Origin of the sequence: Nostoc sp. DedQUE02 (assembly GCF_034531035.1) — a bacterium.
Classification (GTDB): Bacteria; Cyanobacteriota; Cyanobacteriia; order Cyanobacteriales; family Nostocaceae; genus Nostoc.
In genome coordinates, this window is the sequence record NZ_JAVRBY020000002.1 from 252,270 (window position 1) to 309,940 (window position 57,671).

The 57,671-nt window shown below is 42.4% G+C and carries 44 protein-coding genes and 1 other RNA gene (1 of these 45 only partly in view); 27 read left to right on the forward strand and 18 right to left on the reverse strand.

Translation table 11 applies throughout. The features are described from left to right. Positions 1–304: 304 nt before the first annotated feature. Positions 305–3,331 (reverse strand): pentapeptide repeat-containing protein, encoded by a 3,027-nt coding sequence (locus tag RMX98_RS03540; RefSeq protein ID WP_409881049.1) that lies wholly within the window; start codon positions 3,329–3,331, stop codon positions 305–307. Positions 3,332–3,466: 135 nt separating this feature from the next. On the opposite strand from RMX98_RS03540, the gene RMX98_RS03545 reads away from it, so the two are divergent. Together RMX98_RS03545 and RMX98_RS03550 are read left to right on the forward strand one after the other, a co-directional pair. Next, on the forward strand, positions 3,467–3,868 hold the full coding sequence (locus RMX98_RS03545) for a CU044_2847 family protein (protein WP_322681877.1): 402 nt from the start codon (positions 3,467–3,469) through the stop codon (positions 3,866–3,868). Continuing rightward, the gene (locus RMX98_RS03550; protein ID WP_322681876.1) at positions 3,865–4,575 is read left to right on the forward strand and encodes a TIGR04283 family arsenosugar biosynthesis glycosyltransferase; all 711 of its coding nucleotides are present in this window, start codon (positions 3,865–3,867) and stop codon (positions 4,573–4,575) included. Before RMX98_RS03545 ends, RMX98_RS03550 begins: the two co-directional genes overlap by 4 nt. Before the next feature lie 12 nt (positions 4,576–4,587). Here RMX98_RS03550 and RMX98_RS03555 read toward each other — a convergent pair whose 3' ends face one another. Next, positions 4,588–4,836 carry a hypothetical protein gene (locus RMX98_RS03555; protein ID WP_322681875.1) on the reverse strand — a complete coding sequence of 83 codons (249 nt, stop codon included), beginning with the start codon at positions 4,834–4,836 and terminating at the stop codon, positions 4,588–4,590. 39 nt (positions 4,837–4,875) lie between these two features. On the opposite strand from RMX98_RS03555, the gene RMX98_RS03560 reads away from it, so the two are divergent. The 3 genes from RMX98_RS03560 to RMX98_RS03570 all read left to right on the forward strand — a co-directional run bounded on the left by RMX98_RS03560 (position 4,876) and on the right by RMX98_RS03570 (position 8,163). After that, complete coding sequence (locus RMX98_RS03560; protein ID WP_322681874.1) at positions 4,876–5,634, forward strand: TVP38/TMEM64 family protein; 759 nt, start codon at positions 4,876–4,878, stop codon at positions 5,632–5,634. After that, entirely contained in the window at positions 5,603–6,376 is a 774-nt protein-coding gene (locus RMX98_RS03565; RefSeq protein WP_322681873.1) for a TVP38/TMEM64 family protein, read from the forward strand. The genes RMX98_RS03560 and RMX98_RS03565 overlap by 32 nt, the downstream gene beginning before the upstream one ends. A gap of 236 nt (positions 6,377–6,612) precedes the next feature. Continuing rightward, on the forward strand, positions 6,613–8,163 hold the full coding sequence (locus tag RMX98_RS03570) for a mercuric reductase (RefSeq protein ID WP_322681872.1): 1,551 nt from the start codon (positions 6,613–6,615) through the stop codon (positions 8,161–8,163). A 65-nt stretch (positions 8,164–8,228) separates the two neighbouring features. On the opposite strand, the gene RMX98_RS03575 is transcribed toward RMX98_RS03570, so the two are convergent. Then, positions 8,229–11,702, reverse strand: coding sequence for a PA14 domain-containing protein (locus tag RMX98_RS03575; RefSeq protein ID WP_322681871.1), 3,474 nt, complete (start codon positions 11,700–11,702; stop codon positions 8,229–8,231). 1,229 nt (positions 11,703–12,931) lie between these two features. On the opposite strand from RMX98_RS03575, the gene mgtE reads away from it, so the two are divergent. After that, positions 12,932–14,332: a magnesium transporter gene (gene mgtE / locus RMX98_RS03580; protein ID WP_322681870.1), complete on the forward strand. Its 1,401-nt coding sequence runs from the start codon at positions 12,932–12,934 to the stop codon at positions 14,330–14,332. A 60-nt stretch (positions 14,333–14,392) separates the two neighbouring features. Here mgtE and RMX98_RS03585 read toward each other — a convergent pair whose 3' ends face one another. After that, positions 14,393–14,650, reverse strand: coding sequence for a hypothetical protein (locus RMX98_RS03585; RefSeq protein ID WP_094352695.1), 258 nt, complete (start codon positions 14,648–14,650; stop codon positions 14,393–14,395). Between the two features lie 187 nt (positions 14,651–14,837). Beyond that, positions 14,838–15,710 carry an SDR family oxidoreductase gene (locus tag RMX98_RS03590; RefSeq protein WP_322681869.1) on the reverse strand — a complete coding sequence of 291 codons (873 nt, stop codon included), beginning with the start codon at positions 15,708–15,710 and terminating at the stop codon, positions 14,838–14,840. Positions 15,711–16,282: 572 nt separating this feature from the next. Between RMX98_RS03590 and RMX98_RS03595 the strand changes: the two genes are divergently transcribed. Then, on the forward strand, positions 16,283–17,887 hold the full coding sequence (locus RMX98_RS03595; protein WP_322681868.1) for a peptide ligase PGM1-related protein: 1,605 nt from the start codon (positions 16,283–16,285) through the stop codon (positions 17,885–17,887). A gap of 244 nt (positions 17,888–18,131) precedes the next feature. Here RMX98_RS03595 and RMX98_RS03600 read toward each other — a convergent pair whose 3' ends face one another. Further along, positions 18,132–18,980: an LCCL domain-containing protein gene (locus RMX98_RS03600; protein WP_322681867.1), complete on the reverse strand. Its 849-nt coding sequence runs from the start codon at positions 18,978–18,980 to the stop codon at positions 18,132–18,134. Positions 18,981–19,423: 443 nt separating this feature from the next. After that, complete coding sequence (locus RMX98_RS03605) at positions 19,424–21,322, reverse strand: protein kinase domain-containing protein (RefSeq protein WP_409881051.1); 1,899 nt, start codon at positions 21,320–21,322, stop codon at positions 19,424–19,426. Positions 21,323–21,966: 644 nt separating this feature from the next. Between RMX98_RS03605 and RMX98_RS03610 the strand changes: the two genes are divergently transcribed. Both RMX98_RS03610 and RMX98_RS03615 read left to right on the forward strand, forming a co-directional pair. After that, the gene (locus tag RMX98_RS03610; protein WP_322681662.1) at positions 21,967–23,238 is read left to right on the forward strand and encodes a DUF4255 domain-containing protein; all 1,272 of its coding nucleotides are present in this window, start codon (positions 21,967–21,969) and stop codon (positions 23,236–23,238) included. Further along, positions 23,235–25,226 carry an ATP-binding protein gene (locus RMX98_RS03615; protein ID WP_322681661.1) on the forward strand — a complete coding sequence of 664 codons (1,992 nt, stop codon included), beginning with the start codon at positions 23,235–23,237 and terminating at the stop codon, positions 25,224–25,226. The genes RMX98_RS03610 and RMX98_RS03615 overlap by 4 nt, the downstream gene beginning before the upstream one ends. A gap of 87 nt (positions 25,227–25,313) precedes the next feature. Here RMX98_RS03615 and RMX98_RS03620 read toward each other — a convergent pair whose 3' ends face one another. Together RMX98_RS03620 and RMX98_RS03625 are read right to left on the reverse strand one after the other, a co-directional pair. Further along, positions 25,314–25,796 (reverse strand): pentapeptide repeat-containing protein, encoded by a 483-nt coding sequence (locus tag RMX98_RS03620; RefSeq protein ID WP_322681660.1) that lies wholly within the window; start codon positions 25,794–25,796, stop codon positions 25,314–25,316. A gap of 41 nt (positions 25,797–25,837) precedes the next feature. Then, a complete protein-coding gene (locus tag RMX98_RS03625) occupies positions 25,838–26,569 on the reverse strand; it encodes a Uma2 family endonuclease (RefSeq protein ID WP_322681659.1) in 732 nt (243 codons plus the stop codon). A gap of 180 nt (positions 26,570–26,749) precedes the next feature. On the opposite strand from RMX98_RS03625, the gene RMX98_RS03630 reads away from it, so the two are divergent. The 4 genes from RMX98_RS03630 (at position 26,750) to RMX98_RS03645 (ending at position 33,422) form a co-directional block, all read left to right on the forward strand. Further along, a complete protein-coding gene (locus tag RMX98_RS03630; RefSeq protein ID WP_322681658.1) occupies positions 26,750–28,732 on the forward strand; it encodes an HET-C-related protein in 1,983 nt (660 codons plus the stop codon). Between the two features lie 100 nt (positions 28,733–28,832). After that, entirely contained in the window at positions 28,833–30,713 is a 1,881-nt protein-coding gene (locus tag RMX98_RS03635; protein WP_322681657.1) for a DUF4157 domain-containing protein, read from the forward strand. 3 nt (positions 30,714–30,716) lie between these two features. Continuing rightward, the gene (locus tag RMX98_RS03640; RefSeq protein WP_409881052.1) at positions 30,717–31,331 is read left to right on the forward strand and encodes an ankyrin repeat domain-containing protein; all 615 of its coding nucleotides are present in this window, start codon (positions 30,717–30,719) and stop codon (positions 31,329–31,331) included. A gap of 732 nt (positions 31,332–32,063) precedes the next feature. Continuing rightward, a complete protein-coding gene (locus RMX98_RS03645) occupies positions 32,064–33,422 on the forward strand; it encodes a Rieske 2Fe-2S domain-containing protein (protein ID WP_322681655.1) in 1,359 nt (452 codons plus the stop codon). 21 nt (positions 33,423–33,443) lie between these two features. On the opposite strand, the gene RMX98_RS03650 is transcribed toward RMX98_RS03645, so the two are convergent. From RMX98_RS03650 to RMX98_RS03660, 3 genes are all read right to left on the reverse strand, one after another. Beyond that, a complete protein-coding gene (locus tag RMX98_RS03650; protein ID WP_322681654.1) occupies positions 33,444–35,843 on the reverse strand; it encodes a tetratricopeptide repeat protein in 2,400 nt (799 codons plus the stop codon). Positions 35,844–35,963: 120 nt separating this feature from the next. After that, positions 35,964–36,389 (reverse strand): type II toxin-antitoxin system VapC family toxin, encoded by a 426-nt coding sequence (locus RMX98_RS03655; RefSeq protein WP_322681653.1) that lies wholly within the window; start codon positions 36,387–36,389, stop codon positions 35,964–35,966. Next, positions 36,376–36,639, reverse strand: coding sequence for a CopG family transcriptional regulator (locus RMX98_RS03660; protein ID WP_322681652.1), 264 nt, complete (start codon positions 36,637–36,639; stop codon positions 36,376–36,378). The genes RMX98_RS03655 and RMX98_RS03660 overlap by 14 nt, the downstream gene beginning before the upstream one ends. A 94-nt stretch (positions 36,640–36,733) precedes the next feature. On the opposite strand from RMX98_RS03660, the gene RMX98_RS03665 reads away from it, so the two are divergent. From RMX98_RS03665 to RMX98_RS03690, 6 genes are all read left to right on the forward strand, one after another. Next, the gene (locus tag RMX98_RS03665) at positions 36,734–37,414 is read left to right on the forward strand and encodes a Uma2 family endonuclease (protein WP_322681651.1); all 681 of its coding nucleotides are present in this window, start codon (positions 36,734–36,736) and stop codon (positions 37,412–37,414) included. 42 nt (positions 37,415–37,456) lie between these two features. Then, positions 37,457–37,972 carry a hypothetical protein gene (locus RMX98_RS03670; protein ID WP_322681650.1) on the forward strand — a complete coding sequence of 172 codons (516 nt, stop codon included), beginning with the start codon at positions 37,457–37,459 and terminating at the stop codon, positions 37,970–37,972. 382 nt (positions 37,973–38,354) lie between these two features. Next, positions 38,355–39,296 carry a ferritin-like domain-containing protein gene (locus RMX98_RS03675; RefSeq protein ID WP_322681649.1) on the forward strand — a complete coding sequence of 314 codons (942 nt, stop codon included), beginning with the start codon at positions 38,355–38,357 and terminating at the stop codon, positions 39,294–39,296. After that, a complete protein-coding gene (locus RMX98_RS03680) occupies positions 39,296–40,063 on the forward strand; it encodes an isoprenyl transferase (protein WP_409881053.1) in 768 nt (255 codons plus the stop codon). The genes RMX98_RS03675 and RMX98_RS03680 overlap by 1 nt, the downstream gene beginning before the upstream one ends. A gap of 205 nt (positions 40,064–40,268) precedes the next feature. Further along, positions 40,269–40,811 carry a hypothetical protein gene (locus RMX98_RS03685; protein ID WP_322681648.1) on the forward strand — a complete coding sequence of 181 codons (543 nt, stop codon included), beginning with the start codon at positions 40,269–40,271 and terminating at the stop codon, positions 40,809–40,811. 651 nt (positions 40,812–41,462) lie between these two features. Then, positions 41,463–43,397, forward strand: coding sequence for an iron uptake porin (locus RMX98_RS03690; protein WP_322681664.1), 1,935 nt, complete (start codon positions 41,463–41,465; stop codon positions 43,395–43,397). 433 nt (positions 43,398–43,830) lie between these two features. Here RMX98_RS03690 and RMX98_RS03695 read toward each other — a convergent pair whose 3' ends face one another. Further along, a complete protein-coding gene (locus RMX98_RS03695) occupies positions 43,831–43,995 on the reverse strand; it encodes a hypothetical protein (RefSeq protein ID WP_322681647.1) in 165 nt (54 codons plus the stop codon). A gap of 217 nt (positions 43,996–44,212) precedes the next feature. Beyond that, entirely contained in the window at positions 44,213–44,530 is a 318-nt protein-coding gene (trxA, locus tag RMX98_RS03700; protein ID WP_109007859.1) for a thioredoxin, read from the reverse strand. A 313-nt stretch (positions 44,531–44,843) separates the two neighbouring features. Here trxA and fabG point away from each other — a divergent pair, with 313 nt between their 5' ends. Continuing rightward, the gene (fabG, locus tag RMX98_RS03705; protein ID WP_322681646.1) at positions 44,844–45,590 is read left to right on the forward strand and encodes a 3-oxoacyl-[acyl-carrier-protein] reductase; all 747 of its coding nucleotides are present in this window, start codon (positions 44,844–44,846) and stop codon (positions 45,588–45,590) included. A 504-nt stretch (positions 45,591–46,094) separates the two neighbouring features. Here fabG and RMX98_RS03710 read toward each other — a convergent pair. Next, positions 46,095–47,177 carry an MraY family glycosyltransferase gene (locus RMX98_RS03710; RefSeq protein ID WP_322681645.1) on the reverse strand — a complete coding sequence of 361 codons (1,083 nt, stop codon included), beginning with the start codon at positions 47,175–47,177 and terminating at the stop codon, positions 46,095–46,097. Between the two features lie 156 nt (positions 47,178–47,333). On the opposite strand from RMX98_RS03710, the gene groL reads away from it, so the two are divergent. The 4 genes from groL to rnpB all read left to right on the forward strand — a co-directional run bounded on the left by groL (position 47,334) and on the right by rnpB (position 52,255). Continuing rightward, positions 47,334–49,016, forward strand: coding sequence for a chaperonin GroEL (gene groL / locus RMX98_RS03715; RefSeq protein WP_322681644.1), 1,683 nt, complete (start codon positions 47,334–47,336; stop codon positions 49,014–49,016). Positions 49,017–49,873: 857 nt separating this feature from the next. Then, on the forward strand, positions 49,874–51,016 hold the full coding sequence (corA, locus tag RMX98_RS03720; RefSeq protein WP_322681483.1) for a magnesium/cobalt transporter CorA: 1,143 nt from the start codon (positions 49,874–49,876) through the stop codon (positions 51,014–51,016). Positions 51,017–51,081: 65 nt separating this feature from the next. Continuing rightward, the gene (locus RMX98_RS03725; RefSeq protein ID WP_322681482.1) at positions 51,082–51,777 is read left to right on the forward strand and encodes a hypothetical protein; all 696 of its coding nucleotides are present in this window, start codon (positions 51,082–51,084) and stop codon (positions 51,775–51,777) included. Positions 51,778–51,826: 49 nt separating this feature from the next. Then, positions 51,827–52,255, forward strand: an RNA gene (rnpB, locus tag RMX98_RS03730) — RNase P RNA component class A. 145 nt (positions 52,256–52,400) lie between these two features. Here rnpB and RMX98_RS03735 read toward each other — a convergent pair. Next, a complete protein-coding gene (locus RMX98_RS03735; RefSeq protein WP_322681481.1) occupies positions 52,401–52,646 on the reverse strand; it encodes a hypothetical protein in 246 nt (81 codons plus the stop codon). 379 nt (positions 52,647–53,025) lie between these two features. Between RMX98_RS03735 and RMX98_RS03740 the strand changes: the two genes are divergently transcribed. The 3 genes from RMX98_RS03740 to RMX98_RS03750 all read left to right on the forward strand — a co-directional run bounded on the left by RMX98_RS03740 (position 53,026) and on the right by RMX98_RS03750 (position 55,327). Beyond that, positions 53,026–53,208, forward strand: coding sequence for a hypothetical protein (locus RMX98_RS03740; protein WP_099104126.1), 183 nt, complete (start codon positions 53,026–53,028; stop codon positions 53,206–53,208). Between the two features lie 188 nt (positions 53,209–53,396). Further along, positions 53,397–54,116 (forward strand): ribonuclease III, encoded by a 720-nt coding sequence (gene rnc, locus RMX98_RS03745; protein ID WP_322681480.1) that lies wholly within the window; start codon positions 53,397–53,399, stop codon positions 54,114–54,116. A gap of 116 nt (positions 54,117–54,232) precedes the next feature. Further along, positions 54,233–55,327 (forward strand): Gfo/Idh/MocA family oxidoreductase, encoded by a 1,095-nt coding sequence (locus RMX98_RS03750; RefSeq protein ID WP_322681479.1) that lies wholly within the window; start codon positions 54,233–54,235, stop codon positions 55,325–55,327. Between the two features lie 594 nt (positions 55,328–55,921). Here the strand turns inward: RMX98_RS03750 and RMX98_RS03755 are convergent. After that, complete coding sequence (locus tag RMX98_RS03755; protein ID WP_322681478.1) at positions 55,922–57,064, reverse strand: FAD-binding oxidoreductase; 1,143 nt, start codon at positions 57,062–57,064, stop codon at positions 55,922–55,924. A gap of 239 nt (positions 57,065–57,303) precedes the next feature. Then, a protein-coding gene (locus tag RMX98_RS03760) for an isopenicillin N synthase family dioxygenase (RefSeq protein WP_322681477.1) crosses the window boundary here: on the reverse strand, positions 57,304–57,671 show its final stretch. 526 nt of this gene lie beyond the right edge of the window; only the last 368 of its 894 coding nucleotides appear in the window; its start codon lies off the right edge, out of view; its stop codon occupies positions 57,304–57,306.

Consider the following 57,671-nt stretch of genomic DNA (forward strand, 5'->3'; position numbering starts at 1 on the left):
ATTTCTATTTTCCCTAATTATTCTATTATATTTGCGTTTTCGTTCTTTTACCGCAGGCATCGCTCTTTGATGCCATTTTCTCAGATTAGCTGTGCGATCGCTTAATTAGAAAAACTCATTGCTAGTAAAGCAATCTCTAAGTCTTGTGAGCTTTATTCGCTCTGACAAATAAATCTTTTTGTTTTGCCCATAGACGCAAAGAAGACTGCAAAACAACTACTTTTAGTCGAATAATAATGTAGAAAAAGTTTGCAAAAAGTTGCATTGCAGGATTGGTTAAAAGTAAAAACGCAATTCCAAAGTTTCACTTAGCTGGTTCTGGTGGTAAACCAAGCTTGCCACGAAAATCCTTATTGTATATCGCCATATCCCAATTGCTAGCAGATTTAACTTGCTCAGGAGTAAAGTTTTTGGCGTAACTGAGGTTGGCACTGCTGAGGTCGGCACTGCTGAGGTCGGCACTGCTGAGGTCGGCACTGCTGAGGTTGGCATTGCTGAGGAAGGCATAAATGAGTTTGACACCGCTGAGGTCGGCACTGTTGAGGTCGGCACTGTTGAGGTTGGTGAAGCTGAGGTTAGCACCGCTGAGGTTGGCATACCTAAAGTTGGCACTGCTGAGGTTGGCATTGCCGAGTAAGGCACCACTGAGGTCGGCACCGCTGAGGTCGGCACTGCTAAGGTTGGCATAGCTGAGGATGAGACCGCTGAGATCGGCACTGTTGAAGTGGGCACCGCTGAGGTTGGCATACCTAAAGTTGGCATACATAAGGTTGGCCGGGCTAGGGTTGGGGATGAGACCGCTGACGGTGCCAGTGCTGAACATAGCATCGCTGAGGTTGGCGTAGCTGAGGTCGGCATGGCTGAAGTTGACATTGAGGAGGTTGAGACCGCTGAGGTCGGCATAGCTGAGGTCGGCATAGCTGAGGTTGGCAGTTACGATGATGGCATTGCTGAGGTCGGCACCGATGAGGATGGCACCCCTGAGGTTGGCATTGCCGAGGAAGGCACCGCTGAGGTCGGCATTGCTGAAATCTTTATTAGTTAGATCCTCACCAGCTTGGACTAGTTTTTCAAGTGCTTGAATTCTTGCCTGGCTATACTCCTTTCCTCTAGCAGCATCAACAGTTTGCCAAAGTAGATTTATCTTAATCTGTTTTATAACTCCTGGAGTCACATATATAAGGAAAATTAATGGAAGAATTAAGGAAAAACCAATAAACTGCAAGCTATTATTCCGCTTTTGTCTGCTACTTGCTTGAATAAACTCTTCAGCCTGGTTGGATAATCTTAAACTTTCAGCTTGTTCTTTTTGAAAAACCTTTGCATCTGTCAAACGTTTCCCCTGAAACAGGTAATCTTTCACCTTCCCTCTATCCCGCCATTCAATAGCTGCCGCTTCAATTTTCCGCTTTTGTCGCAGTATGTCCCGACTTTCTTCAATCCATTTGCGTAATAGCAACCAGTGGCGAATCAGTGCTTCATGCGCCACATCTACCACAGCAATTTGATTAGATAAGGTACTGGTGACAACTAGCTTCTCATCAGCTAACCGTTGAATTATTCTATTAATCACAAATTCTGGATGCTGTGAAGTAACTAAATCTCGTTGCAAAACTTGTCTGCGGGTATCTTCTGTTCCTTCTCCCAACTGCGTCAATTCTAAAAAAATCCGCTTTGTTGCTTGCTGTTCTTCTGGTGATAATGACTCATAAACTTCTGTAGCACGTGTTTGCAGGGTTCCCCTAACCCCACCTAGTTTGCTATATGTAGTCAGAGTTAATCGTTCTTCAGTTCTTTGCTGCCATAGTTCTGTCAGCGTGTACTGCAACAACGGTAAACTCCCCGGTGAATTTTCTACATCTGCAATCATTTGAGAAACTAATTCCGGTTCTACTACTAAGTTCACCTGTTGGGCAGGTTTGATAATTGCTGTTTCTAATTCCTCCCGAATCATCGGTGTTACTGTTACTAAATGCTCTTGAATTTTCTTAGCTAGTCCGCCATAATCTTGTTCCAAACATTTGCCCAAAAAATCAGCCCGCATTGTGATTATTAGGCAGAGTTTATTATCATCACGTTGCAAAGCACCTAGCACACATTCAAAAAACTGCTGTCGTTTTGTAATGTCTTGACATTGAGTAAAAGCTTCCTCAAACTGGTCTATTACTAGCACTATGCGCTGAGTTTGTGCAGCAGTAATCAACTGTCCTAAACCGACTGCACCTTTGGCAATTAATTCTTCTGCTTTTGCTAATTGTGATGCGCGTTCAATATCTGATAATTCTGATTCTACAAATGCCAGTGCTAAATTTTGTAAGGGATTAATCCCTGGTCGAAATATTTTCAACTGCCAAGTATCGCTACCTGATAACCTGCGTCCTAATTTTAATTGATAAAGTAAACCTGCTCTGACAACACTAGATTTACCACTTCCTGATGCTCCCAACACAGCTAGGAAATTACCCGATCGCACTTTTTCTAATAATTCGTCTGTTAACGCTGTTCTGCCATAAAATAAGTTGGCATCGGCTTCTGTGCAATCAAAATAAGACAACCCTTTGTAAGGACAAATAGCTGATATCTTTACTGTGGAGTTAACAACAGAGAAATTCCATTTGCGGGTGAAATTAATTGCTTCACCAGAGTTAGCAAAAATGGGACGCTGGGGGAAGGGGTGATGTTCTTGATTGAGCAAGTCTACTAAGGTGTAGTTACTTACCCAACGGTCTTGTTTTGGTTCCAAACCTTTTAGCAGTGCGGCGGTGAGAACGCTGTGTTGGCTATTAATCTCTTCAAAAGCGACTTCAAAATCACGAGAAGCCGCAATAAAACATCTGTCTCTGCCTTTACCGCGATCGCCTGGATCTGCCTCTGCAAAATTTAGCACTTCTCCGCTATAGCAGCAATCCAAAATCACAATTTGTTGTCTGACTTCACTTTCTTGCAACAGTCGTCGCAGCCATTGTAGAGATAGTCCCCAGTTACCCGCATCGGGGTTGACTTCACTCGTCGCTAAAAAGCCTTCCTGAATCCCTAGATTTTTCCGTAATCCATGACCAGAAAAATACAGCAGTGCTGTGTCTGGCGGCTTCCCATCTGGCTTAAACAATTGGACGATCGCTCTTTCTAACTGAGTTAAACTAACTTTAGTTTGCTTACCAATGCGAATCGTCTGGTTTTCCTTGTCTTTGACTGCTGGTAGCCGCGTTACTTGAAATTCCCCATATTGTTGTAAGATTTGAGCGATCGCTTCACCATCGGCAGCAGGCGCATTAAGACTCTTTAAGCGGTCATACGTATTAATTCCCACCACCAAAGCGTCTCGACTCATCCTGCAAAGCCCTATGATAGTTGTGCCGAATTATTTCCAGCTTCTACAAGAAATTTACCGCATTTTCCGTAAAATTTTGTAGATAAGCACTACTGGACTACCCTAGACGCAATTCTTTTAGGCGAGATTTATCCCATGACTCAACTCACACCCATTCATTTAGAAGATGGCACGATTATTTACATTGAAGCCACAAATAACATAGATGCTCCACCAGTCATTACCGAAGTTTCTCCAGAGGGAGAAGAAGAAGCACTAATTGATAAGGGATGGGATGCTGATGCTGCACAAAAGCAAATAGTCCAAAATTTCCAAGCAATTGAAGGTACAATTCGGGCTTACACTGTTTATTCACTGAATGCTTTTAAGAAAATCCCTGTTGCTAATATTGATAAAGTTACTCTTGAATTTGGCATCAAAGTTGGCGGTGAAGCAGGTATACCTTACATAACTAAAGGCACGGCTGAAAGTAATCTGAAGGTAACGGTAGAGTGTTCATTTCCTGACCAACCGGAAAAACAAACTCAGCAATCATGAGTCAAAGTATTGGCGCTGCTAAAATTTCGATTATTATTCCGGCTATTAATGAAGCGGGGAATATTCAAAAAGCCATTGCTACTACTCAAGCCAGTACAAATATAGAAGTGATTATAGTCGATGGTGGCTCTAGTGATGATACTGTAACGATCGCTCAGTCTTTAAATGTCAAAGTTATTTCATCATCTCCCGGTCGTGCTGTACAAATGAACGCGGGTGCTTTAGCGGCTAGCGGTGAGATTCTGCTGTTTCTCCATGCGGATACCCGTTTGCCAATGGGGTTTGATGAGATGATTCGCACAGCGCTACAACAACCTGGGATTGTAGCTGGTGCTTTTAAGTTGCGGATTGATGCGTCACTTTTCAGTTTACGATGGGTGGAGTGGGGAGTAAATGTGCGATCGCATTTTTATCAAATGCCCTATGGCGACCAAGCAATTTTTTTAACCAAGGAAGTATTTCAAAAAATAGGCAGTTTTCCCGAATTGCCCATCATGGAAGACTTTGAACTCATGCGTCGTCTAAAACGCATCGGACGCGTTGTAATTATTCCCACACCAGTTGTCACCTCAGCCCGTAGATGGTTGCAAAAGGGAGTATTCAAAACTACGCTACTTAATCAGATAGTAATTATTGCTTATTTACTCGGCGTTTCACCTGAGCGAATTTGTAGCTGGTATCGCCGAGAAAAATTTAAGAGGCTTTAAGCTGTTTATCATCTAAGTAGTATATCTTAGGGGCATTGGATTTGAGGTGTAAATTTTAAATTTGAGCTTCAGAAGGTCAACATTGAGCTTCAGAAGGTCAACATTGAGCCTCAGAAGGTCAACGTCGAGCCTCAGAAGGTCAACATTGAGCCTCAAAAGGTCAACATTGAGCCTCAGAAGGTCAACATTGAGCCTCAGAAGGTCAACGTCGAGCCTCAGAAGGTCAAAGTCGAGCTTCAGAAGGTCAACATTGAGCCTCAAAAGGTCAACGTCGAGCCTCTGAGGGTGAAACTTATAAAAATGAACAAGCGTTTATTAAATTCCAAACTCAAACTGCTACTCCTAAGTTGCCTCATTGTCACTCTAATAATTGCCGCTAAACAGTTCAACTTTCAGGGACTTTTACAGACTTTAATCCTTTGGGTTCACAGCCTTGGTGCTTTTGGGCCTATCGCCTACATACTTATTTACAACTTAGCAACATTACTATTTATACCGGGTTCCCTCTTAACCCTCAAAGGTGGTTGTCTGTTTGGTGTATTTTGGGGATCTATATATGTGCTAATTGCTGCAACACTCGGAGCAACCTTGGCTTTTCTAGTTGGACGCTACCTGTCGCGAGATTGGGTTTCTCGACAAATGGACAAACATCCTAAATTTAAAGCGATTGATTTAGCAGTTGCTAAAGAAGGATGGAAAATTGTTTTGCTAACTCGTCTTTCACCTATATTTCCCTTCAATTTATTAAATTATGCTTTTGGGATAACACAGGTTTCTCTCAAAGACTATATATTAGGTTCCTTCGGCATTATTCCCGGTACCGTGATGTACGTTTATATTGGTTCTTTAGCTGGTAATCTTGCCACGATTAACACCTCTCATCAACCAATTACTCCAGAAACTCAAGTCTGGCAATGGGTAATGCGAGTAGTTGGGTTGATTGCTACCGTTGCTGTAACTGTATATATCACAAAAGTTGCTCAGAAAGCATTAGCTCAAAGTGTGGCAGTAGAAGAAATCACAACCCATGAAAAAACTAACAATCATTCAGATATTTAAAAGTATCAATGCCAGAAACTTCCAGAAGTTTTTTAGCCTCAGTATATTAATATTACTAATATTGGCAAGTAGTTTCTCATTAAACACAGACCCAGCTTTAGCACAAGAATCGATAAATTTAAATTCTTTCAATCCCCAAGCAATTTTACGCGAAGCCTTGCAGTGGATTGAAAGCCTGGGCGCAGTAGGAGGCATAGCTTTTATTGTCCTTTATATTATCGCTACTGTTGCTTTTTTCCCAGGTTCTATTCTCACCTTGGGAGCTGGTGTAATTTTTGGTGCAGTTTGGGGTTCTCTTTACGTGTTTATCGGTGCAACCCTTGGTGCTACTGCTGCTTTTCTCGTCGGACGTTATTTAGCAAGGAGTTGGGTTGCTGGTAAAATCGCAGATAACAAAAAATTTGCCGCCATTGACCAAGCGGTAGGTAGAGAAGGATTAAAAATTGTCCTGTTAACGCGACTGTCCCCAATATTTCCTTTCAATTTGTTGAACTATGCCTTTGGCATCACGGGAGTTTCACTTCAAGATTATTTCATCGGCTCTCTAGGGATGATTCCTGGAACCATTATGTATGTTTATATTGGTTCCCTTGCAGGTAATCTTGCCATGATTGGCACTGAGGCTCAACCTACCAACCCGAATTTACAATGGGCAATTCGCATCTTGGGTTTGATTGCTACAGTCGCCGTTACACTTTATGTAACCCGGATTGCGCGGAAAGCTTTAGAAGAAGAATTGTAGGGTAGCACCACTGTACAAATCTATGTCATATCATGTTCGCTTGATTGCTTATTAAACCCAAAGAACCCCACCCCGCCAAAGCTACGCTTTTTCTCCCCTCCCCGCAAGCGGGGAGGGGTTGGGGGTGGGGTTCTTGTAGCTCACTCAATCGAGAACCGCTATAAACAACCATAAAAAATAAAAGACTGAGCCGCCTAAATTAATCGGGATTGTTAATTTTAAAAGAGGTTTTACCAATGACCAATTCAGATTTAGAAATAGTCACAGTTCGCCCAATAGACGAGTATAACCAAAAGTTGGTGTCTTACGTCCATCCGCCAAATTGGGTTAATCCTCAACCCGCCGATATTTACGATTTGGTAGTAATTGGTGCTGGAACGGCGGGATTAGTCGTGGCGGCGGGTGCTGCGGGTCTGGATTTGGGTTTAAAGGTGGCGTTAATTGAAAAGCATCTCATGGGTGGAGATTGCTTAAATGTTGGTTGCGTACCATCTAAAACTATTATTCGCTCTGCCCGCGTCGTTGGCGAAATCTGGGATGCTAAAGACTTGGGAGTTAATATTTCCCAACATAATATTGATGTTGATTTTCCCAAAGTTATGGCCAGGATGCGGAAGATAAGAGCTGATATTAGCCCTAACGACTCGGCGGAACGGTTTCAAAAGTTGGGTGTCGATGTCTTTTTGGGTAGCGGTCGATTTGCGAGTAAAAATACCGTGGAAGTTGGCGATAAAACCCTCAAGTTTAAAAAAGCTGTAATTGCAACTGGCGCAAGACCAGCACAACTGTCGATTCCAGGAATTGAACAGGCGGGTTATCTAACCAATGAGACAGTTTTTTCCTTAATTCAACGACCGGAACGTTTGGCGGTAATTGGTGGCGGGCCCATTGGTTGCGAATTAGCGCAAGCTTTCCGGCGTTTGGGTTGTGAGGTAGTGCTTTTCCATAGCGGTTCTCATCTCCTAAATAAAGAAGACCCTGAAGCCGCTAAAATTCTCCAAAAGGTTTTGATTAACGAAGGAATTCGCGTAGTACTCGATTCCAAGCTGGAAGAAGTGGTAACTGTGACTGAGGGGAAACGGCTTTACTTTTCCTCTAACGGTCATCGAGATTCGGTGACAGTCGATGAAATCTTAGTCGGCGCGGGGCGATCGCCAAATGTGGAAAATCTAAATTTAGAAGCTGTAGGTGTAGAATATGACAAGCACCAAGGTGTGAAGGTAAATGATTACCTGCAAACGACCAATCCCAAAATTTATGCAGCTGGCGATATCTGCATGAACTGGAAGTTTACCCATGCTGCTGATGCAGCAGCGCGGATTGTAATTAAAAATACCCTGTTTTCTCCCTTTGGCTTGGGACGCTCGAAACTCAGTAGTTTGGTGATGCCTTGGGTAACTTATACTGACCCAGAAGTTGCCCACGTCGGGTTGTACGAACACGAGGCGGAGAAATTGGGTATTGAGGTGACAACGATTGAGATTCCTTTTAGTAGTGTAGACCGAGCGATCGCCGATGGTGAAGAGTTAGGATTTCTCAAAATCCACCATAAAAAGGGGTCTGATGAAATTATCGGTGCAACTATTGTCGCCAGTCACGCGGGTGAGATGATTTCGGAAGTGACTACGGCAATGGTGAATAAGATTGGTTTGAGCAAGTTAAGCAGTGTTATTCATCCTTATCCCACTCAAGCTGAAGCGATTAAAAAAGCGGCTGATGCTTATCGTCGAACACTTTTGACATCAAATACCAAAAAATTGTTAGGATTTCTGACAAAGTTATCTTAAGCAAAATCAGTGAACAGTTATTCGACTGTTCACTGATAATTGATACAACAATTTTCAAGTCATCTCTACACAGGTCGGAAGCGCTTAACTTTGCCATTAACAAAGTCTACGTAGTACAGATTACCATCCTTTCCAGTGCTAATTTGTGTAGGCACTCCTAAATCAGGTGTGTCATCTTGGGAGGCAAACCGCTTAACTGAGGCAACTTTGCCCTGACTATCAAAGGTCAAAGCATCGATAGTTGCTTGGCTGAAATCAGCAATGAATAAAGATCCTTGATAAGCTGAGGGGAAAGTACTACTTGCGTAGTCACCCACAAGGATCGAATTGGAACCATTATGCTTGTAAGTGTAAATGGGTGCTGTAACAGTTTGGCCACTATTATAGAAGTCTTTTGCTGCATCTAGTCCAGAATAGCTTGATTGTTTCAGGCTGACGATATTGCCATTCGCATCAAGTCCACCTTCATAGAACGGCCAGCCAAAGTTGGCTCCTGGTTTTCCGATATTAACCTCTTCGTAAGCAACTAGGCCAACATCACCAATTATAGGGGTATTGGTCTTTTTATCAATTGTGAAACGGAAGGGGTTACGCAAACCTAAGTCATAAACTTTAGAAATATTGCTATCGGCGTCACCGTTGTAGAAAGGATTACTTGATAAGCCTTTACCAGTAATCGCATCAATCCTCAGAATTTTGCCGGATAGATTATTCTTATCCTGGACGCGAATCGCTCGAGGGTCTATTCCATTGTAGGAAGTACCATCTCCTAAGCTAACAAACAGAGAACCATCAGTACCAAAGTGTACAGAACCAACTGAGTGAGATTCACTATCATTAGCTATAAAATTCTGAACATTTTGGACTTTATCGAGATTATTGAGATAATCTTGCAAGCTGGTAAACGGCTTACCAGTATCTTTGTTGAGAATTCCTGATGGTGCATAGCCAAGTGAGACATTTGTGCTATTTCCATCTGGCTTGTTGATATTCGCCCAAGTGCCATTTGTGCCTAATAGAACAACTTCGCTGCCAGCAATAGCAGTAGTGTAATTGGTGTTGGGATCAGCTGTAAAGCGACTTAGCCTTGCAGTCCGATTCCCAATTTGGTCAGGATTGTCCAATGTGCTATTGGGATTGTTCTTAGGGTTGTTTGGATTGGTTTCTGGTGGATCGTAGGTATACAACAGATAAACATAGTTGTTGCCGTTTGGAGTTTTGCCAAAATCTGGATGTATGGCAATGCCCAACAGACCGCGATCGCGCACATCATTTACCTGTCCAGAAATGTTGATAAATGGTGTTGATAATAAAGTGCCGTTTTTCACGACTCGCACTGTCCCATCTTTCTGGGCAACGAACAGGCTATTACCATCAGGTGTCCATTCAAAAGCTGTGGGTTCATCCAAACCAGAAGCTACTGTATCTAAAGCAAAGTTACCAGAGTCATTATCAATAATACTGATAGTTGCCAGTTGATTAGTTAGCTGCACCCCAACTGCATTACTAAACTTCAAAGTAAATGCTTCATTTGGCTCCCCAACGTTGTCATTAATAATGGGGATAACAATGCTTTTGCTAGCTTGTCCGGCTGTAAAAGACAAAGTTCCAGATACACCCTGGTAGTCAGATCCCGCTTTAGCAGTCCCATCCTGGGTTATGTAGTCTAGACTAGCAGCCCCCGAAGTGTTACCGCGTGTAACTGTTACCGTAGCAGTACCATCACCCTCATTAACTACTGGCTGACTAAAGTCGAGGTTAGAGCGATCGTTATCTTGAATTGTAATTCCAACAGTTCTTTGAAGTCCTAATGTTGCCCCCAATGCCTGATCGATCACAAAACTAAAGGTTTCATCTGCTTCTGCTAAGGAATCGTCATTGATCGGAATGGATACCTGTTTGCTGCTTTCTCCCGCCGCAAAAATAACAGTTCCAGCACTTTCTACGCCTTCACTTCCGTAGTCAACTCCTGCTGTAGCAGTACCATGTATGGTTGCATACTTAATTGACGAAGTACTACTTAAATCACCTGTTCTAAGTATAGTTACGTTAACATTACCACTACCTTCGTTCACAGTCGTGGCAGATGATCCTAAAGTGATAGTGGTTGGAATATCTGGTGAATACAGTTGAGACTGAGGAATAATTTCCTTAGTTTGAGAGGAACTTGACCAAGAGAGTTTGGAAACGGCAGAGTAATTATTGTCGTAGTACTCAAGTTTAATATCATACTTCTGACCTGCAACCAGTGCGATCGAGCCACTGTATTCTGTGGCCGACTGATCGACAAACTGATTGATGATTTGTTGACCATTAACCCACAGTCGGACACCATCATCACTAGTGGTGTAGAAATTGTAAGTCTCGCTATACTTGGCTTGTACCTGACCTGTCCAACGCACTGAGAAGGTATCTGCACCAATGGACGGATCTGGAGAACCACCACCCCAATCAAAGTTAACCGTCGCATCTGTGCGGGTTTGCTTCAGGTTGGTAAAGTCTTTGTTGTCGTAGTACTCTCCTTTGAGTCCATTGCCGTTACCTATAGTAGTGGTGGTATTGCTACTATAAAGTTGAGACTGAGGAATGATTTCTTTGGTCTGAGAAGAACTTGACCAAGCCAGTTGAGAAACCGCAGAGTAATTATTGTCGTAGTACTCAAGTTTAATATCGTACTTTTGACCTGCAACCAGTGCAATTGAGCCACTGTATTCTGTGGCCGACTGATTGACAAACTGATTGATGATTTGTTGACCATTAACCCACAGTCGTACACCATCATCACTAGTGGTGTAGAAATTGTAAGTCTCACTGTACTCGGCTTGTACCTGACCTGTCCAACGCGCTGAGAAGGTATCTTTATCGATAGACGGATCTGGAGAACCACCGCCCCAATTAAAGTTCACCGTCGCATCTGTACGAGTTTTTTTCAGGTTGGTAAAGTCGATGTTGTCGTAGTACTCTCCTTTGAGTCCATTGCCGTTACCTATAACAGGTGTTGTGTTGACATTACTATAAAGTTGAGACTGAGGAATAATTTCCTTGGTCTGAGAAGCGCTTGACCAAGAGAGTTTGGAAACGGCAGAGTAAGCATTTTCGTAGTACTCAAGTTTAATATCGTACTTTTGACCTGCAACCAGAGCAATTGAGCCACTGGATTCTGTGGCCGACTGATTGACAAACTGATTGATAATTTGTTGACCATTAACCCACAGTCGTACACCATCATCAGCAGTGGTGTAGAAATTGTAAGTCTCGCTGTACTTGGCTTCTACCTGCCCTGTCCAACGCGCTGAGAAGGTATCTTTATCGATAGACGGATCTGGAGAACCACCGCCCCAATCAAAGTTAACCGTCGCATCTGTGCGAGTTTTTTTCAGGTTGGTAAAGTCGATATTGTCGTAGTACTCTCCTTTAAGTCCATTTCCCTGAGAGAGGGCACTAGCGCTAGCAAGAGTGGCAAGATTGCTTTGTGGCTTATCTAGATCATTTGGAGCAGGAGTTATTAGAGTTGTTGACAACTGTTGATTATCAGCCATTGAAATATATTCCTCACAATAGTTTTAAACTAATGCCATAATCAATGCTTTAGCATTAGTTTTATGTTTAATCTTTCAACAAAAAATGCGTAATTATCTAGCACAAAAATATTGATAAGCGAATAATTATTTGTCTATCAATATATTCATTATTACTGATACTATTTCACTCCAATTGTTTCCTATTAATTATGTCTACTCCTTTGCCAATCTCAATCCCAGTGCTGCCTATTTCTATCAGCAGTAAAATAAATTAGCATAATGACATAATCCACATTTCTATATCTTCTCTGGAAGTAAATAAAATGTGTATTACGTAAAATACTATAAATTACTTTAAGGGCGGATTAATGTTTATGTATCTTTGTTTAATGTCTACAAATTTATAAATTTTTGATGCATATAAATTCAGTTTGGTGAATTTAATCAAAAATTATAAATCACTATTTTTTACAGCTTCTAATCTCACTGATGTGCAGGTGCATAAAGTTGAGATGAAGCAACGCCTAATTGAGGCAAATAAATCTTTAAGTAATCGATTGTATAATTTTACATTTACTACTTAAATATAGCGGTGGGGTTAATCAATTACACATTTGACAATAGATCGGGGTGTTATGTCTATCTTTTCTGTGTAACTTTGTTTAAACATTCACATTGATATATCCATTTTTAAAGGAATATCAAAGTTTTGATGAGCTTTAAATAAAAATTGCCAACATACTGGATGATCTCATGTTTTTTATCCGCATAGTTCTTAAGTAGATGAAAATTGGATAAAGAAAATTTTAATATTTAAAGATTTGAAAAAGTTTAATTTATCTATGCTTTAATCTTGACTGTCAATTTATATTTTTGTTACAAAAGCTAACAGAAATTATAGTATTAACCTTACAGTCAGTAGAGTGAAAAGTTTTGAAAAAGCCTTACTAGTCATGGATTTAAGGTAAAAAAGACAATCTGCTGGAATTTACCGATCGCTCAGACTTTTCGAGTAACCCTGTTGTCGGTGGACTAGCGATCGCATTGGTACGCTACACCAAGCAAAGGCTCTGCGATCGCCCAACGCAAATACTTATCAGTACAGGAAACCCTTATTATTCCATTCAGTTACAAAACTTTTTAATTTACTCCAAGTCGGAAAAATGACAAGTTTGATGTTGCACATTCCCACTTTCTCCTAGACTAAGGGCAGCAACCTTGTTCAAACTGGCTGAGGAAAGTAGACTTTGACTGAGACAAACAATTTAAACTCTACCATCCAGAATGTCTCACGCAGGGAATTGCGAGATTTAGTGCGGACTCAGCTGCAAATACTCCTAGAAGCGGGAGACTTGCAGGGAGCAAAAGCTATTCTCGTACCTGTGCAGCCTGCGGATATTGCCGAGGCGATTGAGGGTTTGCCAGAAGCGATGCACGCTTTGGCTTTTCGCTTGCTTTCTAAGGATGAGGCGATCGAGGTTTATGAATATCTCGACTACAGTGTTCAAGAGCGGTTAATCGAGGAACTTAAAAGTCAGGAAGTCTGCGATATTGTCGATCAAATGTCGCCGGATGACCGAGCTAGGTTATTTGATGAATTGCCGGCAAAAGTCGTCAATCGCCTGCTAGAACAACTGAGTCCAACAGAACGCCAAGCTACAGCCCAACTCTTGGGTTATGAAGCTGATACGGCTGGGCGAATCATGACGCTAGAGTTAATCTCGCTGAAAGAAAACTTTACTGTATCTGAAGCACTAGAGCGAATTCGCAACTTAGCTAATGCCAGTGAGATGATTTATTATCTTTATGTCATGGATGCGGAAAGGCGCTTAACGGGGATTGTATCGTTACGGGAGTTGGTGACTTCTCAGCCTGAGCAAATTATTGGCGAAATTATGACCCGTGATGTGGTGTATGTCCACACTGATACAGACCAAGAAGAAGTTGCCAGATTAATCCAAAGATATGACTTTTTGGCTGTGCCTGTGGTAGATCGAGAACAGCGTCTAGTAGGTATTGTCACCGTGGATGATGTGATTGATATTCTGCAACAGGAAACCACCGAGGATATTTATGCCTTGGGTGGTGGCGTGCAGTCAGGTGGCGACAATTATTTTCAGATGAATTTACTAGAAATTGCTCGAAAGCGGGTTGTATGGTTGTTGGTTTTACTTGTAACCAATACCGTCACAGGAACAATTATTAAGTCGCAAGAAGATATTTTGACAAAAGTGGTGACACTGACGGCGTTTATCCCCTTGTTGACTGGTACTGGTGGTAACGTGGGGGCCCAGTCTTCTACAGTGGTGATTCGCGGGATGAACACCGATGAAATCAGATCGCTTGGCGTAGTGCAGGTAATTGGCCGGGAAGCGATCGCAGGAGCATTATTAGGAGGAATGTTAGGTACGATCGCTACTGTCTGGGCTTATTTTCTGCAAGGACGATTAGAAGTAGCGATCGCTGTCGGCACTAGTCTGGTAGCTATTTCTCTTTTAGCTTCGATCTCCGGTTCAGCGCTGCCGTTTTTATTTCGCTATCTCCGTTTAGATCCAGCATTAATGTCAGCACCATTCATCACCACAGCAGTTGATGTCGTGGGCGTTTTGATTTACTTCAATTTAGCGCGGGTAATTTTAAAGTTATGAAAAGAGTCATTGGTCATTAGTTATTGGTAAGGGACAAAAGACAAATGACTAACTTAACTATTACAATTCTGATTCCGTATCTGGAGCAACAATTTCGCCAGTACCCAATTGCAGTATCATATCCTGGTCAGTAATCAATCCGCTAAGTTCCTTCACTTGTAAATTCATGTCTTCACAAGCTTGTCTAAGTTCTCTGGCAAATTTGTTGAGGTCTTGACCATAGCCACATTGATAAGCAGCAGTTTCAATCCCTTGCTGGGCATTTGCTCTAGCACAATCTACTAGTTCTCTGCCATTCAATGGTGTAGGAGATGCCATAGACGTAGTTATTAGTTATTAAATGTTTGCTGCTAGATAGACTATCAATATTCCCACATTTACTCATCCCTCCAATGGAAGACCATCAGGGTATAATTAGAAGTAATTATTTTTTTTCTCATTAGTCATTAGTCCTTTATTCAAAGTGAATAACCAATGACCAATGACTAATGACTGAATTTTTCACTTACCCATTGACAACATCTCCACCATTGACATGTAGTACTTGTCCAGAGACATAAGAAGCATCATCAGAAGCTAAATAGACGTAGCTAGGAGCAACTTCTTCTGGTTGTCCGGCTCGTTCCATTGGTACTTGTTTCCCAAAAGTTTCAACTTTCTCTTCAGGAAAAGTTGAGGGAATTAAAGGTGTCCAAATTGGCCCTGGCGCAACAGCATTAACGCGAATTCCTTTTGATACTAGATTTTTTGATAAGGAGCGAGTAAAAGCAACGATCGCACCTTTTGTAGAGGAATAATCTAGTAGTTGTGGACTACCTTTATAAGCTGTTACCGAGGTAGTATTAACGATAGAACTGCCTGCTTGTAGATGCTTGAGTGCAGCTTTCGTCATGAAAAACATCGAGAATATATTAGTGCGGAAAGTCCGTTCTAGTTGTTCTTCGGTGATTTCTTCGATACTTTCTTTTGGATGTTGTTCGGCGGCATTGTTGATGAGAATATCGAGTTTGCCAAACTCACCAACTGTTTGCTGTATGGCTTGCTGACAAAAAGTTTCGTTGCCAATATCACCTGCAATGGTTACTGCACGACGCCCTTGTTTTTCTACCAAATTTTTTGTTTGTTTGGCATCGTCGTGTTCATTGAGGTAAAGAATCGCTACATCTGCACCTTCTTTTGCAAAGGCGATCGCTACAGCACGACCAATACCACTATCTGCACCCGTAATCAATGCTACTTTATTTTGTAACTTACCACTACCCTTATACTGGGCATCATCTGATTTGGGTTTTGGTGTCATTTCTGATTCAACACCTGGTGCTTCTTGTTGCTGTGGCGGTTGTAATTGTTGCTCTTTTTGCTCTTTTGATTCAGCCATAGTTTTTGTCTTGGTAATTGAATATTGAATTGGGCATTGGAAATGGGGCATTGAAAAGAGGCAGAGGCTCTTACTTCTTGCCCATTCCCCATTTCAAAAATAAACCTTGGATCGAAAATTCAACCCAAGGTTTATTTTTTGCTTTGACTCTCGCTAGCCGCAATTTTAGGCATTTGTATCCTGGATATTTGCCAAACTTACTTATTGCTAGCAAATGTATGCAAATTACATGATTTATTCTCACACCTGATAACAAAAAATCTGAAGAATAATTTATATTCTGCAACTGCTTTCAAATTAGCTATTATGTTGCTGTACTTTATCACTCTGGAGAGGTAAATTAAGTTGAAATTAGCTCAACCTTAAGACTGAAAATATATTAATTAAATAGTGAGTAACAAGATACTTGACTTCTTTAAAAAGTCGAGGTGATGCGGGTTACTATATTTTGATTTTTTCTTGCCGACTTGTTTAAATTTCTGGCAAAACTATCTAAATCCTAACACCGCGACTATGCATCGTCCAAAAGGCTCCGTGGTGCGCTACATTGAGATCATTAGAGGGCAGGGGTTATGGCAACACTAGATAATATTTCCGAGTTAGAACAGGTTGAAAAGTTTCGCCACTTACAATTAACCCTGCGCGATCGCTGGAAAACAAGTGAGCTATTTGACAATAGTGAAGCGGATATTTTAATTATTCCCTCCTTGAGTCTTGACCAGGGAGAACTCCAAAAGATCGAAGGCTGCGAGCATTATGAAGAAAGATTACTATTTTCCTTAATTCGGTTGCGGAATCCCCGAACTCGACTGATTTATGTAACATCAGTACCGCTGCATCCGAGTATCATTGATTATTATCTGCAATTGTTGCCAGGAATTCCCTTTTCTCATGCTCGCAATCGCTTGCTGTTACTTTCTACTTACGATTCCTCTTTTAAGCCTCTAAGCCAAAAGATTTTAGAACGCCCCCGCTTGCTAGAGCGAATTCAAAAATCTTTGAGGCTAGACAAATCATTTATGATCTGTTACAACTCTTCGCACTGGGAAGGGGAATTGTCTTTAAAATTAGGTGTACCATTGTATGCGGCTGCACCAGATTTACAAATTTGGGGGACAAAAAGTGGCAGTCGGGAAATCTTCAAGGAAAGCGAAGTACCGCATCCAGATGGCAGCGAAAAAGTTTGGAACCATACAGATTTGACAGAAGCTACCGTTGATTTGTGGGAACGCCAACCAACATTAAAACGGGTAGTAGTAAAACTTAACGAGGGCATTTCTGGAGAGGGAAATGCATTGTTGGATCTCAGACCGATTGAGAATTTAGCACCAAACACTGGTACTCATGCCGAAAGGATAGCAGCAATTAGCGATCGCTTATCAACGATGCGCTTTCAAGCAAAACAAGAAACTTGGGATAGTTTTTTGGGAAAAATGCCTGAATTAGGGGCGATCGCTGAAGCATTTGTGGAAGGGGAAATTAAGCGATCGCCCAGCGTCCAAGGACGAATCACACCCCAAGGCGAAGTGGAAATACTTTCAACCCACGACCAAATTCTTGGAGGCCCTGACGGTCAGATTTATCTTGGTTGTCGCTTTCCAGCTGATGAAAGATATCGATTGCAATTACAGCAATTGGGACTTCAAGTTGGCAGAAAGCTAGCAGAGAAAGGCACTTTAGAGCGATTTGGTGTTGATTTTATCGCCGTTGACCAGGGTAACGGAGAGTGGGATATTCAGGCGATCGAAATTAACCTGCGTAAAGGCGGTACAACTCATCCATTCATGACCCTGAAATTATTAACGAACGGTCGCTATGACCTTTCCACGGGTTTATTTTATAGTCAACAAGGTCGTCCGAAATACTACGTTGCCACCGATAATTTGCAAAAAGAGCGCTATCAGGGATTATTACCTAATGATTTGATGGATATCATCGCTCACCACAGACTGCACTTCGACAGTGGTACAGAAACGGGTACAGTGTTTCATCTTATGGGTTGCCTTTCGCAGTTTGGCAAGGTGGGATTAACCAGCATCGGTGATTCCCCGCAACAAGCACAAGACATTTATAACAAAGTTGTGAAAGTTCTAGATGAAGAAACCCGCAGCGAAAATCATGATTTCTCGGCGTTTTCAGACTATTCCTTTCCCGTCGTTTGGGATGAACATACTTAACTATCGCTCTTTTATTACTGTGAAAAATAAAATATTTGTAGTAGTGCGGCATGCTTAAAATGTTGGGTTTCAAAAACTCACGAAAACCAAAATCCAATCATTAACAGAGTTACTCAACTAAATAAATTAAGCTTGTCGCGCTAGTAGGTTGGGTTGAACAAAGTGAAACCCAACCAAATCAAGCATTTCGGAGATGTTTAATCTTGTGGTTTAATCTCAACGACATCCGTCCATACACGGTAAATCACAAGCAACCGACAACAGGTAAGCAAACTTTGGGCTTAACCTTATTAATAGTTTGATTAACAATAGGAATATTGGCTGGCGCAGGCTCAACTGCTACAGGAGAGCCATCGGTATTTAGAAAAATAAATGAATCCCCGCCAGCAACTCCACCGCCAACGCTATTTACATCATGACGGTTGGTTCCTACATATACATCTGCACGTGGTCGAATTCTAATGCTTAGTTGTCCCCCATCTCTAATAGTGATCAGTCCAGCATGAACAGCAGCTGTACAAATTGAAGAACCAAAAGAGTACGTGCCAGTTCCTACAACCGTCCCAATGCGACCATTACGTGGGCAAACAAATTTAAAATCCTGATCTAATCGTCCACCAAGATCAAGGGAGAAACCACTAGTATTCCAGCTTATTTCTCTTAAATCCAAATTTGCCACAGGAGAGCCATCGGTATTTAGAAAAATAAATGAATCCCCACCAGCAACTCCACCGCCACCGCTATTTACATCATGACGATTGGTTGCTACATATACATTTGCACGTGGTCGAATTTTTATGGTTACTTGCCCCCCATCTGTAATAGTAATCAGTCCAGCATGAACAGCAGATGTACAAATTGAAGAATCAAGAGAGTATGTGTCAGTTCCTGTAACCTTGCCAATGCGACCATTACGTGGGCAAACAACTTTAAAAACCCGATCTATTTGTCCACTAAGGTTAAGAGAGGAAGCGCTAGTATTCCAGCTTATTTCTTTTAGAGCCAGGTTTGATTGACTATGAGAAACTCTCGGCAGCATTATAATCAGTAAAGTGTTAAGTGTAACCAAACCAGAACTAAACACTCTCTTCATTAGATATCTCGATTTTTTCATCACAGTAACTCCAAGAACTAAATTTTTCTATCTTTTGGTGGCAATTACAGAGCCAACAGCTAATATTACAATGAGTTAATGTGGATGCTTGGGGCGATTACCTTCTCTTCAAAATCGCTTTATAACAACTTCTCAATAAAATCGCTATTTATACCGTTAACCATTGCTTACGTTTTCATCTAGCTTTTTCAAATGTTCAATCCGGCAGCAACTGCACTGGCACTTTATCTTAAACTCTCACGAATGCTCAGGGGGAGACGCTGCGCGTAGCTTCCTTAACAGGAGGGGTACAAGTCGGGAAACCCGCCCAACGCACTAGCTCCCCAACCTACCCCTAGATTGATAAAAACTAATGACAACAAAGGTTTCTGATTTTTATCTCGTGAGAGTTATAGAAGAGCGCTATGCAACTTGAATGCTGATTAGTTCTGAATGCGATCGCTATTAGGTAAACCTTGCTGGTTGCTTGGCTCTTTTTGCGATTGCGATTGAGTATATATATAGGTTACTAATGCTAAAGTCAGTCCAATGGCCAAGACTACTCCCAGGATTCGCAAAAAATTGGGAGTAATTCTCGTAGTTAGCTGCTCACCTAGCTTTGGTTGGTAAATAGTGTCATCCGTTCGCACTTGTGGTCTGCCTTGATGAGACGCAGGTCGCGGTTGATACAATGTTACATCTGGTGGCACTTGTGGTCTGCCTTGATTAGATCCAGGTCGTGGTTGAAATAATGTCTTATCTGGTGGCACTTGCTGCCCACCTTGATTAGACCCAGGTCGCGGTTGAAATAACGTCTTATCTGGTGGCACTTGTGGCCTGCCTTGATTAGACCCAGGTCGCGGTTGAAATAACGTTTTATCTGGTGGCACTTGCTGCCCACCTTGATTAGACCCAGGTCGTGGTTGAAATAACGTTTTATCTGGTGGCACTTGCTGCCCACCTTGATTAGACCCAGGTCGCGGTTGATATAATGTCACGTCTGGTTTCTTGACATTCGGATTATTCACAGGACTCTGTTGATTTTGCTCAATCGGGTTAAATGGTCTGGGAACGGTTTCGTGATTTGAACCTTGATTGTATCCAGCCGCCAGGGGAGGAACGGTTTCTTCAGATTGGTTTTGCTCAATCGGGTTAAACTGTCTGGGAACGGTTTCGTGATTTGAACCCTGATTGTATGAAGATGGAGGGCGAATAATGGTGTCGTCGTTCGATTGCCTTGCAACCGTTTCGTGATTTGAACCTTGATTGTATGCAGACGGAGGGCGAATAATAGTGTCGTCGTTCGATTGTCTTGCAACCGTTTCGTGATTTGAACCTTGACTATTGGAAGGTTGCGATCGCCCAGTAATTTGTCCGGGTACACTAGATTCTGTGGCAAATTTGGCAGCAGCTTGCAAAGCCTGATTCAGTTCTTCTACCGTTGCAAATCGGTTTGCGGGGTTCTTTTGGAGACATTTCATCACCACGGCTTCCAATTGTACAGGTAAATGCTCACACCCTGGTTGCTCGCGCAGTGGTTTCGGTGGCTCATAAGCATGAGCTAATACCCAAGAAGCCTCACTAACATGACTACCCTTAATGCTGATTCCAAAAGGGTCAGCTGCACTCAGCATTTCATAAAGGATAATCCCTAAACTATAAATATCACCTCTGGCATCCAAGTTTTGATCGCTTTGGATTTGTTCAGGAGGTGCGTAACGAAAGGTACCAATAAATGTACTAGTTATATTTGTAATATTGGAATTTTCTGAAGATTCACTACGAATTTTGGCAACACCAAAATCCAAAACCTTGACCCACTCTCCCAAATCTGTAGGTATTAGAAATATATTATCTGGCTTCAGGTCGCGGTGAACTACCTGAATATGCTCAGTGGTTTTGCCGCCATCCCGTTGCAGAGTCACTCCTTGATGGGCAAGCTGTAGACCCTTGCAAACTTGCGCCATAATCTTTACCGTCCGCTCAACAGATAGCCGCTTTTCCCGCAGCAGTAATTGTCTGAGCGTTTGCCCCCGCAAATATTCCATTACATAAAATGGAAAACCTTCTGGGGTGACACCACAATCACTAATCTTAACAATGTGGTCACTTTGTAAAGCAGCACAAACTGCCACCTCACGCTCAAAACGCTTTCTCATTTCTTGTGATGCCACCAGCGTATCTTTGAGCAACTTCAGCGCTACCTGTTGACCAACACGGGTATCCGTTGCCAGGAAGACTTCTCCCATGCCACCCCCGCCTAACCGTCTGTCTAAACGGTATCGCTGGTTATCACCTACTAAGCGACCATTCCAAGAATTTGAAGAAGGTGGGGATTTCATCTGGGGGAACCCATCTTAGTTACTTTAAAGTGTTAACTTTAGTCAGAGATAATACTAGTATTACAAATGTTTTACTTGCTTGTAAGTTTAGATGAACATTAGTAATATATGCTACTAGTAATTTATCTAATTATACTCAGCTTAACATAAAACTAATGCTATCAATTTGATGAAATGTTTAAAATTTAAGACCTATAACGGCTAAAATTTGTTTTTAATGTAAAGTTAATCCAGATTCTACGAGAAATTGGGGATTGGTGATTGGACTGGGAAAATTTGGTGGGAAGATTCTCACACATCCACTACTTACGCAAAAACTGTCAAAAAGCTTAACTTCTCGACCCACTTTTTCTACGAAATTTCTTGGCAAAAGTCTGGGTAAAGGTGAAGGGGAAAAGGGTAAAGAAACTCAAAATCCTTTCCCTTTACCCTTTACCCTAAGAGTGCAAAAATATATTTTTGCAAGAGGTCTACGAAATACTATGTACAGCCTCTTGTAGAAAAGAGAAGAATTAAGCATTATTGCAGAATTTATACTTATTTCCCAATTTCTACTACAGAATATTTAAAGTTTTGCAAAATATATTCTGTCAATGTACTCTGGCGTACATGATTAATATGTGCTATTGCCATGAGGAATGAGGATGAGTAATGCGCTCTCTATAGCCGCCGTGACAGCAGTACTAAAAGTCTTGCTGGAAAATGGTTTAGTCAGCGATCCGATCGCTGCTAGTGTTGGTGATGTGATTGTAACTGCCCTACCGCCTGATCGAATTTCAGTTGAAGCTGACGAGCGTGCTCAACTCAACCTCTTTCTCTATCAAGTAACACAGAATCGCAATGTCGATTGGGTCTCTCAAGAATTTCGCAACAGGCACTTAGGTATTAATGGAAACCCGCGTTCAGTAACTCCACCATTAGCTCTTGACCTCCATTACTTGCTAACAGCTTACGGAGCCAAAGATTTTCAGGCGGAGCTTTTACTGGGCTATGCAATGCATTTATTACACAAAACACCAGCTATCACATCTGATATTATTGAAAACACTTTGATAAATGCATCTACAACCAATACCTCAAGTGCTTTTTCGCAAGCTGTAGCAAATGTCTCTGTATCCGATTTAGCTGAACAAATTGGGCAGATCAAATTGACTCCAGAGTTTTTTAACATGGAAGAAACTTCTAAGTTATGGTCTGCTTTACAAACGCACTATCGACCTTCAGCGACCTATCTCGCATCGATGATATTGATTGAAAGTAGCAATAATAACTCTGAAGGTTTATACATGATGCCCTTGTCTCAACCGAGTATAGAGCAAGTTATGGCTTCGGCAAAGACCGATCAAATGATTATTGCAGGCACAACATTAGTAATTCGTGGTAAACGGTTACGCGGTGAAATCACACGAGTTCGTTTGGGCAATACGGATACATTACTAGTACCTCAAGAAGTAAAAGAAACCCAAATCAGCCTGTTAGTCCCACCAGATTTATACGCAAGCGTGCATGGTATCCAAGTTGTACACCTGACAATGGGCAATACAGGACAAACCGATTATTTAGTTGAATCAAACGTGGCGGCTTTTGTCTTACACCCAACAATTACAGCATTCGTCGCTCAAGTGGAAAATAGCGGCGACAATTTACGCACAGCAGAAATTACCGTTAAATTCCGGCCCAAAGTTGGTAAGGCGCAGCGAGTAGTTTTGCTACTCAATCAGGTATCAAGTGATAGTCCGGTAGCTTACTCTTTCTTGGTTGCGCCACGTACCCAAGACACTGATGCGATCGCGATTCCGGTCAAAAATGTCAAGCCAGGAACTTATATTGTCCGGGTGCGGGTAGATGGCGCTCAAAGTCCACTACACAAAAATCAGTCTGGAGCTGATGATTCGCCACAGGTGAATATTTTATGAATGCTACAACGATTAATCGCAATTGGGATGAGGCAAACTACCGCTATCTATCAGCAGCCTTAGCCGTGGTGCGAGGTATTTTAGAAAATCACACGGCAAAAGAGCAAAATCAACCTCAAGAGAAAAACCAAGGGAATTTACTAGCTTTACAAGAAGCTGCTGCTGCTATGCCTGCACCATCGGCATTAGAGAGAGTATGCAAAATGTTTAGCCTCTCATCTTTTGAACGTAATTTGTTGCTCTTGTGTGCAGGTATGGAATTGAATGGAGATTTTTCCAAATTATGTACTATAATCCACAATGATTCACAACGAGCTTACCCAACCTTAAGTTTAGCTTTGGCAGCTTTACCTGATGTCCACTGGGATGCGATCGCTCCAAATGCTCCCTTACGTCATTGGCGGTTGATTCAAATTGGTGATGGTCATGCCCTGACCCTCAGTCCCCTAAGAATTGACGAACGAATTTTACATTATTTGACGGGTATCCAATATCTTGACGAACGGCTAGCTGGCATCATTGAACCATTACAAGAGGTTAGTGATTTAGTACCCTCCCACCAAAATTTAGCAGAGCGAGTAGCAGCAATTTGGTCGCAAGCTTACAAAGTCAATAGCTTGCCAATTGTCCAGTTATGTAGTAAAGAAACTGTTAGCAAACACGCCGTTGCCGCCGCAATTTGTCAACTTCATGGTTTAAATCTGTGGGTAATGCCTGCACAAGTGATTCCCTTAGCACCTAACGAGTTGGATAATCTGATTCGCCTATGGACTCGTGAGACGATTTTAAGTAACTGTGCGTTGCTAATAGATTGCAACGAACTGGATACTAATGATACAGCGCGACTGAATGCGATCGCTCGTTTCATCGAACGCAGCAAGGGCTTTTTAATAGTCACCAGTCGGGAACGGATCGGCTTATCACAACGCCTAGTAGTAAATTTTGACGTAGATCAACCAACTAGTAAAGAACAAGGTGCAGTTTGGCAGGATGCACTCGGTGCAATTGCACCGCAAATGAACGGGCAAGTTAAAACCCTAGTGGATCAGTTTAACTTAAGTGCTGCAACAATTCGCGCTGCTTGTGCAGAGGCGGTAGGACAGTTAGCACAAACACCAGAAACCGATGATATCACTAGCATTTTATGGGATGCCTGCCGCGTGCAAGCACGTCCGCGCTTAGATGAACTCGCCCAAAGAATTGAGCCATCTGGTGATTGGGAGGATTTAGTATTACCAGAGGCACAGAAACAAATTCTCCGAGAAATTGCGGCTCATGTGCGTCAACGTAGTACTGTATATAATAATTGGGGTTTTGGGGGCAAGAGCGCTAGGGGATTAGGAATTAGCGCTCTATTTGCAGGTAGTAGCGGTACTGGTAAAACTTTAGGTGCAGAAGTGCTGGCACAGAAATTGCGCCTCGACCTCTATCGGATTGACCTATCATCAGTAGTCAGCAAATATATTGGCGAGACAGAGAAGAATTTGCGCCGAGTATTTGATGCCGCAGAACAAGGCGGGGTGATTTTGTTATTTGATGAAGCTGATGCTTTATTTGGTAAACGAAGTGAAGTTAAAGATGCCCGCGATCGCTATGCGAATATAGAAGTTAGCTACCTATTGCAACGCATGGAAAGCTACCCAGGTTTAGCAGTCCTGACTACGAACTTAAAGAGTGCAATTGATACAGCCTTTCTGCGGCGGATTCGCTTTGTAGTGCAGTTCCCCTTCCCTGATACAATGCAACGAGCCGAGATTTGGCGACGCGTCTTTCCAGCCGAAACCCCAACCGCAGACTTAGATGCTCTGCAATTAGCACGGCTCAATGTTGCTGGGGGTAATATCCGTAACATAGCTTTAAATGCCGCTTTCCTCGCTGCCGATGCTGGGGAACCAGTGCAGATGAAACACGTATTGCGGGCTGCTCAGACAGAATACAGTAAGTTAGAGAAACCCTTGACTGATGCAGAAGTTGGCGGCTGGATGTGATTTTACAATTTTGAAATAGATATTACTGATTTTCAAAATTTAGGATTGAATGCATCTCTGTTGGCGGATTCTCAACCAACAACAGTCTCACCAGTCGTGATCGTCGTTGAGGACACTTCCATCCTCCAAAACAAGACCTCTGACGCGAGTACCAGTCCAGTCAACATTACTCACATGCTTGGCACCACTCATATTGGTGTTACCCAGTTGAGTTTGGGTGATAGAAGCGGATCGCAATTCAGCACCACTCATATCAGTATCCATGAACTCAACAACATCCAGACAAGCTTTAGTCAAATTGGCTCCACTCAAATTAGCACGAATCAATTTGCACTGGCCCAAGTCGGCACCAGTCAGGTCGGCATTACTCAAATTGGCATCAGTAAGATCAGCACCAGCCAAGATAGTATCAGTCAAGTTGGCTCCACTCAAATTGATTCCACTCAAGTCAATATTAATAAAAACATCTTCCATTGGTTCGGAGCCGCTGATATTAATACCACTGAGATTGAGACCGCTAAAATCTCTTTCCCCAGCAGCATATCTTCTTCTCAATTCTTCTCCATCCATAATTTACTTTTGAATTTTGAATTTTGAATTTTGAATTGGTATTACTCTGGTAATTCACCAAATCTTTCCCGATAGCGAGCAAGCATAGACTCCATTTGGGCAAGTTGCTGTTCGGCTTGTTCGCGTTGCTGTTCGGCTTGTTGACGCTGTTGCTGTTCTTGGTGTGCTACTTCTTCTGGCGTGGGCGTGAGTTGTCCATCGGGAGTGAAAAAGCGCAACTTCGATTGATAAACTCCCAAATATAACTGCAATTGCTGACTCCATAACCAACCTGCTTCATTTGCTTGCAGTTCTTGATAACGACCATCTAATAAGTGAAACCCTTTAAATTCTAAACTTACTGGGTCAAACCAAAAATAATCAGGAGTCCGCCAAATATCTTGATAGATTTCCTTTTTCAACCCTCTATCAGTAGCAGCAGTTTTATCAGAAAGAATTTCTACAATCACATTTGGGTATTTGCCATCTTCTTCCCAAACTACCCAGCTTTTGCGTATTTTGCGTTGGGTATTTAAAACTACAAAGAAGTCAGGGCCTCTAAATTGCTCAGACTTGCGTTGACGCGGACTGTAATAAATCGTCATGTTACCGCAAGCGTAGAAATCTTGACGCTCCTGCCATAACCATTCCAAACACTGAATCAACAGCAGTATTTGCCGCAAGTGAAGTTCTGTTTCCAAAGGTGGTTCATCACTGTATAAATCACCAGGAGGAAATATAATATCTTCTGGTGTGTCTTCTAAAATTATTCCTAAATCTTGAGCAGAAGACATAATAATTTCTCGTTTGACAAGATAAATCTAACTTAACCCAATTCATTCACCTGCAAAAGCGATCGCCCCATTTTTCATTCCTGCTTTCTAGGATTAGAATAATTTCTACTTAAGTCGATAGCGATCGCCACTAGACGAAGTGTATAATTAGCTTCACAAATCTGCTTCAGGTTAGGTGAGATGAGCGATCGCACCGTTCAACGCCAGAAATCAGCCGCATCAAGTTTTACAAATCCGTCCCTTGCCTCGCTAAGTATTGCAAAACTAGCAAATCCAATCCGCGGCTTTGGTTCAGAAGTCAATACTGCCCCGTCCCAAACAACAACTCAACTAACGTCAGACCTTCAAGAGGCTCAGTCTGCTGATGAGCAACTATCAGAACCAGAAACGCTCAAGGAAAAGCCCCTTAGTCACGACATTAGCCGCATATCCTTGCGTCGTCCCCAAGCAAAACTAGACAAGTACCAACCTGCAAAGGATGTATTGACTCCTTTGGTACAGCAAACGGGAGATGCTCTAGCAAGCCGCAAAATCATTCAGCGCTATCAGGCTGGTGAATCAGGACATGGCTCGATTGAGAAAAAAGGCTTGCTATTAGCTGGTTTTACCGCCGATGAAGCCGCAGACGCTTATCTGGGGAACTGGATGCGCGATTTATCACAACTCGGCCCAGATATGTTTCCCCTGGTCGAACTGCTGGGAATGGGTGAATTTGGCAAGCCAATCGACCAGAGTAAATTGGGGACTTATGTTCCTTCAGAACACATGGATAATCCCGACGGAGGTAACACCGTCGAAGACCCTACTTCAGCAACCACCACAAAGGATGTTGATGCTCGTAATGAAAATAAAAAGCAGCTGTCCGACTCCCAAAAGAAAGACCAAGAAGCTGCCGATGCAGCCTATGCCGACATCAAAGCTGCTGCTGCCAAGAATCATCTGCCAGCTTATATCGAGCGTAGCAAGTTTATGGCTAAGAGAAAGTTGGTAGAAGCAATCAAAAAAGGTGAGACTCCAGAAGGGCGGGAGGAGATGAGCAGCGCTTTACACGCTGTAGAAGATTATTTTTCCCACACCAACTTTACTGAGGCAGCCATCTGGGTACTGGCAAAGGAAAACCCAGCTAAATATAAGCCCTTAATGGCTAAAATGTCCAAAACAACTTTAGGTACAGGTACAGCAACGGTAGGTGGATTAGACAAAAAAGGACTACCCCAAATTGTTAGCGGCACTTATGCCCCAGGTGCTAATAACATGGTCAGCCAAATTGAATTACTCAAAACCGAATTAGAGAGTGGGGCTTTGACTGTAGCCTTGGTGAAAGGCTTGATGATGAAGGCAGGAATTACAGCCGATGTTCTTGCCAACAAGCTAGGCGAGAAGATGGGAATTAAGCCGATTCTCCGTACTGTCGAAGGTGGGATAGGTGCAGTGGTGGGTGGTGTAGAAGGAGCGGTTAAAGGTGCTGCTAGCGGTGCGAGAACAGGTGGGGCAGCAGGTCGTAAAATCGGTGGGCTTTTTGGTAGCCTTGGCGAAGTTGTAGGAGAAGAAATTGGCGAACAAGTTGGTGGTGTAGTTGGCGGTGTATCCGGTGGGGTATCCGGTGCGAGAACAGGCGAGGCTGCGGGTGAAGAAATGGGCGAACAGGATGCCGAAGCGATTATTAAGGCAGCCGGCTTTACGATTAAAGGCGGTATGGTCGTAATTACGACCGGGACAGTAGCCACCTTGCTGACACTCTTCCCACAAATTGCAGTGGGTCTGACCACAGTTGTCGCTATGGCGCAGAGTAAATTAGGACAAAAACTATTAGATGCATCTGCCGAGAAGAAAATAGCGGAGTCTGCTAAGGAGGCAAAAGCTAAAGGGTTAACTGGCCCTACTCACTCAGAACTTGCCAAAGATGCTCCTGACCATCCGCTTTTTGATGCTTCTGCGTCGCTGGCTGTAGAGGCAGTGAGAGGAATTGGTGTTGCCATGAAGGCCGCATGGGCACAGAATAAAGCGAATCTTCCCTCAGATGAGCCTGTCGGCACAGAGGGAGTTACGAACCAAGTTGATAAATATGTCTGCGCTTTAGATGGTGATGGGTGGTGGCGACCCATTATCGAGAAACAAGCAGTGGCGGCTGGCATTACCACTGCTGATGGTGCCCAAAAGTAATAATTTCTACTTAAGTCGATAGCGATGCCTGCGGCGGTAAACTACGCCACTCAACAAACTGTATAATTAGTGTCAAGAATCTGCCTGAGGTGAAGGTGAGATGAGCGAGCGAATTGGGTACAAGAAATCAGCCACATCAACTTTTACGAATCCGTCCCTTGCCTCCCCAAGTATTCCCACACTGGCGAATCCAATACGCGGCTTTGGTTCACAAATCAATACCATCCCGCCCCAAACAGTAACTGAGGTAGCACCAGACCTTCAAGAAGTCCAGTCTCCCCAAGAGCAATTATTGGAACCAGAAGTCATCAAAGAAAAGCCCCAGACTCACGACATTAGTCGCATATCCTTACGTCGTCTCCAGACAAAACTCACAGTTGGCGAACCGAATGATCGCTATGAGCAAGAAGCAGATCGGGTGGCTAATCAGGTGATGCGAATGGTTACTAGCGTAGAGCCTATAGAAGATTCTTTGCAGCGAAAATGTGCAGCCTGTGAGCCAGAACCAGAAAAACTGCAAACTAAGCGATCGCTGCAACGTTATACCAATGACATGCAGGCTGGGGATAATATTGAAAGTCGGTTGAATAGCAGTAAAGGTGGCGGTAGCACTTTACCAAGTGACGTGCGCTCCTTTATGGAACCCCGGTTTGGTTATGATTTTAGTCAGGTGCGGGTGCATACGGGTGCTGAAGCAGTGCAGATGAACCAGGAGTTGGGCGCACAGGCGTTTACACATGGTAATGATGTTTACTTTGGGGCCGGAAAGTCGCCAGGTAATAATGAATTGACTGCCCATGAATTGACTCATGTAGTGCAGCAAACAGGAGCTTTAGAAAGAAAATGCACTACCTGTGAGGAAGAAGATCGAGTTAGCAGAAAAGAAAACGAGGAAATCTTACCTGATACTTCTTCTAATGGTGATACATCACAGTCCTCCAACACCACCGCAAAACTTCTAGATTTGATTGCCCGTTTAGAAAAACTGCATACTCATTCGGACAAACAAATAGAAGCAAGTACCGATACCGACAATCCGCCTTTGCAAAAAGAAGGTCAGCAGCATTTGGACACTTTGTCTAATGGTTTACAGCAACTACGAGCAGCAGCCCGCAGCGATGACGAAGCCTTGAAGCAACGGGTTCTAGCAGCGTTTACCCCGTCTGCTATGCAAACAGCGCAGACAGTGGCATCGAATCGTGTCCAAACTGCTTCTGGGTCTTCTTTGCAGCCAAGTTCGACTGCCAGCATACAGCGATCGCCGGTCGGTATTGCCACCAAATCTCTGACAACTAGTTCACAGCAGAATGCCACAGAAATCGAAGCAGACCAAGTTGCCAAAGCAGTAACTTCTGGCACAGTTGCAGTCAGCCAACGTTCTCCAGAGGCGAAGATTAATCGCTTCGCAGGAGGTGAAGAACTCATTGCCTTGGGAACTGGATTACTGGTGGCAGATGCCGAAGCTGCACCCGTCGAAGTAGCAACAGGCCCTCCTGGTTGGGCTATCGGATTAGGTATTGCTGTTGCTGCTGTAGTCATTATTGGCGTTGGAATTGCCATCTCTTCTGATACCCCAGCAAATCCAGAACCGGAAGCTAAACCAGTTCCACAACCTCTGCCAGTGCCAGTGCCAGTGCCTATACCTCGACGTTATCCAAACCAGACGTGTGAGGATTCAATGCTTGATACATTGCAACAAGAGATGCACGCTTTTTGCGATAGGATTGGGGGTGAAAGCTGTAGCCCTAGCAAAGTAAGTCCCAAGAAGCTAGCGCGGCGACCTTGCTCAGAGATTCGTCAACGCATTCAGGCAGTGCAGGAATGTATGCGTCTCAGAGAAAATATCCAGGATAAGTGTTTTGGTGGTCAACCCGATCAAGCTCATAAGGATGTTATCGAACAACTTAAAAGTGGACTTCAACATTGCTTGGATCTCGAAAAGGTCAACTGTGCGCCCGGTCATCCAATGGCAAATCTTTGAATTATGTTAATGGATCTGTTTCAAGCGATCGAAAATCAAAATCTAGACTACATCGCAGAATTACTGGCACACGGAGCCGATCCAAACAGTCTTCGCCCAGAATTTCCCCGATGGACACCGCTACATGAAGCAATTGAGCAACTTGAAGATGGTGGTGAGATCGAACCCTTAGTTTTGTTACTTCGCCATCATGCATCCGTTGATACTTGGGATGCTGACCATGATTCTACACCACTGCTGATGGCACTTTTCCGTGGGCAAATAGAAGCTGTTCGCTTGTTGCTGGCTGCTGGTGCAGATCCAAACGTTGTTGGTAGCGAGGGTGACTCACCATTACGCTGGTGCGTTGAACAAGGGGACTACAACACAGCAGCAATGTTACTTCGTTGTGGAGCGACCAAAACGATCAATGATGCTGGCGGTAGCGGTGGAATGACAGCTCTTGGGCAAGCCGCAAAACGACTTGATTTAAAAATGATTGAACTTCTTTTACAAGCAGGAGCAGATCCAGAAGTTTTTGATGCTGATAAGTTTACTGCATATCGACGGTTGCCGCCACGGCACGAAGCAAAAGACGATGCTGTGTGGGTTGCAGCAGAGGCACTGCTAATGCGCTGACAGATGTGATTGTGCGATCGCAGCCAAATTTATCAACCCCTAACAAATAAAGGTGTTGCTGATTGCGGTATAAAAAATAATTTTGCGTTATTTCAAAATCCTTGTAGAGACGTTGCAATTGCTAGTCTCTACATCCAAATTCATACCTCGATTCAGCAACTACCCAAATAAATTTTCTGGAACTTGATAGCGTTTCTAGTCTTGAATCATCTGACGATCTGCGCGATCGCAAACTCCAAAACGCCAGTCTTCACCAGTTATAACTGCTGCATATAGAACGTCTCACAACAAAGTATTGTTTTATTCTTTATAAATAAATTTATCTCAGTAATAACCGAATGTAAAATTATTGGTACAGAAGGTGGTTGTAAATATTCCTAAAAAATTATTGCATATACAAGAAATATTTAAGATACTCTTTTCAGTAAGTTACAGCAGTTTTCAAATACATGAAGTACAAAATCCAGGACTAAAAATAAGACATAAAGAGTTTATACTTCCTACCTCCTGCCTCAAAACTCCTAACTTTGTACTTCATGTAGAAGAAAACTACTGTAATTGCAGAAAATTCAGTATAAACGCCTCACTATTAAATATAGTGATGGTCAGGTGAGAACGTTAATTTTGGAAGATTTCAATAGAGAAAATTAGACTAAGAAAAAATGCAGCCACAGCTACAAAATTGGGATAATTTCTGCTGAGGAATAGACTGAGATAACTCTGGAGAAAATTATGATATTAGAAACAAAAAAATTAGAAGCTACACCAAAAAATTCTGCTTTCGAGACTATTGAATCTCAGTCAGAATTTAATTGGAGAGAATCTTGGTATCCTGTATGTTTTCTGCAAGACTTGCCTAAAAATCGCCCTTATAGCTTTTCGTTATACGATGAACCTTTTGTTTTATTCAAAAATACAGACGAAGAGATAATTTGTTTAACAGATTGTTGTCCTCACCGTGCAGCTAGACTATCTGATGGACAAATTATTGACGGGAGAATAGAGTGCTTGTATCATGGTTGGCAATTTGGTCAAGATGGTCAATGTTTGCATATTCCTCAGTTATCAACAGAGGCAAGAATTCCTGTTACTGCTTGTGTACCATCCTTTAAAGTTATAGAACGTCAAGGAATTATTTGGATTTGGGCTGGAAAAGTTGAAACGGCTGTTGATGAGTTAATACCAACTGTACCAAATTGGGATAAACCAGGATGTTTTAGCTTAGATTACATGCGAGACTTACCTTATGACCAAAGCTATTTTATTGAAAACGTTATTGATCCCGCACATATTCCTATTAGTCATGAAGGCATATTTAGCGATCGCACTGAAGCCCAACCACTAGAAATGGAAGTCCTTGAGAGTTCCCATCAAGGAATTCGTGGAAGGTATCGAAAGACAAAAAAACCCAATCAGCCTTGGCAATTATTAGATTTTGTTGCTCCTAGCTTAGTTCATTACAGACTTGGCAATGAACATGAAAGTAAGTTTTGGGGATCAGCCTTGTATTCAATTCCCCTCGGTAAAAATAGATGTCGGGTTCTTGTCAGAAATTATAGTAACTTTTTTGATTTTAAGACGAAGTTGATGCCACCTTGGGTAGATCATATAATGATCCGCAACAAAGTTTTAGAAGGTGATTTGCCAATAGTTGTTGAACAAAAGGGGCAAATTGAGCGGTTAGGAAAAAATTTACAAGAAGTGTATTTACCGCTCAAAACATCAGACATATTAGTAGTTGCATATCGCAAGTGGTTGGATAAATACGGCTCATCTTTGCCTTTTTATCAAGGTTATTCCACTGCAAAGAATATTGATAACAGTGAAGATAGTCAACAGTTAAAACCCTTAGACCGATTTTCGCAACACACACTTATTTGTAATTCCTGTAGCCAAGCTTATCAGTCAACCAAACAATTACAAAAAAGTTGCGTAGGAATTGCGATCGCTTTCGCAGCTATAGCAATACTTACAGATAGTTCTGGAATAAAAATAGCAGCAGTGTCTACTTCTGTAGCATTAATTATTTTGGCAGTAATCGCTGAGAGACTCAAAACCCAATTTGAGCATTTTTACAGCCGCAATAACTAAATTGGCGTTCTACTACGTCACTCAAGTTTTTGATGTGAGCGGATTTGAGCAGCGTAGTTTAAAATTAATTTTTTCAACTTGTTTCGGTGCTTTGATTTCAGTAAATAGCTGAATTGCCTGATTGAAATTCATTTGACTTTCATCAGGCTTTGCCATATCTTGATTAGTTAAACCTAATTGAAAATAAGCTTCAGCTAGATCGCACTTTGCACCTATTTTATCCAAAAGTTCGATTGCTTCTGTATGATTAGCAATAGCTAATGCAAAATCTGTTTGTTGCCGATGGATTTCTGCTAAACCATTGAGTGTTTTTGCTTTTACCTGCATATAATGACTTTCTTCAGCAAAAGTCAAAGCTTGGTGGAATATTTGATTTGCCTGGGAAAATTTGCCTAAATTGACGTAGGTTTGTCCCAAAATTTGCATGAAATAGACAAATCTTCCAGTTTGTTCTACTAGTTTTTCGTTCGTAATATTTTGATAAGCTACATCTGCTAATGCAGATGAGGCATCAGGCAAACCTAAATAAGAATACACCAAAGCTAAACAAACTGAAGCTTTTTCTGCCCAGCGATGATGCTCGGTATTTTGAGCCAGATAAATTACTTGTTGAAATAAGTTTGCGGCTGCTTCTAGTTCCCACAAATCTATCTTGTAAAGACCAATACTTAATAAAGAATCTACCTCTAGCATCCTCAGATAGTAAACTGTATGTTTATTTTCTGGCTGAGGTACAAGTGATTTGAGTGCTTGGGTTGCCAGAGTAATAGTCTTTTCTTGACAAGCGATCGCCTGACTAATCTTACCTGTTATCCAATATAAATCGCCCAGTATATTATAAAGTTCGCTGAGATTTTGGTCATTTTCCAGATTATTAACAACTCGATAAATTGCTGCAAGTATCGGTTGAATTAAACCCATCCGATACAAAGTACTACCAAGAGGTAAAAACTGCTGCCACTGATTATTTCGGCTTTTTAAAATGACCTTCGCCGCCAACTCAAACTCATTAATTTCTATATAATGATAATATGCTTCCAGAGCTTGCAAAGCATCTTTAAAGGTTTCAATTTGTTTAACACTAGCTGTCCAAAATTCTGCGGCTTTGTGGTTGGCAATTTGCCATTCATCGCTGGGGCGTAAACGCGCGATCGCTTCTTTCCGAATCACCGGATGTAGCCAATATTCACCTTTTTCACACTCCACCAAAGACCGATTCCTCAAGGAGGCGATGATTTGGCGATGTTGCTCGCCTGGAACATCCCACAGTAAACAAAACAATCCTGGTGATGAAATGCTGGGTATATCTTGGTAACGATAACATCCCAAACGGCAAAGTAGGCGATATGCTTGAGGGTCAAGAGTTTGCAGACGATTGATTTGACTAACGGCTAAATTTTTTAAGTCGGTTGCGGCTAACGGATCGGCATGATTTTCTTGCCAATAAAGAACCATGTCACCGTCAAAATCCTCTTGAATTGAACCACAGAGAATTCCCATTGCTTTAGCATTACCGCCATAAGTGCGATGCATGATTTGCAAGGTTGGCGAATTGATAGTTAACCCACGGTTGCTAAAAAACTGTTGCCATGCGCTCTCATCTAAACCAGGAAGCCGATAGTGATTCACATTTAACCCCGGTTCACAAAGGCGATCGCGACTGGTAATCAAGGTAACAGATTGCACCCTGGCATCAGTTAAAACGCGCAATAGTTCTACATAGTTGCGGTGAGAAGCAATCAACCCACCTTGTTGATCTAATGCAGGTTCGAGATTGTCAATTAACACCCCAATGCGCCGATTCTGGAGTTGGCGCTTGAGTCGCGCCAAAGTTACCCCAAATTCTACCCCAGGTTCTTCGTCAAAATCTTGTTTAAGCCATTCCTCTACTACTCGTTCGGCGGGAGTGATGTTTTGCGTTTCCTTCGCCATCAGCAGTTCCAAAACCAAATCAAACCCCTGATGGAGATATTGCTGCGCCAGAGTAGTTTTGCCTAAACCTCCCTCACCTTGAATGACAATCACTTTCGAGCCTTGATTTACCAAAGTATTCAGGTGAGCGATCGCTTCTGTTCGTCCAATAAAATTGGTATCCTCTAATTTTGGGGTGGGATGTGGCGTTCTGGAGTAATCAATCAGACTTGATGATATCGCAGTAGTTTTTCTCAGAACTCGCTCTAAAGTAGCGCGACAATTACTTTTGGTAATCTTTTCTCGCAATACCTTAGAAAGCAACTTCCATAACTGAGAACCAGCATCCTTAGCGTGTCCTTCGGTACAACCGTAAGCATGAGCGATATCCAAGTATTTTCTACCCAACCAAACTTGCACAAGAATCACTTTTTGCAAATCGCTCAACCGTTCCCCAGTCTGCGGGGGAATTATGGCGTCTAACCATGCTAATGCTGCTTCAGCGTCCATTGTGTAACGACAAGGGTAGTTCAGATTTTAGGGACAACTATAAATTACTTTACAGTTATGTTGCTGGAGTTTTTGGATAAGATTCTGTAAACCCGACTTTTTTCCCGACTTTTGCAAACTTTATTCAAAATTCAGCAGCAAGTTCTTGAAAGGATTGCTGTTATTCCAACGGTAGGTATTAAAGTCTCGTCGATCAACTGTCAAAATTCGCCCATGTCCTAGATGTTCTGCTAAAACAACTAGAGAAGCATCTGCCATATCCATTGGCAAATCGGCATATTTTTCCATGAGTTCAACTATGCGTGCAACATGGTGACTTCGTAAATCAAACACCTCAAATGCTTCCTGTGCAACCTCTCTCAAAAAACTACATTGAGCATTATTACCACCTCCTCTAGCAAGAAGAAGGTAACAAGTTTCGGTAATTACAGGGTAAGTAGTGACTAGTGGTTCATTGAGAGCATTTAAAACTTGTAGTGCTAATTGATGGTATCGATCGTTTTGGTTCCCAAGTGCGACGAAAAAGCCAGTATCAGCGACGATCATACTTTTCTTGCATTAGCGATCGCACAATAGCTTCGGAATTAGCAGCTAAGTCAGTTTCTCCTTTGAAACAGCCGATAAATTTACTTTGCTTGAGTTTAGCTAAGGGATCTGTTTTTTGTTGCTGAAGTTGTTGATAGCGCAGTTCAATCGAAGACTTAATTGCCTCTACTGTATCTTGGTCAGCCTCCTGTTGAATGTAGGCAAGCTTTTGAGCATATTCTTCATCTAGCTGAATATCAAAATTCTTCATCACCACTAACTTGGAACGTTTACCTAAAGTATATCGTCCGCGTCGAATCGTCTAGAATAAAACTCATTAGGTCATCTCAGCACCATCATTACTTATGGTGAAATCAGACCCCCGTCAATTGCCTAGCAGTGCTGAACTTCCTTGTTCAGACGACACACCTGTGGATAACGAAGACCAGAATTTTATTCCTAACCTGCTTCTTTTCTTGCTGCAATATATTTGGGCAAACCGTAATGACTGGTTTTTCAGTGTGGATATGGGTGTTTACCATACTACAGGGGTTAGTCCACTTGTGCCGATTGTACCAGACGGATTTTTGAGCTTGGGTGTAGAACGCCGCAAGGCAGATAAATCTCGTAAAAGCTATGTTGTTTGGGAAGAAAATAACATAGTGCCTATCTTGGCTTTAGAAATTGTCTCCTTAACTCCGGGTGGAGAATACGACAAAAAATTAGACACTTATGCCAAGTTAGGTGTACTGTATTACATTATTTATAATCCAGAGTATTGGCAAAGAGACCGTCATCAACCTTTTGAAGTTTATCGCTTAGTAGATGGTAGCTATCAATTGCAAATTGGTGAACCTTTTTGGATGCCAGAAATCGGTTTGGGAATCGGTAGAGAGCAATACGTATCTGGTAATATCCAGCGTCAGGTTTTGTATTGGTATGACCAACAAGGAAATCGATATCTGACACCAGAAGAACAGCTTGAATTAGCCCAACAACAACTTAAACGATATCGCCAACAATTTGGAGATTTACCAGAGGGTTAAATTATTATAAAAGGATTTATATAGCTTAAAAAAACTTACGAAATGGATACTAACAATTGGTTATCGAATACTTTAATATACTATCGTCAAATAGAGTTTTTCACTCAGTATCAATATTTTTCAAATGAGGAATTAGTATATGAAGTCAAAAAACTAGCCAAGAAACGTTATTCAAATACTTACGAGCGTTTTTTTGATGAACAAAACGATTGGGATGTTTTAAATTTAGATAGACAAAGAGTGATTGATATAGATTTCGGTTCAATTTATGATGATTGTGCAATAGAGGGTATAAATCAGAGTATACAGCAACTACTAAGCGTGGCAAAGATATCTAGAGGATTTTTTACACCTAATAAAGTTACAAGCTACTATATTAATGAATGTCACGGAAAAATTTACTCAGAAAAAGATTTACTCAAATATTTTGATAGTTTACATCCAGATGAAAATATATATCGTTATTACAAAAATATAGTAGATTTTGAAATAGATGGTTCTAGACATTTGATTGTTGGGAGTTACGATCCATCATTAAACGGCATTTCAAATAAATAAATTAATCATTAGCACAGGTTATCAATTTTATTTGGGTGTAATACTTGGCGATCCTATACCGATGCTTTTACTCAATCAAGAAGAAGTGCGAAAGTTGCAGCAAGAAAGAGGCTTGAGAGTTAATTTAATTAGACGTAGTGTAGACATATCTCGGTTAAATTTACCCAGTAATTTTTAGCTAATTTTAGCTATTAGTCTGTAGATACCTTTAGGAGCAGATTGCCACAAGGTACTTTAGTTCTAAAATAAATTAGCCGCTATCCAACTTTTCCCCGACTTTTGCAACTGCATCAGATAAAACTGCCGACTTCAGCCGACTGACAAAAGGAAGTGCGATCGCTTAGGCTATTGGGCATAGAGATAAAAATTTAAGTATAAAAATATGCTTAATACCCTCAGCCCACTTACAGAAGACTTAGCAAGTAAAAGCTATCCTATTCCTGATTACTTGCAAACACAGCGCCGCATTCGTTCCCTCATAGATAAATATATTGCAGTCGAAAAACTAGACGATCGCCTACAAGATTTACCACTACAGTTTGTCAATCCTCAACCGCGTCCTTGGAAACACATCGACTGGCAAACAATTAACCGCAATCAAATTATCGGTTTAGACGCAAATGTATTTCTATCTATATTAATAGGTGCAATGGATACAGAAGCACCCATTCGCGGCTATACCCAAACCAGTCGCCAGTATTTAGAAAAATTGCATCCTCAAATGGCTCGGTTTGTTGGTGGAACTGTCCGTGAAAATGGCGAACTACTGGAACTTGGTTTATGGGAAAAGGAAGAACGTCAGCACACACCCGCATTAATCAAAATCTACACCCAATTAACAGGCGAGAAAATTACCCCAAAACTTCGGATTGTTAGAGGCTATCTCCCTACAGATGACGCCAAAGAAGACTTATATCGCCACGGCTTACACCGCATTGCCACAGAATACGGTGCTACCTGTCTTTATATTTGGTTGATGGCTCATACCACTGGCGCACTCCAGGATGTTCTAGAGGAACTAGCACAGGATGAAATCAACCACATGACTAAATTCTGGGGGTTTGGAGTCTGGGCTTTCCCTGATACTGGGTTGATGCGAATTGGACGCACGCTGATTAAAACGCGATCGCTAAACTATCAGCGTAACAACCTGATGCGTACTCTCCGCCGCATGATGGGTACACTCAACTGGAATGCTTGGTCATTAACTAACAAAACAACTCTCCTCTTCACCTTTGCCTACACAATGCATCGTCTGTGGAGTTGGAACAACACCCTCACACCAAAATATTTGCAAGATTTATTTGAAATAAATCATCAGTAATGACAAATAACAAAGGACAAATGACAAAATTACCCACCGATTTAAATCCCGAAAAGATACCTCAACATATCGCTGTCATCATGGATGGTAACGGCCGATGGGCAACCAGTCGAGGATTACCGCGCATCGCTGGACATCGCCAAGGAGCAAAAACGCTCAAAGAACTATTGCGTTGCTGCAAAGATTGGGGAATAAAAGCGTTGACAGCATACGCTTTCTCAACAGAAAATTGGCAGCGTCCTGTTGAAGAAGTGGATTTTCTGATGCATTTGTTTGAGCGATTATTACACCGCGAGTTGGCTCAGATGCATCAAGAAGGTGTACGAATCTCGTTTATTGGAGATTTATCGGCTTTACCTAAGTCTCTACAGACAGAAATGGAACGTTCAATGACAGAGACGTTAAACAATCAAGCAATCCACTTTACTGTTGCAGTCAACTATGGTAGCCGCAACGAAATTACCAGAGTTTGCCGTCAAGTAGCTCAACTCGTGCAACAGGGCGAACTCAATGCGGAACAAGTGAATGAAAGTTTTGTAGAACAGCATCTCTATACAGCAGATACTCCAGAACCCGATTTACTGATTCGTACTAGTGGTGAGATGCGATTGAGTAATTTTCTCTTGTGGCAAATGGCTTATACAGAGATGTATTTCACCGATATTCTTTGGCCAGATTTTAATCGAGAAGCATTTCATCAAGCTTTGTTGAGCTACCAAAATCGCGATCGCCGTTTTGGTCAAGTTAAAGCTTCAGTGTCAGCTTAGTATGCCAAACACCAGATATCGCCTCAAAATCAAACCAGATTTTTGCCATGAGCGATAAAGTAAAAGCACCCACACTACCACGATGGTATATGAGCGCTAATAAATAAAACATTATCGAGGATAATCTATCTGCTATGACAGACCGAAGTAACTATAAGAATAGCAGGCACTGGGTAAATAAACTGCAAGGGTAGTTACAAATGTTTTGTTAAAAATATTACTTACCGTAAATGTGATGCTTGACTTAGCCAAAATCCAGTTGATAGCGAAATCCTATTCTCCTCAAGAGCTGTTTGCTGCTTTGGTTTGGCAGCGTCAGTTCAATGAGTTTGATGGCGAAGAAGTGATTACTGACCTTTCCAACCACAAAAATTTATGGGCAAGCTTTCTGTTCACAAAACCAATCTTTGCACCAGATGAAAACGGTTTAAGCTTTGGTGGTATGGTCGATACCCTGCTTGCAATGGCGAACTATCGCCCCATGCCTGAAACCAGCATCATCCATTTCATTGCTTATCCTGCCGATACGTTGTACATCCTGACAGAGAACCAAGACACAAAAGTGTCTGAGCTTTTAGACTTGGGCAAAAAGTGGCGAGCTGATTCGGTAGAAGTAAGTGATGGCACGAATGAAGACTATGGTTTGCGGCTTAAGCGCCGACTGAGAACTAGATTGGAAGGGGGACTATGGGGTGAAGATGTTCACCAGGATTGTGATGCGGTTATTGTTACTTATTGGTGGGATTAAATTCTTGGAAGTTATTTCCACCGCTTTCTTCCCGATTTTACCTGCACCCAAATTGATCGGCGATCGCAGTCTCTTAATTTTTTGAGTAAATTATTCTTTGTTAGGTATTGAGCCGGAATTTCGCCTCAATACCTATATTCTTTATCACAAAATGAGACTTATGCAATTATTATTTTGTCAATATCGGAATCCGATTTTAACGTGAGTTCGACGAACCTCTCCCTCCCAGCCTCCCTCTCCGAAAAAATTCAGCTTTTGCTCCCCTCTCCGACACGGAGAGGGGTTGGGGGAGAGGTCAAATAATACTTGTCGAACTCACGTGATTTTATATTTGAACAGAGAAAATTCGGAAAGCTTATGAATCAAGCATCCTACCGAACATACTGTTCACAAACCATTCTGTATTTACTATAGTAACTATAGAAACTATCAATATAATTTATTGTTAATTCTTTCCAAAAATAGTATTTACTATTATTTAATACTTGCGATATTAAGCTGATTTCCTGGTAAGCAAATTCAGAAAAAATCCTGAAATGCAAAATTTAAAGTTAACAAGACCTCTTGCTAAATCTACTTTAAATTTACTTATCAATCCATTTTAAAATCGCAATCAATTTTTTCACTATTTTATTGGTGTTGGGAGTTATGATGGCAAAATATCTACTAGCTTCTGCTAGTGGGATGGGATTTTTATGTTTAATTGCTGGGTTATCACCTGTGCAAGCCCTTCCTAGTTTAAAAAGTGCAGATCAAAACGTAACTGTTAATCAAAACGATAGCAGCTATAAAAAAAATGATTCTCATCAAGGCGATTTAGCAAATAATATCTCCAGTCAATTGCTGATAGCTAATGATAGTCAAAAAAACTTACCCTCAGTCAATCAACAGCCAAAAAATCAAGATTTAGGAGTAGATTCTGCCGTTAACTTTCGGCAGCCAATCACACCACAATCTACAAGTTCATCTCCATCTTCAGACAAACTTGCTTCAGACAAACTTGCACAAGTAACATCCGTATCGCAATTGTCTGATGTACAGCCGACCGATTGGGCTTTTCAGGCACTCCAATCTTTAGTCGAGCGTTATGGTTGTATCGCAGGTTATCCCAATCAAACCTATCGCGGTAATCGAGCGATGACTCGCTATGAATTTGCTGCTGGCTTAAATGCTTGTTTAGAGCGAATCAACGAACTGATTGCGACCGCAACTGGTGATTTGGTCAAGAAAGAAGATTTAGCCGCGTTGCAGAAACTACAAGAACAATTTGCGGCGGAATTGGCAACATTGCGAGGTCGAGTAGATGCTGTAGAAGCTCGCACAGCAGAACTAGAAGCAAATCAGTTTTCTACTACAACCAAACTCAATGGAGAGGTAATTATTGCTGGTGTTGGTGCTAGCGGTGGCGCTCCTAATAACAGCGACTCGAACATCATCTTAGTCAATAGAGTGCGGTTAAATCTTACCACTAGCTTTACTGGTAAAGATTCATTAATTACTGGATTGCAAGCCTATAACTTTTTGGGTGGAGCCACTGGAGAGGGTAGCCTACAACAAAGTTTAGGATTAGCTTCGCCGCTTTTAAGTGCAAGTAGCGCTCGTACCAGTTTTGAGCCGCAATTTCCAGGGTTAAATGTCAATACTTTGTCAGGTGTTGGCGCAAACAGCGTTCAGCTTTACAAATTGCTGTATGTCTTTCCCGTGGCTAATAAATTAACCTTGTTTGCGGGAACTGCGGCGGAAACATCAGATGCTTTCCCAGTAATTACGCCTTTTTATGGTGAAGGACAAGAATCAATTTCTCGTTTTGGCAACTTGAATCCTGTGCTACGGGTTTCTGGTGGGACTTCGGGTACAGGTTTAGCATCGGCGGCGGGATTTATTTTTAATATTTCGCCAAATTTGGATTTAAGAGCTTTATACGGCAGTGTAAATGCTAATTTACCCGAAAAATCTGCGGCTGAGGCAGTACCAGGAGTTTCTACTACACCTTTGGGAGCAGGTTTATTTAGCGGTAGTAGTATTATTGCCACACAGTTAACCTTCAAGCCAAGTCCGGCTCTGGATATTGGTTTAAACTATGCCCACAGTTATCACGAAATCAATATTTTGGCTACAGGATTAGTTAGTAGTGATATCGGTGCTTTAGCAGGGGTTGCAACTGGAACACCGCTCACACTCAACTCTGTTGGTGGTACTGTAACATGGCGATTATCTCCCAAAATAGCATTATCTGGCTATGGTGCAGCAATATTTGCTGATGCTGCTTCTAATAGCGTAGATGCTTCCACCACCTTTACGAGTTGGATGGCGGGAATTCACTTCAAAGATTTATTCAAGTCAGGGAACACTGCCGGGATTCTTTTTGGTCAGCCACTTTTCCGTAGTGATACTGGTGGTTCTGCTCAACTTACCCCCGCAGGCGAGAATCGAGCGACTCCTTACCATTTGGAAGCCTATTACCGCCTTCAAGTTAGCGATAATATCAGCATTACCCCTGGTGCATTTGTTCTCTTTAACCCAGAAGGTAACAGCAATAATGACACTACGACTGTAGGTGTACTTCGGACTACTTTTACGTTTTAAGAGATTGGAAATATGGTCAAAATCCCCCAATAAATTGGGGGATTTTAGGATTGGGTAACAAAGTTCATATAGCAATCCTAAATAATTCGTGAAAAAAATCTGTTGCCTATTCCCTATTGCCTACCTCCACGACTAATTTCACAGATCAAATAGGATTGCTACAGTAATAAAAATATTGCCCTATCTGACTAGTATCGTGACAAAAAACCTTGACTCGATGCTTAACCCCACTAAGGTTTGTAGAATCTAAACCCTAAAAATAAAGTAAAGGACTTCCAAATAAAAAAATATCTAATTAATTCTTGTGGGGTGGGCGTCTCGCCCGCCCAGTCCATAGGGCGGGCAAGATGCCCACCCCACAATATTGGATAATTTATTTCTTGGAGTTCCCTAAGTAACCCTAGCCCATCGTAGGCATCGCCCTAGAAATAACCTAATTGTTTCTTCTACCTGATTTACCAGTTTGATTGGAGAGTTGGTGCTTTTGTATAACTCGCTCAATCTGGCAAGTCACCGCATCTATTCTATGTTTAACTTTATCAAAGTCAATATTCACCCAAATATAGGCTTTATCAGGTTTTTGCTGCTTAGAATTCATATATTGATTTACTTGTCAATATATTTTTTTATATCTACACAATATATCCCTCTCAACTTTTAAACTACTTTCTCTAGACGTATAAGTAGATATGCTTAATATTTACTTAATATTTTACAGGGCGATTTGTAAGGCTACGGCTAGCTGTGCGTCCCCACTAAAAAAGACGCGATATTCCGCGCCTCTGGCAGCTAAAATCCAAATTTTAAGTATTAGCTTAAACCTTTGTTTGTAGATATTGCACCAGCTGCGGCGCTTGCATCACTCCCTCTATCCGATCCACAGGCTGACCCTGCTTAAATAGTACTAAGGTTGGTAGAGCGGCAATTTTATACTGAGTAGCCAAATCTGTGTATTTCTCTGTGTCGATTTTAACAATTCGCAGGCGATCCTTAAGTTGGGCATTGACTTGCTCTAAAATTGGCACCATCATTTGGCATGGGCCACACCAGTCAGCGTAAAAATCTACTAATACAGGTACATCAGAAGCAGACAGCATCTCTTCAAAGCTGTTAAATTGCTTTTTAGTTGCCATGTGATACACACCGATTTTCAATTGTTTGTTTCAATAGTAATTCTTAGAAAAAAAAAGCGGTATAGGTTCATGGGTTTTTGTTGGAAAAGGATTAAATTAGTCAATATAGAATGATTTGCCAGCAAAAAATCTTAAATAATTATAATAAAATCCGTATATTATTCTTGTTTGTGTATGTGGATTAAATATGTCTTTAAACTTATCATGACCAAGCAAATAACTATAGATATTTAATTATCCAGACAATATTCAGATGTTCCCGAAATCACCATAAGATAATTAGCGCGGTATTTCTAAGATTGAGGAACATTGAATGACACTATTACAAGATAAAGTTGCAATTGTCACAGGTGCATCACGAGGAATTGGTCGAGCGATCGCAATTGAATTAGCTACACAGGGAGCGATCGCAGTTGTCAATTATGCCAGTTCTAGTGCTGCTGCTGAGGCAGTTGTTGCAGAAATTACAGCAGCAGGAGGTCAGGCGATCGCTATCCAAGCAGACGTTTCTAAAGGCGATCAAGTAGACGCACTAGTTAGCGCCGTCACCGAAAAGTTTCGCCGTGTGGATATCTTAGTCAATAACGCAGGTATTACCCGCGACACACTGCTTATGCGTTTGAAGCCAGAAGATTGGCAAGCAGTGATAGACCTTAATCTAACTGGTGTTTTCTTATGTACACGCGCCGTCAGTAAAATCATGCTCAAGCAGCGATCGGGACGGATTATCAACATTACTTCCGTTGCAGGGCTAATGGGCAATCCAGGTCAGTCTAACTACAGCGCCGCCAAAGCAGGTGTAATCGGCTTCACCAAAAGCGTTGCCAAAGAACTTGCTACTCGTGGGATCACCGTTAACGCCGTCGCCCCTGGATTTATCACCACCGATATGACCAGCGATCTCAACAACCCTGAAGATATTCTCAAATACATCCCACTTGGCCGCTTCGGTCAACCTGAAGAAGTCGCTGGAATGGTGCGCTTCCTCGCCGCCGATCCCGCCGCAGCTTACGTCACTGGGCAAGTTTTTAATGTCGATGGCGGTATGGTAATGGCCTAAATAGTGCTGAGTGCTGAGTTAGGAGTTACGAATTATTAACTTTTGTATTGGCGTGGCAAGTTTAAAATAGTGCATTAGACGTAGGTTGGGTGGAGCAAAGCCTCCAACGCCACTTGCTACAACGCGGGAAACCGCAAGGGCGCAGTGGCTCCCCAACCTACAATTTTTTTGCAAGATTAATAATCGAGGGAATGCTCATTCTCATTTAGGAGATAGGCAAGGAGCTATAGAAGATTACCAGAAAGCTACTGAACTTTTGGCTGAGGAGGGGAAGATAGCCGATGAAGGGGACTTCTATGATGATAAAGGTAAGCTAATTTGCATAATAAGTACTGAAGAAGTATAAAAAACAAACTTACCTATCAGTCAATACAGTTCAGTTAAGCTTTTTTCTCTCCCCTTGCTCCCCCTGCCTGCCTTAACAGATAAATTTGCTTAACTGAACTGTATTGGCCTATCAGTTACATAGCAGGGCTAGCATTGTAATGCTCACCCTACAAGCAACTAAGGCTGTTGGCGTATCCTTTGCCAGATAGTAAAGCCTAAAAGAAGGATAATGCTACTGGCGGTAGCCAGCATCACAGGCAAACTCATACCTTGTATTCTCATCGCCAGCAAGTTGAAAACTAAGGTAATTGACCAAAGCGTGAACGCAGCATGGCGTTGGGAGAGTCCCCAAGCAAGTAAGCGGTGGTGCAGGTGATCTTTGCCAGGAGTACTCAGAGGGTTATTTCCTGCTAGTAGCCTTCGCACAAATACTTGGGTTGTATCTAGCACCGGTAACAACAGAAATAAAACCGTAGGAATTAGGGCATAAACTGTGTTTTGTTGCAGTTTACCCAAAATACTCGTTGCTGCCAGCACATAGCCAAAAAAGTAGGCTCCGGCATCACCCATAATAATTCGTGACGGATGGAAGTTATGGCGCAAAAAGCCTAGTGCAGCACCTCCCAAAGCTGCAAGTACCAAGATTGCTGCTGCACGATTGTTAAATTGGGCTGCAACCCCCAACAAACTCATGGCAGTAATAAAGCTAATTCCTCCTGCCAAGCCATCCATACCATCCATCAAGTTGATGGCGTTGGTAATCCCTACTACCCACAGTACTGTTAGCAACATGGACAGGAAGGAGTCGATGGGAGTGCCAAACATAACTTTGACACTGATACCATTAGCGACGAGCAACAGCGCCGTCACAATTTGCGCCCACAATCGAACTGAGGGCGGTAAACCGAATTGATCGTCGATAAAGCCCACAAGAACTAATATCGAACCCCCCAACAGAATAGTGAGCACCTGAGCCAACACGTTTTGGAGTTCGATCGGTCGTAAAAGACTAGCTAATACCAGGGCGGCAATCACACCCGCGTAGATAGCCAGCCCCCCCGCATTGGGTAAAGGTTCTCGGTTGAGTCGCCGTGCGTTGGGTTGGTCAGCCCAACCTACCCGCAAGGCGAATTTGCGTACTGTCGGAATTAAACGCCAAGTTACAACCCAAGCTAAAAGGAACGTAAATACTACTGCCAACCAGCCGGTGCCGCTAGGGTCGGCAATACCAAGGGACTTAAGGGAGTTGTCTAGATTCATCTCCCAATTCAAGCATTACTGCCAGTATCTAATATGAGCATCACCTGTATATTAATCAATTTTTTATTTCCATTTGTAACTTGAGCCACTTGAGAGATTAGCACTCTGGCGCTGTGAGTGCTAAATTGTCTAATGGAAGCGCTGGAGAAATGAAACATGGCGAAAATTATTGCATTTGACGAGGAATCTCGGAGAGCTCTAGAAAGGGGTGTTAACGCCCTTGCCGATGCTGTAAAAATCACCTTGGGGCCTAAAGGTCGCAATGTCCTTTTAGAGAAAAAATTTGGCGCACCTCAAATTGTCAACGATGGTATCACTGTTGCCAAGGAAATTGAATTAGAAGATCCTTTGGAAAATACTGGTGCAAGACTCATCCAGGAAGTGGCCTCAAAAACTAAAGATGTCGCTGGGGATGGTACAACCACCGCCACCGTTTTAGCACAAGCCTTAATTCGAGAAGGTTTGAAGAACGTCGCGGCGGGTAGTAACCCTGTTAGCTTGAGACGCGGGATCGACAAAACTATTGAGGCACTGGTACTGGAAATTACCAAAATAGCCAAGCCAGTAGAAGGAAGTGCGATCGCTCAAGTTGCCACTGTTTCTGCTGGTAACGATGAAGAAGTTGGCAATATGCTAGCCCAAGCAATGGAAAAAGTCACCAAAGATGGTGTAATTACCGTTGAAGAATCTAAATCCCTAACAACTGAACTAGAAGTCGTTGAGGGGATGCAGATTGACAGGGGTTATATTTCTCCCTACTTCGTCACCAACAACGAACGGCAAATTGTGGAATTTGAAAACGCCCGGATTTTGGTGACAGATAAAAAAATCAGCAGCATCCAAGATTTAGTGCCGATTTTAGAAAAAGTTGCCCGTTCTGGTCAGCCTTTGCTAATTATTGCTGAAGATGTCGAAGGTGATGCTTTGGCAACTCTGGTGGTGAACAAAGCACGGGGTGTACTAGCCGTGGCTGCGATTAAAGCACCTGGGTTTGGCGATCGCCGCAAAGCTTTGTTAGAAGATATTGCGATTCTCACCGATGGACAGTTGATTTCGGAAGAAATCGGCTTGAGTTTGGATACAGCTGCTATAGAAGCGCTGGGAACTGCCCGCAAAATCACCATTGACAAAGAAAGCACCACAATTGTCGCTGGTAGTGTCACCAAGCCAGAGGTACAAAAGCGGATTGGTCAAATTCGTAGACAGTTGGAAGAAACCGATTCTGAATACGATCAAGAAAAACTCCAAGAACGCATCGCCAAGCTTGCTGGCGGCGTGGCAGTGATTAAAGTGGGTGCGGCAACCGAAACCGAACTCAAAGACCGTAAACTGCGGATTGAAGACGCGCTGAATGCCACTAAAGCTGCTGTGGAAGAAGGTATTGTTCCTGGTGGTGGGACAACCTTAATTCACTTAACTAAGGCGGTAGAAGCGATTAAAAATACCCTAGAAAATGACGAAGAAAGAATTGGGGCTGATATTGTCGAACGAGCGCTAGAAGCCCCCTTGCGCCAAATAGCAGACAACGCTGGTGCTGAAGGTTCTGTAATTGTCTCGAAAGTTCGGGATAGCGACTTCAACATTGGTTACAACGCCGCTACTGGCGAATTTGAAGACTTGATTGCTGCTGGTATTATCGACCCTGCCAAAGTTGTGCGTTCAGCTTTGCAAAACGCTGGTTCCATTGCTGGTTTGGTCTTAACCACCGAGGCGATCGTTGTTGAAAAGCCAGAGAAGAAATCCGCAGCTGCTGCCCCTGACATGGGCGGTATGGGTGGCATGGGCGGCATGGGTGGCATGGGTGGCATGGGCGGCATGGGCGGCATGGGCATGTTCTAACTTCTGCTCACCCAGATAAATATTTTTTTCGCAGTTTGTCTTGCCAAGGCAAACTGTTTTTTTATATAGGAATCTGGTTTGATTACTGAAATTATTTGCGTAGATAGGCAAAAGGCACTCTTGCAATAGGCAAGAGGATTTCAGAAGATTAAGGTATACCGAATTTTTTTCAGAAATCAAATATAAGTATAAGTCCTACATAGCACAAGCCTTGGTGGTTAGGACATCATCTGTACCGTTTCACTTTAGGATTGATACAAATAGGCAGCAGGGGAGCATACTTCGACTACGCGGAAATCGAGCGACTTGCACTGAGTTTCGACACAACGACTGCGCTCAGTGCATCGCTTGGCGGTAATCGAGCGACTTGCACTGAGTTTCGACTACGCGGTAATCGAGCGAAGTCGAGATTCAACTACCGCGGCGTCGAAGTGAGTCGAGATTCAACTACCGTGCAGTCGAAGTGAGTCGAGATTCAACTACCGCGCAGTCGAAGTGTCCCTAGTCCCCAGCCCTTGCTATACTTACTTACCATTGCTGATTCAGAGCCGATATGTTATCTCTATTGCTGGGAAGTAGCTGGGCATAAATAGAAATAATTATTATGGGTATCAGTAATTAGTTGTCAATACAACTAACCACTAAAAAATACCGATTCCTAAATTCCCCAATCTAAATAACTCCTTAATTTAAAAATTACACTCTTTGTATTAATTTTTGTAATATTAATAGCAAAAGCTGAAATAAATCACAATGCCTCATGGTGCTAAGTAGGGAATCTTACTTCTTTACTAAGCACTGGAAAAGAGCAACTTGTCCAATTCCCAATTCCCAATTTCTAATGTAGGTAATATTGCATGGTACGAAAACTGCGTCACCTTCCTAAAATAGTTACCAAGATATATGAAGATGAGTTCTATCACCAGCCAGGGACTATACCTGGAACCATTTTTATTGATGCAGATGCTCCGCCACCGATAATTTTCTTGATTGACTATAACCAAACAAATTTCACCCGCCAACAAATAGCAACTCCAGAGGAGTGTATTCCCTATTTGGAGATGGAATCGATTTCTTGGGTAGATGTACAAGGTTTAGGTAGTCAAGATATATTACAACGATTGGGTAAAGTTTTTGAGTTACATCCTCTAGTTTTAGAAGATATAGTCAATGTGCCGGAGCGCCCCAAAACAGAGGATTATGAAGACCAATTGTTATTTATTGCCCGGATGGTAGTACCAAAGGAAAAAACATGTGGTTTTTATAGCGAGCAAGTAAGTTTGATATTAGGGAAAAATTATTTGCTGACAGTACAAGAAGAACCAGAACATGATTGCTTTGAAGCGGTGCGATCGCGAATCGAAAAAAACAAAGGTATCATCCGAAAACAGGGAGCGGATTATTTAGCTTACGCTGTGTTAGATGCAATTATTGATGGCTTTTTCCCAGTGCTAGAGCTTTATGGTGAGCGAATCGAAGAATTAGAAGAAGAGGTAATAGTCATACCTACCCCACAAACACTCCAAAACATTTATCAAATTCGGCGAGAATTACTGCAACTACGTCGTGCTATCTGGCCCCAGCGAGATGCAATTAATTCCTTGATTCGAGATGGTAGTGATTTGATTAGTGAAGAAGTGCGAATTTATCTACGAGATTGTTATGACCATACGGTACAAGTAATGGATATGGTGGAAACTTACCGAGAACTAGCATCTGGATTAATGGATGTGTACCTTTCGGCAGTGAGTAATAAAATGAATGAAATCATGAAGGTACTAACGGTAGTTTCAACAATTTTTATTCCCCTGACTTTTGTCGCCGGAATATATGGTATGAATTTCAATCCTGAAAAATCACCATATAATATGCCTGAGTTGAATTGGTATTGGGGCTATCCACTTTGCTGGGCAGTGATGTTAGCGATCGCATTTGGTTTGCTATTCTTTTTTTGGCGACGAGGCTGGCTGCAAAATTCTGTAGTAATCAAACGCAATTAAAAATTGCAGATGAACGATAAGTAAAATATATATTCATTAGCACCGGGAGTTAAGATTTTTGAGTTATGAGGAGTAGCGACCAGAATTTAGTAGTTTTGACGATTTATATTATCGGTGTTTCTTATGTTTTTAACCGTATGGTTGAATCCATCGATGATCAAGTTAAATTTGAGTTTAAAAAAGGAATGGTTGACGATCAACTCAAAGAACAAAATCTCGACGATAAAATTGGAATTTCCTTTAAACTCAAATCCTCATATCCAATTGACGATTTGAAAGATTTAGGAATTAGCATTGAAAATAAATCCGATCAAGTTGCTATCTATGTTGACTGGGACAACAGTTCTTTAGTAGTTGAACATAGCAAGCAATCGCGCCGCGTAATTCGGAAATCACCAGACTTAACCCGCGACTTAGCTGTACCCCAAAGTCCGAGCCTGATTGCTCCCAAGAAAACACTTTCGGAAACGGTGACAGCAGAAGATGTTTTCGAGCGCGATCAAGTAGCTGGAACCTATTCAACAAAAAAACCACTAATCGATATCAACGGGCTACAAAAGGGGCAAAAAAAGCTGTACAACGACTTTATTAACAGAAGAAAGGAGTTAGACTTTTCCCTACAACTGGTGCTGAGGATATCTGAAGTGCGTTTAGGTTTAGCCCCAGGTCGTGATTTTCCTCCCATTAGCATTATCAACTGTCCTTTCACAGTCAGGAAACTACCTTGGACTTACGCTCTACCTTGGAATAAAAAAAAGTAATGCCATGTCAACATACTACGTCAACCAAAGATTACACTGGATCTAAGGAGAGAGTAGGCGCAGGCGGTTGCAGATCAGTCATAGTAACTGGTTTGAGGAAAGTCCGGGCTCCCGAAAGACCAAACTTGCTGGATAACGTCCAGTGCGAGCGATCGTGAGGATAGTGCCACAGAAAGATACCGCCAATAATTAGGGAATAGGGAATAGGGAATAGGGAAAGAAAAACCCCACACCCCACACCCCACACCCTACACCCCAATCTTTGGTAAGGGTGCAAAGGTGCGGTAAGAGCGCACCAGCAGTATCGAGAGGTGCTGGCTCGGTAAACCCCGGTTGGGAGCAAGGCGATAGGGACTACGGTTGGTCTTTTACCAGTTCCGCTTAACGAGAGCCGCTTGAGGCGTTTGGTAACAAACGTCCCAGATAGATAACTGCCCTCGCAAGAGAACAGAACCCGGCTTATGTCCTGCTCTCTCCCCTTTGATGGAGTATGAACCTTTCACGGTTTGTACTCTATTATTTTTTGTACGGGTGTGCGTAAGCGTACCCTTTGGGATCTTGCTACGCGTAGCGTCTCGTAGAGAAGCTCGTCGTAGACATCGCTAATTCATCATCTAAAGCATTTAAAGCATTCCCAATATCTCTAATGCTGTATCCAAATGCCATTTAACCCGATAGAGTCCAAACAATTTCTCTTGACTGTACCGTGCTGGATACTCTAGTTTCCTGCCTTCCATTGTCACCTTGAGCAATGCTGACTGCTCTGGTGTCGGTGTTCCCATAGCTTCTAGTGTCGCTTCTAGCGCTTCTACTTGAGAAAGTATAGGAGATTTCAATCCTTTATTTTCCGACACTTGCTTGCAGGCCATAACACAATACGCTTGGGTTAAGCAAATTTATCTGTTAAGGCAGGCAGGGGGAGCAGGGGAGGCTTCGGGAGCAGGGGGAGAGAAAAAAGCTTAACTGAACTGTATTGGGCTATAACAGGAAAAGTGAGAAGTGCATTAATGTATGATGCCTTATCAGCAGGGTTTCCTATTGCTTGGATGCCGTACTGTATTAGACACAAATCGCGTAACGCTCTCAAGCTTCTAACTTCTAATTCTGTGCGCGTAAACATAAAATAGAGTTACCTCTTATAAAAGTGGGAATCGGTGGGCAACAAGTTTCTCAGGCTAAGATGCCCATCGATTTAAGATTATCCACTGATATACACGTGGAGAAGAACTTTATTTGTATTTCTATACAATGTCTAAAAATAAAGGTAATCCAGATAACTTAAAGCCATTCACCACGGACAGAGAGCGACCACTAACTGAATATTTACATTTGCGTGTCACTAAAGAAATGAAGGAAGAAGTAAAAGCTAAAGACGATCCTCCTGAATTTTGCCGTCAAGCTATCCAAGAGAAGCTAGATAGAGAGAAGTAACAAAAAGTTGTTAGAGTAATAGTCCAAGAGATTTAGATATATAAGTATAGATAACTAGTTACCTTCCCCTCTGCCCCCCTGCTCCCCTTGTACTGAGCGCAGTCGAAGTATGCCCATCTGCTCCCCCGCCCCACTTCGGCTACGCTCAGTGACCACCTGCTCCCCTGCCCCATTCCCCTTATCATGCAATGCCCCTTGCCTATCCACGCCGTCAACGGCAACTCGAAAGTTTAGTCCAAAAATTAGGTTTGTCGCTAGAAGCACCTATAAAGTGGGAATTGCTAGATTTAGCGCTAACTCATCCCACTGTCTCTGATTCGGCAAATTATGAACAGCTGGAATTTGTTGGCGATGCAGTGGTGCGGCTGGTGTCGGCTGTTGTGTTATGGGAAAATTATCCCGATTGTCCAGTAGGGGATTTTGCGGCAATTCGTTCGGTGTTGGTGAGCGATCGCATCCTCGCTCAATTGGCTAGAGTTTATGGTTTAGAGTTATACTTACTAGTCGCTGGCAGTGCTACCGCCGATAAAGTTGGTCTAGAGTCACGACTGGCAGATGCTTTTGAAGCAGTTTTGGGTGCGCTTTACTTAAGTACTCAAAATCTAGAATTGATTCGCTCTTGGCTAGATCCCCACTTCCACCAACTAGCCACAGAAATTCGCCTCGATCCCGCCAGACTAAATTACAAAGCTGCTCTCCAAGAATGGACTCAGGCGCAATTTAAAGTTTTACCAGAATATCGGGTTGTGGAAATCACTCAACCGTATCGCAATCAAGAACGTTTCCTGGCTGAAGTGTGGCTGCACGGAAACAAACTAGGAGAAGGTAAGGGGCGCTCGATCAAAACTGCTGAACAAGCCGCAGCTAAAGTAGCCTTTTTAGCAATTCCTAAACCGGAAATACCCTGAAGCAAAAATACGGCTGATAAACTGATAATCAGTTGGTTGCCAGTAGTCATTTGTTCTTAGTCCCTTGTATACAAATGACTAATGACAAATGACTAATGACAAATAACTAATAACTAATGACAAACCAAATTAAAATTGCTGTCATCGGAGTTGGGCGTTGGGGAGTGCATCTGCTGCGAAATTTTTTAGCAAATCCCCAAGTGAATGTAGTTGCTGTAGTAGATCCCCATCCAGAACGATTAGCGGCGGTAAAGCAGCAGTTTAACTTAGACGAAAATGTACTATTAACAACCCAGTGGCAGGATTTAAAGACAGTGCCGGGGTTAACAGGAGTGGCGATCGCCACTCCTGCTACCACTCACTATGCTTTAATTAAAGACGCTCTCCACCAGGGATACCATGTTTTGGCAGAAAAACCCCTAACTCTCAACCCAGTAGAATGTCGAGAACTTTGCCATCTTGCAGAGCAGCATCATTTAATACTGATGGTTGACCATACTTATTTATTTCACCCAGCAGTTGAGCGAGGAAAAACTGTAGTACAAGAGGGTAAATTAGGTGATTTACGCTATGGCTACGCCACCCGCACCCATTTAGGGCCTGTCCGGCAAGATGTTGATGCGCTGTGGGACTTAGCCATTCACGATATTGCTATCTTTAACGCTTGGCTAGGTCAAATTCCTGTGCAGGTACAAGCAACGGGTACGGTGTGGCTACAGGGAGCAGGGAGCAGGTGGTCACTGAGCGTAGCCGAAGTGGGGCAGGGGGCAGAGGTGAGTTTATACACAGATTCTCCTTTGGCTCAAGGATTAGCTGATTTAGTATGGCTGACACTGACATACCCAGATGGCTTTCAAGCTTATATTCACCTGTGCTGGCTGAATCCTGATAAACAGAGACGGCTGGGGATTGTAGGTAGCCTTGGTAGCTTGATTTTTGATGAAATGTCATTATCATCACCTCTCACCCTGCTACATGGAGAGTTTAAACATCAGGGCAATCAATTTATTCCTGTAAATCAAAAGCAGGTAGTAGTGGAATTAGAACCAGGTGAGCCATTGCAGCGCGTTTGCTCTTGCTTTGTTGTCTCTATTCTCAACAATACTCTCTCCGAGGTTTCATCTGGCTGGGTAGGCACTGAGTTAGTAGAAATTCTTGTTGCTTTAACAACATCTCTTGAACAAGGTGGCAAACCTGTTTTTCTTAATTGATATCATAACCCCATCGCCAACCCCTCCCCGTTCTTCGGGCTTTGGTTAGAATTACCCCCCTGAATCCCCCCACTTTGCCAAAGCTACGCTTTGTCTCCCCTTCCGAAGAGCCTACGGTGTACACACATCTCTAAAAATCCTACCCACCCAATATTTCTGTTCAAGTGAAAGTCTCACACTGAGCAAATATCCCGCCCGGAACTTTAGTTCCGGGCTGATAAGCCAAAGTCCTCTAAAAGAGGACTAAACAAGAAATTTAGTTTAGTCCTCTTTTAGAGGACTTTCCGTTATGAGACTTGGAATTTATTCCGAGGCGGATACACTGCACCAACACTTGTGTATACACCGTAGTTCCGAAGAGCGGGGAGCAGGGTGGTTTCATACGAAAAAAGAAAAATACATAAGTCTTGATTTCTCGTTTTGTGTCCAGGCTTTTTCCCTCACTTTCATTCCTTTCCCCCACGGGGGGAGAGGCTTTGAAACCCAGTTTTTGGTTTTCTCTGCTTGTATGAAACCACCCTGCCTCCCAAAGAGCAGGGAGGGGTGCAATAACTGTGGAAATCATAACTATTTATCCGCACATGATATCAAGAGCTAGTTGTGTAGAATTGTTGTCATAATTTCATCTTCTTTGCCAGTTGCAAATTTAGCAAAATGCTCTGCTAAGGATGGTGCAAGTATTAGGGGATTGCTAAACCCAGAAAAAACATGAATACCGTCAAATCCTGGGATAGCACCAATTAATGGCAGTTTATTGCTACTAAATGCTACTAAGCAATGATGCCAAGTCCCTGGTAAATTTTCCAATGCTGGCAAAATTTGACCAACACTGGTTCGCAACCATTTTTCACTCGCCTCTGAGTTTACCTTGGCATGAGGATCTGTGAGAACGCGGCTAATTTGACCGATGCGGAAGCTACCATCTTGAAACTGAATTGCACCCGCATCTAAAATTGGCGGTACTGGCTCATTACCAAGTTCATCCCATAATTCATCAACTTGAGTAGATTTGGCTTCTAATTGAAAGCGTTGCACATTAGCTGGCATAACTAAGGTGCGTAACTTGACATCAACGGCTGGGGTTTCAATAATTTCTGCGTGGGTAAAATACAACTTGATGGGAATACCAGCAGATTTTAGAAGTTGGCGGCTGAGTCCACCCGCACAAATGACAACTTTAGCGCTGTGGAAAGTTGCAGTAGTTGTTTTGACACCATATTGCAATACTTGCAATACTTGGGTAATGTGCATTTCGCCGCCAGCCCGCTCAAAAGCTTGAATGTAAGCTTGTGCTGTTTTTTCTGGGTGAATATGACCATGTTTGACAGTTAAAGCCCCAGATATCGCCTCTCGATTTAGCAATGGTTCTAACTCACAAGCTTCTTGAACACCGAGTAAACGAGGTGGAATGGCAAAATGATTATATGATGCAGCAGTTGCTTCTGGGTCGTTATGGGCAGAAATAGTAAGTAATAAATCTAATTCTCGAAATTGGATATCAGCGTCTAACTCTTGAGATAAGATACGGTAACGTGCGATCGCTTCTTCGCACAATAGCCGAGTTAGTGGCGTATTACCTGACCAATAGGAAAGCCCACCATAACTATAACGAGTTGCATTCTTTGGTGTGCTGTGTTGCTCCAACAAAAGTACAGAAAAACCAGTTTTAGCCAATTCATAAGCGAGTGCAGCACCCGTAATTCCCCCGCCAACCACAATCCAATCGTAGGTTTTCATATTAAATATCTTTCTTAATTACGAATTACGAACTTGTACTGCCCTTCGACTTACCTCGACTTCTCTACGAGACGCTACGCGAACGCTCGGCACAAGTCGCTCAGGAACCGCGTAGCCGTTGGCGTGGTCACTGAATCTCGACTTCGCTCGATTTCCGCGTAGTCGTACCCCTCCGGGGAAGCAAGCTACGCGGAGCGTCTTGTAGAGAAGTGCAGCCTCTCCAAGAGTTGTATTACGAATTACGAATTATCATAAGTTGCTTGTAAACGTTGTAAAAGATATTCTCCCGCAAGGATAGGGGGATAAATAGGCGATTGTTCTTTCTGGCAACTTTCCAGACAAGCAATTTCTGTATCATCATTAGGATGACAGAAAAAAGCGATAGAATACCGGGACTGGTTCACCCTGTTATCACAGGGAATCATCACTCGATGCTTGGTTGAGCAAAATACATGATTTGTCCAACGTTCCATTAAATCGCCAGTATTGACTATTACAGTATCAGGAATTGCAGGCGCAGCAATCCATTCTCCTGATGCTGTCTGTACTTCCAACCCTCCAACGTCATCTTGGAAAAGTAAGGTAATACTGCCATAATCGGAATGTT

Coding starts and splice junctions, on each gene's coding strand:
- RMX98_RS03540 (WP_409881049.1), bottom strand. CDS start 3,331: ATGAGTCGAGACGCTTTGGTGGTGGGAATTAATACGTATGACCGCTTA.
- RMX98_RS03545 (WP_322681877.1), top strand. CDS start 3,467: ATGACTCAACTCACACCCATTCATTTAGAAGATGGCACGATTATTTAC.
- RMX98_RS03550 (WP_322681876.1), top strand. CDS start 3,865: ATGAGTCAAAGTATTGGCGCTGCTAAAATTTCGATTATTATTCCGGCT.
- RMX98_RS03560 (WP_322681874.1), top strand. CDS start 4,876: ATGAACAAGCGTTTATTAAATTCCAAACTCAAACTGCTACTCCTAAGT.
- RMX98_RS03565 (WP_322681873.1), top strand. CDS start 5,603: ATGAAAAAACTAACAATCATTCAGATATTTAAAAGTATCAATGCCAGA.
- RMX98_RS03570 (WP_322681872.1), top strand. CDS start 6,613: ATGACCAATTCAGATTTAGAAATAGTCACAGTTCGCCCAATAGACGAG.
- RMX98_RS03575 (WP_322681871.1), bottom strand. CDS start 11,702: ATGGCTGATAATCAACAGTTGTCAACAACTCTAATAACTCCTGCTCCA.
- RMX98_RS03585 (WP_094352695.1), bottom strand. CDS start 14,650: ATGGCATCTCCTACACCATTGAATGGCAGAGAACTAGTAGATTGTGCT.
- RMX98_RS03590 (WP_322681869.1), bottom strand. CDS start 15,710: ATGGCTGAATCAAAAGAGCAAAAAGAGCAACAATTACAACCGCCACAG.
- RMX98_RS03595 (WP_322681868.1), top strand. CDS start 16,283: ATGGCAACACTAGATAATATTTCCGAGTTAGAACAGGTTGAAAAGTTT.
- RMX98_RS03600 (WP_322681867.1), bottom strand. CDS start 18,980: ATGAAGAGAGTGTTTAGTTCTGGTTTGGTTACACTTAACACTTTACTG.
- RMX98_RS03605 (WP_409881051.1), bottom strand. CDS start 21,322: ATGAAATCCCCACCTTCTTCAAATTCTTGGAATGGTCGCTTAGTAGGT.
- RMX98_RS03610 (WP_322681662.1), top strand. CDS start 21,967: ATGAGTAATGCGCTCTCTATAGCCGCCGTGACAGCAGTACTAAAAGTC.
- RMX98_RS03615 (WP_322681661.1), top strand. CDS start 23,235: ATGAATGCTACAACGATTAATCGCAATTGGGATGAGGCAAACTACCGC.
- RMX98_RS03620 (WP_322681660.1), bottom strand. CDS start 25,796: ATGGATGGAGAAGAATTGAGAAGAAGATATGCTGCTGGGGAAAGAGAT.
- RMX98_RS03625 (WP_322681659.1), bottom strand. CDS start 26,569: ATGTCTTCTGCTCAAGATTTAGGAATAATTTTAGAAGACACACCAGAA.
- RMX98_RS03630 (WP_322681658.1), top strand. CDS start 26,750: ATGAGCGATCGCACCGTTCAACGCCAGAAATCAGCCGCATCAAGTTTT.
- RMX98_RS03635 (WP_322681657.1), top strand. CDS start 28,833: ATGAGCGAGCGAATTGGGTACAAGAAATCAGCCACATCAACTTTTACG.
- RMX98_RS03640 (WP_409881052.1), top strand. CDS start 30,717: ATGTTAATGGATCTGTTTCAAGCGATCGAAAATCAAAATCTAGACTAC.
- RMX98_RS03645 (WP_322681655.1), top strand. CDS start 32,064: ATGATATTAGAAACAAAAAAATTAGAAGCTACACCAAAAAATTCTGCT.
- RMX98_RS03650 (WP_322681654.1), bottom strand. CDS start 35,843: ATGGACGCTGAAGCAGCATTAGCATGGTTAGACGCCATAATTCCCCCG.
- RMX98_RS03655 (WP_322681653.1), bottom strand. CDS start 36,389: ATGATCGTCGCTGATACTGGCTTTTTCGTCGCACTTGGGAACCAAAAC.
- RMX98_RS03660 (WP_322681652.1), bottom strand. CDS start 36,639: ATGAAGAATTTTGATATTCAGCTAGATGAAGAATATGCTCAAAAGCTT.
- RMX98_RS03665 (WP_322681651.1), top strand. CDS start 36,734: ATGGTGAAATCAGACCCCCGTCAATTGCCTAGCAGTGCTGAACTTCCT.
- RMX98_RS03670 (WP_322681650.1), top strand. CDS start 37,457: ATGGATACTAACAATTGGTTATCGAATACTTTAATATACTATCGTCAA.
- RMX98_RS03675 (WP_322681649.1), top strand. CDS start 38,355: ATGCTTAATACCCTCAGCCCACTTACAGAAGACTTAGCAAGTAAAAGC.
- RMX98_RS03680 (WP_409881053.1), top strand. CDS start 39,296: ATGACAAATAACAAAGGACAAATGACAAAATTACCCACCGATTTAAAT.
- RMX98_RS03690 (WP_322681664.1), top strand. CDS start 41,463: ATGGCAAAATATCTACTAGCTTCTGCTAGTGGGATGGGATTTTTATGT.
- RMX98_RS03695 (WP_322681647.1), bottom strand. CDS start 43,995: ATGAATTCTAAGCAGCAAAAACCTGATAAAGCCTATATTTGGGTGAAT.
- trxA (WP_109007859.1), bottom strand. CDS start 44,530: ATGGCAACTAAAAAGCAATTTAACAGCTTTGAAGAGATGCTGTCTGCT.
- fabG (WP_322681646.1), top strand. CDS start 44,844: ATGACACTATTACAAGATAAAGTTGCAATTGTCACAGGTGCATCACGA.
- RMX98_RS03710 (WP_322681645.1), bottom strand. CDS start 47,177: ATGAATCTAGACAACTCCCTTAAGTCCCTTGGTATTGCCGACCCTAGC.
- groL (WP_322681644.1), top strand. CDS start 47,334: ATGGCGAAAATTATTGCATTTGACGAGGAATCTCGGAGAGCTCTAGAA.
- corA (WP_322681483.1), top strand. CDS start 49,874: ATGGTACGAAAACTGCGTCACCTTCCTAAAATAGTTACCAAGATATAT.
- RMX98_RS03725 (WP_322681482.1), top strand. CDS start 51,082: ATGAGGAGTAGCGACCAGAATTTAGTAGTTTTGACGATTTATATTATC.
- RMX98_RS03735 (WP_322681481.1), bottom strand. CDS start 52,646: ATGGCCTGCAAGCAAGTGTCGGAAAATAAAGGATTGAAATCTCCTATA.
- RMX98_RS03740 (WP_099104126.1), top strand. CDS start 53,026: ATGTCTAAAAATAAAGGTAATCCAGATAACTTAAAGCCATTCACCACG.
- rnc (WP_322681480.1), top strand. CDS start 53,397: ATGCCCCTTGCCTATCCACGCCGTCAACGGCAACTCGAAAGTTTAGTC.
- RMX98_RS03750 (WP_322681479.1), top strand. CDS start 54,233: ATGACAAACCAAATTAAAATTGCTGTCATCGGAGTTGGGCGTTGGGGA.
- RMX98_RS03755 (WP_322681478.1), bottom strand. CDS start 57,064: ATGAAAACCTACGATTGGATTGTGGTTGGCGGGGGAATTACGGGTGCT.